We start from the raw sequence: 56015 nt of genomic DNA, 5'->3' as shown, positions 1-56015 counted from the left end.
GTGGTGCTGGAGGCGATGAAGATGGAGCACAGCATTCGCGCGCCCCATGCGGGAGTGATCAAAGCGCTGTATTGCCAGGAAGGCGAAATGGTCGGCGAAGGCAGCGCTTTGGTGGAACTGGAAGCCGAGTAAATGGGAGATCGATCCTACGCCGAGCGAGGATCGATCTGACTAGAAACGCGCCGTGGCCTGAACCACCACGCCGATGATTCGACACTCATCGGTGAACAGGGCTTTGGGCCAGGTCGGATTGAGCGGTACCAGATAACGCTGGCCGCCCTCTTCGTCGAGCTTGCGGAAGATCGCTTCGTCGCAGCCCTGCCACTGGGCGATCACCAGTTTGCCGGGCAGCGCCTCCACCTCCGGGTCCACCAGGATCAGCATGCCTTCGGCGATGCTCTGACCTGAAGGTGCGGTCATCGAATTTCCCGTCACGGTCAGCCAGAACGCTGCGCCACGGGCGTGATAGTCCGTCAGTTCGAAGCGCTGCTTGTCATGTGACGGGGCGTAAGCGGCGGTTGCACTCTCGCGCGATTCGCACGGCGTGTGCCAATCGCTGACCGGATAGCGGAAATACGGGTTGTACTTCTGCGCCAGCGGCATCTCGTCATCGTCGGTCTCCTGCGGCTCGCGAATCACCAGCACCACTTCAAGGAAGTCCATCCCCAGCGCCTGCAATACGCGGTTCATTTCCGTAATACCCGGCTCGCGACGTTTGTTCAGCCAATGGCCGATCCCGCCCTGGGACATGCCGACGCGCTCTCCGAGCTCTGTTTGAGTGATTTTGAGTTCACTCATCTTGGCCTTGACCAACTCAATCCATTTATCCATGTGCGGCACCTTACTTGCCCCGCCTTCGGCCGGCAAAACACATATTGTAGTATTTAAATCCTCGTCACAACTACGCATCGTACTATGCTGGAAGCACGGACTTTCAATCGAACAAGGAGTGCCCCTTCACCATGAATATCAGCAGCAAAGACTTGCCCGATCTGCAAATGGACACCACGTTCACCTCCCCTCAAGGCAACGCGGCAGCGCAGCGAGCACTGGACTATTACTTGAAACCAGCTGTTTCAGAACCCGAGGTCGACGAGCGATTTTTCAATGTAAAACGCCATCTCAGCGGCGAAGAGGCCCTCGTGCACGCGTCGGATCTGTTGCGCTGTGCAGCGGCCACGGCCTTCAAGGCAGCAGAAAACCTGCAGGGCGCGAGCCGCGACCTGGCATTTTCGGTGGTGCATATGGTGGATATGGCGCGAGCGATGGTCGACCATTCAATTGATGGCGAACAGCTCTGACGGACACGGGAAGCGGACGGACAGAAAAGAATTTTCCGATCGCGCAGATAAAAACATTTGACTTGCAAATGATAATGATTATTATTGCAAGCAGCTGGTCGCGAGATCAGTCGATGGACCAGAGACCTTAGGTCGGTCTTCTGGACTATCTCCTCATCAGGCTAATCACGGTTTTTGACCCGGCTTTTTGCCGGGTCTTTTTTTGCCCGTTTTTCGGGCTTGTGGCTTCAGGCTAATGAAGTCTTTGGGTGCTGCAAATTCGATGGCGCGGATAATATCAAAAGAATATCGCTTGGCAAGCAAAGCCCGGCCCGATTGGGGCAAACTAATGACAATTAGCACTTGAGAATCAATCGCACAGTCTCTAAGCTGCTTGCGCGTCACGGAAGACGCCCCCCACCGCAACCCGCAATTTCCCTCGGTTTCAGCCCTGTCTTGCGTGTAAAGTAGCCGCCATAAAAATCATATTCAGGAACCGATTATGACCGTGGCCAAATCTTCGTTCGACATCAGCGCCAACTTCGACAGCGGCAACATTCAAGTCATCGACATCTCCAATCCGCTCAACCCGGTTCTGGCCATTCGCCCGGATACCCGGAGCGCGCATTTTCAGTGGTTCCACTTCAAGGCCAGCGGCCTGCACGTTGGCCAAGAGCATTGGTTTCGTCTGAATAACGCCAGCCAATCCTCGTACAACAAAGCCTGGACCGGTTATCAAGCCGTGGCGTCCTACGACCATGTCAACTGGTTCCGCGTACCAACGATTTTCGAAGGCGACTGTCTGCGCTTCTCCCTCGAAGCCACGCAGACCCACGCCTGGTTCGCCTACTTCGAACCCTACAGCCGAGGTCGTCACGACTGGCTGATCGAGCAAGCGCTGACCAAGGCCGGCACCGAACTGCTGGCCACCGGCAAAAGCGTCGAGGGTCGTGACATTCAGCTGCTGCGCAAGGGCAGCGGCGCCGAAGGCCAGCGCAAAATCTGGATCATCGCGCAACAGCACCCGGGCGAACACATGGCCGAATGGTTCATGGAAGGCGTGATCGAACGCCTGGAGCGCCACGACGACCCGGTGCTGAACAAGCTGCTGGCCAGCGCCGATCTGTATCTGGTACCGAACATGAACCCGGACGGCGCCTTCCACGGGCATTTGCGTACCAACGCCATGGGCCAGGACCTGAACCGCGCCTGGCAGAGCGCCAGTCAGGACATCAGCCCAGAGGTACTTTTCGTACAACAGCAGATGGAAAAGTACGGCGTCGATCTATTCCTCGACGTACACGGTGATGAAGAAATTCCCCACGTGTTCACCGCCGGTTGCGAAGGCAACCCGGGTTACACGCCGCGCATCGAGAAGCTCGAAGAGCATTTCCGCACGCACCTCAAGCACACCACGAAAGACTTCCAGACCAAATATGGCTACACCCGCGACGAACCGGGTCAGGCCAACATGACCCTGGCCTGCAACGCGGTCGGCCAGAAATACGACTGCCTGTCGCTAACCCTGGAAATGCCGTTCAAGGATCACGACGACCATCCGAACAAAGAAACGGGCTGGTCGGGCAAGCGCTCGAAACAGTTGGGCAAGGACGTGCTGACCACCATCGCCGACATGGTCGATACCCTGCGCTGATCCCTCCCCCGCTCCCCCCAAAGATCGCAGCTGTGTCTGCGATCTTTTTTTTGCGCAATCAAACGCCATGACCAACAAGGTTGCAAATTAAAACCAGAATGCTTACCGTGATTCTGGTTTTAATTTGAAACCCAAAAAGGAAACAGGGCATGCAACCTCAACCTCTCAAAAGCAGCGTGGTGCTGCTGTTTGCCGTCGCCTGTGGACTGGCGGTGGGCAACGTGTATTACGCGCAGCCGCTGCTGGACGCCATGGCCGATGCCTTCGCCATGTCACCGGCAACCATCGGCATCGTCATTACCCTGACGCAAATCGGCTATGGCATCGGTCTGGTATTGCTGGTGCCACTCGGCGACCTGCTCAACCGACGGCGACTGATCGTCACCCAGACCCTGCTCTCGGCCGCCGCGCTGTTGATGATCGCGCTGGCACCCAGCAGTGTGTGGTTGCTGCTCGGCATGACCCTGACCGGTTTGCTCGCGGTGGTGACGCAAGTGCTGGTGGCCTACGCCGCGACCCTGGCGATCCCGGCGCAACGCGGCCGGGTGGTCGGCGTCGTCACCAGCGGCATCGTCGTCGGCATTCTGCTCGCGCGCACCATTGCCGGGGTCATGGCTGATCTGGCGGGTTGGCGGGCGATCTATCTGCTGTCGGCGGGGCTGACGCTGCTGATGGCACTGCTGCTGTTGCGCGTCTTGCCCAGGGATGAAGCCGCGCAGCCCGCAAGCCGTTACGGCGCGCTGATCGCTTCGGTATTCAGCCTGTTCAGGCAAGAGCCGGTGCTGCGCCAACGGGCGATTCTCGCGCTGCTGACCTTTGCCAGCGCCATGGTGCTGTGGACGCCGATGGTGCTGCCGCTGGCCGCCCCGCCGCTGTCGTTATCCCATAGCGAAATTGGCCTGTTCGGCTTGGCCGGCGCCGCCGGTGCACTCGCCGCCGCGCGCGCCGGACATCTGGCTGATCGCGGTCTGGGCCAATGGGTCAGCGGTCTGTCGCTGCTGCTGATGCTCGCCTCGTGGCTGCCGATCGCCCTCACCCAGTCCTCGCTGTGGGCGCTGTTGCTCGGCGTGATCACCCTCGATCTGGGCTTGCAGGCCGTGCACGTCACCAGCCAGAGCATGATCTACAGCGTACGCCCTGAAGCGCAAAGCCGCCTCACCGCCGGCTACATGCTGTTCTATTCGATCGGCAGTGCATTGGGTTCGATTACCTCGACGGCGATGTACGCCTGGGCCGGCTGGATCGGCGTGTGTCTGCTTGGCGCCGTTATCAACGCAGTGGCGCTGGGTTATTGGTGGCTGACCCTGAGAAGTGGCGCACCGCAGCGGTGCGCCACACAGACGGGTTAATCGCGATCGCGACCGCGCAACATGCTGTCGAGCACCTCGTCGCGACGCACCCAACCATGGAACAGTGCCGCTGCCAGGTGCAACAGCACGGTCAGGAACAACAGGTACGCCAGATAGCCATGCGCCTTGCGCAGCAGGGCAAACACTTGCGCATCGGCCGGCAGGATCGACGGCAACTGCAAGGTATTGCTGAGCATCACCGGCTCCCCGGACGCACTGATCATCGCCCAACCGAGCAGCGGCAGCACCAGCATCAAGGCGTACAACAACACATGCGAAGCCTTGGCCGCCATCACCTGCCAGCCCGGCAGATCCGCCGGCAGCGGCGGCTGTCGAGTGGAAAACCGCACCAACAGACGCACGACCACCAGCAGCAGAATCGCGATCCCCAGCGGTTTGTGCAGATGAATCAGCCATTCATGCCGCTGTGAAACCGAAGTGACCATGCCGGCGCCAATGAACAACATGGCGATGATCATCAGCGCCATCAGCCAGTGCAGCAGCCGCGCCAGCAGCGCGAAATGAGTCGGTTGCGTGCTCATGGGCGAGCCTCCTGTCTGGCGGCGGGCAATTGGCTGACTTCACTGGTGCGCCGTAGATAAGAATCGGCGTAACCGGCGGAACGCGCCGCGAGCAGCGGGTCGTCGGAGCCTTCGATCCCGGCTGGCAGCACCAGCGGATCGTAGTTGATGTCGCGGCATTCGCCGCTGAGCTGCGGCTGAGTCTTCTCCAGCACCAGCGTGCCGGCGTTGATCACCTTGCGACCCTCGGGCCAGGTTTTGCTGGCATCGTTCACCGGATCACCGGGGTTGGCCAGGGTGATATTCAACTGCCAGCGCAACGGTCCCTCGGCCAGGCGCTGCACCAGATCCTTTTCGAGAAAATCCGCGCCCTCCGGCGCCGAGGCTCCGGCGGCATCGCGCGCCAGTGGCGTGACACTCCAGCGCACCGCCTGCTTCTGCCCACTGGCGTTGACCAGATAGAACGCATTCACGCTGTTGTAGGTTTCAGTGGCATAGCTGGCCGACGGTTTGGCGGTCTTCACCCACGTCAGAAACGGCACGGCTTCCGGGTGCGCGGCAAAGAATGCCGGCACTTTCGACGGATCCGGTTTACCCGTGGCCGGATCCGGCGACTGCGCCTGCTGCAACTGATAGAACGCCTCGGGGGTGCCAACCGGGAACACCGGCATGCTGTTCATCCCGGTGCGCCATTGCTGACCGTTGGCCTGGGTGAAACGCAGCGCCAGGCTGCGGATCGGCACGCTGCTGTCCGGGGCGTAGGGATTTCCCGCCGGCAATGCGAAGCGCCCAACCACCGGGGTCTGCGCCTCGTTGAACACCTGCGCGGAAGAAAACGCTCGCGCCTCGCCACTGCTCTCGAAATGCCCGATCACGCACACGCCCTTGGCGTGGTTGCGCCGGAACCCGGGATGCACGCCGTTGTTTTTCTCCAGCACATCGACCAGCGCCTTGGGCGTCAGACGTTGTGGGTCAAGATTACCGTGCACGTAGGCAAACGCCCCGGCCACTGCGGCAACCACCACGGCAATCGCCGTCAGGCGCAACACTGTGCTCGCGGCACTCAAGGGCGGGCGCGACGGCCTGCCCGGCGGTGAAGTGCGATCAACCATGAATAACTCCAGGGCCATCGGCCACAAGTAGGAAGAATCAGCAAGACGCACCCCATCAGGATTTATTCCATGGCCCGGTATTTATTTTTCCGAACGTGGAATAACCTCGAACGGCAGACGTCTCCCTAGTCCACAGCGTAGTGACTAGCAGAAATTCATGAGCGAATTCGACGAACAGTTGAGAGAAATCATTCCCAGATTGCGCCGCTTTGCCGTGTCATTGACCCGCAACAGCAGCAGCGCCGACGATCTGGTGCAGGCCAGCCTCGAGCGGGCTCTGTCCGGCTGGGGCGCGAAACGCGCCGAGGGTGATGTGCGCGCGTGGCTGTTCGCGATTCTCTATCGGCAATTTCTCGACGCCCATCGGCGCTCGCGTCGTTATGCGCGGATGCTCGAATTCTTCACCGGTCGCGACGACGCCGAACCCTCGGTCGAGCGCACCGTGATCGCCCAATCGACCCTGCAAGCCTTCGATCGCCTGCCCACCGAACAACGCGCGCTGTTGCTGATGGTCTCGGTCGAAGGCCTGAGCTACAAGGAAGTCGCTGACATCCTCGACGTCCCCACAGGCACGGTGATGTCGCGCCTGTCCCGCGCCCGCCAGGCCTTGCGCCAGCTCAGCGACGGCGAAATCAGCAGCCCTTCTTTGCGGATACTCAAATGATCAGCATGCCCCCCAGCGAGCGCGACCTGCACGCGTACGTCGATCACCAACTCAACGAAGCCGACCGGCGTCTGGTCGACACCTGGCTGACCACTCACCCGGAAGCCGCCGCGCAGGTGCGCGCCTGGCAGCACGACGCCCAGTTGTTGCGCGCAGCCCTGGGCGGTGCCTTGCAGCAACCGGCCAATCCGGAACTCGATCCCGCGCTGATTCGCCAGCGCCTCAAGCGTCAGTCGCGTCGTCACCTGGCCAGCGCGGCGGTGTTGCTGATCGCGGTCGGCATCGGCGGTTTCAGTGGCTGGCAGGCGCGGGAAATGACCCTCGTGCGCTCTTCCACGCTACCCATGACCGATGCCTTGCAAGCCTATCGACTGATTGCCCAGCAAGGAATTCTGCCGGCGGACTACAAGGTTGCCAGTGACGGCGACATGCAACATTGGCTCGACCGCTATTTCAACCGGGCCAGTCGCTTGCCGGATCTGAAATCCGCCGGTTTCGAACCGGTCAGTGGCCGCCTGCTCAGCACCGATGAAGGCCCGGCGGCGATGGTCATGTATGAAGACCGCAGCGGCCACAAGGTCAGTTTCTATGTGCGGCCACCGGGGCCGAAGAACACCTTCCTGCCACGCGGCAGTCGCAGCGACGGCGATCTGCAGGCCGATTACTGGTCCGGTGGCGGGTACAACTATGCGATGGTCAGCCCGACGGATTCGCCGGCGGTGCAGCAATTGAGGCAGTCACTGCCATTGTGAAAACTGCGCCAATCCCCCTGTGGGAGCGGGCTTGCTCACGAAAGCGGTAGATCAGCCACCATCATTGCTGAATGACACACCGTATTCGCGAGCAAGCCCGCTCCCACAGGGGTCATCGTATGAGTCAGAACCCTACGTCGAGCACCACATTGTCCAGGTAAGTGCCCGCCGGCGGTGTGGTCTGATCGGTGTAGATCTTCGCGTTGTAGTTGAAGATCTGACTTCCGGTGCCCAGCCCATTTCCCGGATTCACCTCGGCATCGGTGCTCGACCGGCGTGCGCTGCCGACACTGCCCCAACGAGTGGTGCCAGCGCTTTTGAAGATGTCGTAGGCCAGATAGTTGCTCCCGGAAATCATCCGCCGCCGGCCTCCGACACTAGCCGGGTTCTGTCCGTCGCTCAAACCGACGGTGTAAGCACTGCCCTTGGTGCAGGCCAGATTGATGGTCTGCCCGGTCACCGGGGTAAAGGCACTGATTACCGGCGCACTGCCAAAGGCAATGTTCGGCGCAGTAATCGTGCAGTCGTTGGACACGGTCAGGTTCACCGTCAACGTCGCGGTACCGCTATTGATGTCGCGCCCCAGACAAACACTGCCGATGCCGATCCCGGAGCAGTAATTCCAGTTCCAGAAAATGCTCAGGGTTTCCGTATAGACCCCGGCGGCGACGTTGCTGCCAATGGTCGTGCCCAGATACAGCGGCACGGTTTTCGGGGTGGTGCCGTTGAGCAATCCCAAGGCATCGATAATGCCGTTACGGGCGAAGTCGAAGGCGCTGCCACGGGTGACCGGGTAGCTGGTGCTGTTGTTGGCGTAGATCGTGTAGCCGATGACGTCGCCGGTCGGCCCGAGCAAACCACTCTGGGTCGAGGTGATGGTGGCGTAGAAATGGTCGTTGCTGGTCAGCAATGACAACAGCGAACCGGTACAACTCAACCCGGCATTGAGCGTGGAACTGGGCTGCGTCGTGGTGCGCACGGCAATCGAACTGATTGAGCCGAATGCCGCCGGCGTGGTGCTCACCACCGAACACAAGGCCTGCGCCACCCCCGGCAGCAGCAGCGCCAGACACAGGCAGATCCGCACCGCATTCACTGGCACACCAACGGGCCGATCAGCGGCACCTGGCTTTGCTGCATGTCCACGGCGAATTGCGCGTTGCAGGTCTTGCCGTCGGCCAGCGTCACCTGCAACGAGTTCTGCGCCTGGAGGTTTTCCAGATAGACCAAGCCGTCCCAACCGACCACCGTGCGCGCGCCACTCTGCTCGTGCAGCACACCCGCACCCAATGGCAGCTCGCGTTGCTGCGCATCCACCAGCACGATGCTCGCGGCGATTACCCGGGTCAGTGGAAATTCCAGCAAATAGCCGCTGCCACGGCGCACGGCGATGCGTTGTTCGACGTTGGGGCTGCGTACGTTGGCCGGCAGATTCAGCGGATCGATTTCGTATTTGCCGCGGTAGTACGCGCTGCTCCACGGCACCAGCAAGTGGCCGTTTTTATCGGTTTGACCGACCTGCTGGTTTTCGTAGCGCACCGGAATGTCGGCGAAACCATCGGTGCTGACCACCACAAACGCGTCGTCGATGCGATTGGCGGCGAACACCTGGCGGTCCATCCACACCAGCGAGCCACTGGCATCGGCCCAACGGGTCTCGGCCTCGGACGTGCCGTAGACCCCGGCCTGCAATTGCACCGATTGCAGACGCCAGGTCACATCAGCCTGACGATAATCCGGGCCATCACCCTTGGCATACCCCAGATTGAAACCGACCCCGCCCTCGGTCGGCACCGAACGACTGTAATTGACCCGCTGCTGACTCTGCCCGGTCTTGCTGCGCTCGCTGCTGATCGCCAGGCTGCCGCGCAGATCGAACGGGATCACCAGTTGCGCCTGCACTGCCCAGTTGCTGTCGCCGATCTCGCGGTTGGCCGACAGATAGAAGCTGCTGTTGCGCCACAGCGGTTTGCTCCAGCTCAGGTTGAGCAGACGCGTGCGCGAATCGTCCGCCGCGCGCACATCGAAATAACCGGCACCGAGGCTGCCCCAGCGCTCGAGGTTGACGCTCAGGGTCGCTTGCTCGCTGCGCCGGCTGAGGCTGATGTAAGGGCTGTCGATCACGCTGAGGTCGGCGTACCGATCACGGCGTTGCAGGCGCTGCCAGGAAAAGCTGTAGCGCTGGCTGCTGTATTGATAACCGAGGCTCAATTGCTCGCCAGCGTCACCCTCGAACCGGCTCTGACTGATGGCGCTGTTGAGTACGCCGAAATTGCCCAGACGCCAATTGCCGCCGATCCCGCCGAGGGTCAGCGAGTCAGCCGCTTCGGCGTGACTTTCCAGGGTGAAGCTGTCGCTGACACCGTAGCGCAGGCTGCCGGAGGTCACGCCAGGGCCATAGCTGAAGTCCTTCAAACCGTAATCGCGGCGCAACGTACCGGCCGCCACCGAGAAATCACTCAGGCCTTTTTGCAGCAGACTGCTGGTGACATAGAACGGCACCGTGGTCGACACCTGCCGCCCCAGCGCATCGGTGGTCACCACCACGGCCTCACCGGCGCCGTTGATGAAGGGAATGTTGGTCAGGGTATACGGACCCGGTTGCAGGTCGGTGCTGCTCGACTTGTAGCCGTTGATGAACAGATCCACCGACGACGGCACCGCGGCCTCACCGGCGAACTGCGGCAACGGATAGGTGACCAGATCCGGACGCACGGCAAAGTCCCGCGAGAACTGCACACCGCCCAGACGCACCGAGTTGCTCCACGGCAAGGCGCCGCTGATCACGTCCCCGCCCTCGTAGGTGAGCATTCGCTCGTCGTCGGAGTAACGCCAGGTGGTGTCGTAGCGCAGGTAGCCGTTGTCCAGTGTGCTGACCGAATCGCCGGACAAGGTGCGCCGGTACTGCCCGGTGTTGGACAACGTGCCCCAACTGTCGAACAGCCGCACCTCGTTCCACGCCGCCAGATAAGTGCCGGCATCGTCGGTGTCGTTGAGGTACAGGTCATAGTTGAACAACGCGCCGAAACTGCTCAGCGCCGGGGTGCGCGGATAGTTCTCGCGATTACCGATGAACTGATCCGGCAGCCACTGCGGTGGCACCACCAGCAGCAGGCGCTGGCCGACACTGTCGTATTCGCTGTGCAGTCCAGGCAGGCCGTCGAGATCAACTTCAGCACCAGGATTGCCCGGCAATTTCATCCCGTTTTCAGCCAATACGCTGGCCGGCAAAAACAGATGCCCGTCACGTTGCTGCACCGCCACCACCCGCCCGGTGTTCATCTGATTGACCACCAACTCCAGAAACAACTGTGCATCACTCACGGCCTCCATGCCGCTGGGCGGTGGCGGCAGTTCGCCGGCCTCGGATGGTTGCACGAACATCAGGCAACACGCGCCGGTCATGAGCCACAACGGACGCTGAATACGACGAGCCCATCCCGGGCTCATACACGCTTTACGTCCGTCAATGGACTCGATCCTCCTGATGCCACTCTTGCCAAAGCCAGTTATCTTTCTCTGGAATTTTGACGATACAATGCATTCATTGTGGCGAGGGAGCTTGCTCCCGCTCGGCGGCACAGCCGTCGTCAGAACTGTTTAAGCGAACTGCCTGACATGGCTTGGGGCTGCATCGCAACCCAGCGGGAGCAAGCTCCCTCGCCACAAAAGTCCACTCGGCATGGCTCCCTTTTCAGCGTCCCGGCGCAATGCTCTGCACCTGCGCCCCGCCATTGACTCGCACTTGCAACGCCGACTCACTCGCCAACGCCCCAGGTGCCGGCCAGCGCATCACCGCGCCCGGCAGCACATAACCCAGCAACCCCTCGGCTAATGGCTTGCTCTGTCCACCCTGTTTGATCACCACGTCGGTCAGCCGCGCATGCACCGCGCCCTGATTGCGCACTTCGATATACGGTCGACCGTCCACCGCCACCGTGCGCCAGCTCAGTTGCGGCACACCGATACCCTTGGGATCACGCGGGCGGGTGCTGTCTTCCTTGCTCCACAGCCCCGCGCCGTAGGCAAACAAGGGCACCGAATAGCGCATCTGAAAGCGGATCGCGGCTGCGGTTTTGCCGCCCTCGGAAGCCGGCGGCTGGGCAGAAGGGATTTCGTCGATGATGATCCGGTAGGCCAGTTCCTGCCCCGGCGGCACATCCTTGGTCCGGGTCAGGCGCACCAGTTGTTTTTGCCCCGGCTCGATCTTCGCCACTGGCGGGCTGCCGATCACGTCGCGCTGGTTCTGGTACTGCTCTGCAAAGCCGCTCTGGCTCCAGCCGAACACGCGGATCTGCAGGTTGGCGGTTTCCGTGCCACGGTTTTCCAGCCATAGCGCACTGGCCTGTTGATCGGCCTCCAGCACCGGATCGATCGGCCAGATCAGCACCGAACTGGCGGCCTGCGCATGGCCGGCCCCGAGCATGACCAGCGCCAGCAACGCGCCCTGCAACAACGAATGCCCAGACGTAACTGCCCCCATGAACCTGCTCCTTGTCGGCCATTCAAATGTCGCTTTACCACGACAGCTGCACCTGCAACACGTCGCTGTACGTCCCCCCGGGCTGATTGCCCGGCAATTGCACCTGACCGTAAATCGGCAGGCTGATGTTGTTCGCATCGCTATAGGCCACCGCCACGCTCTGGCCGATGCCCAGGCTCTGGCTGTAAGCCGCATCGCGAAACAGCGCATACGCCACCCGCGCACTGCCGCTGTTGATCTGCATGTGGCGACCGCTGCTGTTGTACTGGCCGCCATCGACCGTCATGTTCAGTGCCACCCCCGGCGTGCATTGCAACTGCACGCCGCCGGTCAATGCCACTTGCACCGTGCCGGTCGCGAGGGCCGAACTCGAACCGAAATTCAGTCCGCCGTAATTCGACACCCCGCCGACTACCAGACACCCCGGCGTGATGGTCGCGCTGACCTGAAAGCTCTGGCTGGTCGCCGCCCCCAGCGGCAGCGGCACACTGCCCGCACAGAGCAGGAGCAGCGCGGCACAGCCTTGGCGGCGCATGGCATCAGAACGTCAATTCAACAGCGACGGTGTCGGTGTACGTCCCCGCCGGCAACCCGGCCTTGCCCACCGCCTGACCGTAGATATTCACCGTCTGCGCCACGCCAGTGCTGGTCGCCAGGTTGATCGTGCCGTCGATCGGCAGCAGTTGCGAATGCCCGGCATCGGTGTAGAAGTCGTACGGCACGTAGTTGGCGACACCGTCGTACAGTGCGCGAGCGCCGCCCGGCGACTGCCCATCGTGAGCACCGGCACGCACCTTGACCACCGGGGTCGTGCCGCTGGAGCAGAGAATCGACAGCGCCCCGCCGCCACCGCCCAGAACCTGCCCGCTCGCGGTGGTGAACAGGCTGTTGGCGGTGCCGAAGTTCAGCGCACCAAAGTTCAGCCCGGTGGAACCGCCGGCACCGTTGACCTGACAGCTGCTGATCAGGGTCAGGCTGGCGGTGATCTGGCCGGTGACCGTGGTGGCGGCGTGGGCACTGGAAACCAGCGTCAGGCCGAGCAACGACAAACCTATCCTTGATGCAAACTTGCGCATGGTGTCCGTCCTCTACGGGGTTACCAGTCGAGCGTCACCGTCAGCGTGTCAGTGTAGACACCTGCCGGAACCGCGCGGGTATTCGCCACCACCGTGCCAAACACCGGAATCGGTATCTGCGCACCGCTGGTGACAGCGAAATTGTGTTGTTGACCAATGCTGTAGCGCTGGCTACCGGAGGCATCCAGAAAGAGTTGATAAGGCAGGGTCTGGCGCCCGTTGCTCAGGCGGCGGGTGGTGCCGTCACCGTGGCTGCCGCCGTCGATGGTGACGGTGAAACCGGTGACCGAAGGGTTGCAGGCGACATTCAGCTTGCCGCTGCTGTCGCCGTCGAGACTGGCCTTGATCGGCGCGTTCCAGGTTGGCCCCTGCTGACCGAAATCGAGGGTGCCCAGATTGCTCACCGGAATCGCCGGGGTGGCGCTGTTGGTGACTTCGCACCCGGCGATCAGGATCAGCCGCGCATTGATCTGCCCACTGATCGCCGCCTGTGCGTCGTCAGCGAGCAACAGCAACGTACCCGTGGCGATAACCATCCAGTGCTTGCCTGTCATTGCGCCCTTCCTACTCCTTCAGGATGCCTGCCTACCTTGCGTTCAGCATTGAACGCCCCTTCCCTGCGCAATCCGCCTCCAGCGAATTGCCTGAAATTCTGCACTCACCAGGTCACGGTGACCTTGACCAGATCCGAATAGCGGCTGACCTGCGGCACCTGCGCCAGACGCTCGATCCGTGCATACAGCGGCAGCTCCACTGTGCCGGTGTCCGGCACCCGGCCGCTGACCGGCACGTCCACCACCAGCGGCAACCGGAGCGCCGCGTCCTGATACAGCCGATATGGAATCGGCTGGCTCCCCGCCGCCCCTGCCATGTAGCGAACCTCGCCGACGCCACCATGCAGGCCACCGTCGACCCGCAGCTGATACGGCGTGTCAGGGTTGCACTCCAGACGTGGCAACCGCTGATTGGTCAGCGCCGCACCCAGTGGCCCGGCCGGATCATCGAGGCGCGCAGTACTGCCGAAATCCAGCACGCCCAATTGTTCGATACCTGCCTCGCGCTGCTGGCCGATCAACTGGCAGCCACGCTGCACGTCAACGCGAACTTCGACCTGAAGATCCGCCGCATGCACCGAGGCCCCCAGCACCCCGAGCAGGCCCATCACCACACGTACAATCACTGTCCCATTCCTTGTGAGGGAACATCCTGGATGACGTTACTGTGTTTCAGGTTAGCAACGGTCGACGATTCCGCCAGTCGATTGGATCCATGTATCTGCCGGGATATGTTTCGAAAGTTTGGCAACACGGCGAATTACATCGCTGAAAATAGCTGTACGTCCCGCACAAATCTGTTCAGTGATCGCCCACTGTCAACGAGCCGCGATGGAAGCCGGGCGCAGCCTCTGGTTACACTACGTCGCCGCGCTCCCGGGCGCCGGTCTGATGAACACGGAGTGACTGCACTGTGCCCTCTCGAGCGCCCAAACGATCGCCACTGACCCTACGCTGGTCGGCGCTGCGCCGCTGGTTCGCCAAGGGCCGGCCCGCGCATGCCGGGCATGACGCAAATGCTCAGTCGATCCGCGATTATTTCCGGCACAAGGCCCATGGTCAGGGTTACACCCTCAGCCACAGCCAGCAGCGGGTGATCGATTGCATGGCGCAGCAGGCCAGCCTGTTGTTCGGCGCCAGGCAGCAAACGCCGCCGAGCCTGTACCTGCATGGTGCGGTAGGACGTGGCAAGAGCTGGCTGCTCGACGGTTTTTTCCAGGCTCTGCCCACCGCGCAGAAGCAGCGCGTGCACTTCCATGCATTTTTCGCCCGCCTGCATCAGGGCATGTTCGAGCATCGCAAACAGGACGATGCCCTCGATGTCACCCTTGATGAGCTGTTACACGACTGCCGGGTACTGTGTTTCGACGAATTCCATGTGCATGACATCGGCGATGCGATGCTCATCACCCGCCTGTTCAAGGCCTTGTTCCAGCGCGGCATCCTGCTGCTGGTGACCTCCAACTATCCACCGGAAGGTTTGCTGCCCAACCCGCTCTATCACGCGCGCTTCAAACCGGTGATCGACTTGATCAACGCCCGCATGCAGATCATGGAAGTCGGCGGCCCGCATGATTACCGCAGTCAGGCGAGCAATCATGCGCATCAGTTGTTCACCCAGGGCCACTATGTATGGCCAGCCACCGCTACCCAGCGCCAGGCGCTGAACCTGCCGCCCGAAGGTGCCCCGGCCATTGAGCTGCCGGTGGGCAGCCGACACGTTCAGGCGCGCCTGTGCGATGGCAGCCGGGTCGCTTTCACCTTCAGCGACCTGTGCGAGCAACCGACAGCGGTGATGGATTACCTGGAGCTGAGCCGGCGTTTCGACCAGTGGATCATCGACGACCTGCCGGAACTCGGTGAGTGCTCGATCGCCGCGCAACAGCGCTTCATCAACCTGATCGACGTGCTCTACGACCAGGACAAACACCTGACCGTGCTCAGCCGTTTGCCACTGCGTGAAGCCCTCGGCGGCAATGCCATCGACCTGGCCCGCACCCGCAGTCGTCTGGGGCAGTTGCAGGAAATCCACTGACCCACTCAAGTCCCTTGTGGGAGCGAGCCTGCTCGCGAAAGCGTCCTGTCAGCCAATATTTCGCCAACTGACACTCCGCCTTCGCGAGCAGGCTCGCTCCCACAGGAATTAAAGGGGCCTCCAGTTCAGATCAATGCAAATCCCGGCGTTGCCGTTATCATGTCGCCCATTCCGAGCGCCCGGCGCTTCTTTCCTTTGATAGTGAACATCCCCATGCACACCCTTGCTCAATTGCGCGCCGGCGAGTTGTCGGGCATTACCCGGCTGGATCTGTCTTGCGGCCTGACCGAGTTCCCCCGGGAGATTTTCGAGCTGGCCGATACGCTGGAGGTGCTCAACCTCAGCGGCAACGCCTTGAGCAGCTTGCCCGACGACCTGCACCGCCTGACCAGGATGCGCATTCTGTTTTGCTCGGACAACCGCTTCACCGAGGTGCCGGAATGCGTCGGAAAATGCGCGGCGCTGACGATGATCGGCTTCAAGGCCAACCGCATCAGCCACGTGCCGGGCCCAGCATTGCCGCCGCTGCTACGCTGGTTGATCCTGACCGACAACTGCATCGAAAGCCTGCCCACCGAACTGGGTGAGCGCCCGTATCTGCAAAAACTGTTGCTGGCCGGCAATCGCCTGCAAGCGCTGCCCGCCTCAATGAGCCAGTGCCATCGCCTGGAGCTGATCCGCATCGCCGCCAACCAGATGCGTGAACTGCCGCAGTGGCTGCTGACCCTGCCGAGCCTGACCTGGCTGGCGTATGCCGGCAATCCGCTGGAGACCGAAGCCGATGCCGCCGCGCTGGAAGCCACGCCGCTGATCGACTGGTCAGCGCTGCGTCTGGAACAACGGCTGGGCGAAGGCGCCTCGGGGGTGATTTCCCGGGCGCAGTGGCAGCGCGCCGACGGCTCGCAGGTGCCGGTCGCGGTGAAGCTCTATAAAGGTGAAATGACCAGCGACGGTTCGCCGCTGCACGAGATGAACGCCTGCATCACCGCGGGCTTGCACCCGAACCTCATCCGCGTGGAAGGCCGTATTCACGGGCATCCCGATGGCCAAAAGGGGCTGGTGATGCAACTGATCGACCCAAGCTTTCGCAACCTGGCGGCATTGCCGAGCCTGGCGAGCTGCTCGCGGGATGTGTATGCCGAGGACTGCCGCTTCAGTGCCGAAGTGGCGCTGAACATTGCCAAGGGCATCGCTTCGGCGGCCGAGCACTTGCATCAACAGGGCATCACCCACGGCGACCTCTACGGCCACAACATTCTGTTGAACGATCAGGGCGATTGCTTGCTCGGGGATTTCGGCGCGGCGTCGTTCCATGCCACCACCGACAACCTGGAAACCCGGGCACTGCAACGCATCGAAGTGCGGGCGTTCGGGGTTCTGCTCGGGGAATTGCTGGCGCGCGTCGACTCGGGGTTGAGCGATGAACAACGCGAGGTGCTGGAGGCGCTGGAACAGCGTTGCTGTCAGCCGGACGTGCTGGCGCGGCCGGGGTTCAGCGAAGTGATCGAGGTCCTGGAAACGCTTTAACTGACGCAAATCCTGTGGCGAGGGAGCTTGCTCCCGCTGGACGGCAAAGCCGTCCCAAAAACAACGACTGCCGCGCAGCCGAGCGGGAGCAAGCTCCCTCGCCACAGTTTATCTTTGCAGCAAATCAGCCCGCCAGACCGACAAACATGTCCTGCACGTCGTCGTGGTTGTCGAGGCCTTCGAGGAACGCTTCAACTTCAGCCATCTGCTCGGCGCTCAGGCCGCTGACCGGGTTCTTCGGCTGGTAGCCGAGTTTGGCCGACAGCACCGTGAAGCCTTGCTCAGGCAGGGCTTTCTGCACGGCGTCGAGGTCGGTCGGATCGGTCAGGAACAGGGTCGCGCCCTCTTCGCCCGGCTCGAAGTCCTGGGCACCGGCCTCGATCGCGGCCATTTCCGGGTCGGCGTCCGGGGTGTCCGGCGAAGCTTCGATCATGCCGACGTGGTTGAAGTCCCAGGCCACCGAACCGGAAGCGCCCAGTTGACCCTTGCGGAACGCCACGCGAATTTCCGCGACGGTGCGGTTGATGTTGTCGGTGACGCACTCGACGATCAACGGAACCTGATGCGGTGCGAAACCTTCGTACGTCACGCGGTGGTACTGCACGGTTTCGCCCAGCAGGCCGGCGCCTTTCTTGATGGCGCGGTCCAGGGTTTCCTTGGGCATCGAGGCTTTCTTGGCCTGCTCGACCACCAGACGCAGGTGTGCGTTGGTGGCGGTATCGGCACCGTTGCGGGCAGCGATGGTGATTTCTTTCACCAGTTTGCCGAAGATCTTGCCCTTGGCGTTGGCTGCCGCTTCTTTGTGTTTAACCTTCCACTGTGCGCCCATTACTCACTCTCTTGATCTGTGGCGCCGAGACATCTATTGGCCGACGCGTGGCGCCAAGTTTATACGGCCTAAAGTCGGCAATCGACCAAAAAAATCATTGTTGAATCGACATCGTCACCACGACTTGTAGGGCGATTCTGAAAAGCCCACCAGCCATGACCATTCGTGCTCGCGTTTTCGTACCCTCTGCCGTCCGTATTGCCCACAGAGCCCGTACGAATGCTCAATGATAAGGAAAGCCCGTTCACCCTGACCCTGACCGACGGCCCGCTGTGCCTGCCGGTCTTGCGTTTCAGTGGCAAGGAAGCACTCAATCAGCCGTTTCGCTTCGAGATTGAAATGATCGGTCTGGCACCGGCGTTGCCCCCAGGCAGTCTGCTGCGCCAACCGGCGTTCCTGCGCCTGGGCGCCGATCACGGGATCCACGGTCTGATCCACAGCGTCAGTTGCGAGCATCGCGCCAGCCACCGCATCGGCTACCGGCTGATCCTCGTCCCGCTGCTGATGAGTCTGGACCAGCCGCCCCGGCGCCGGGTCTTCGTGCAAACGAGCGTGCCGACGATCCTCGCGCAATTGCTCGGCGAGCATGAGTTGCCGGCGGACAGTTACCGGATCGAAATGAGCGTCGGCCAATACCCGCCGCGGCCCTTTTGCATCCAGTACGAAGAAAGTGACCTGGCCTTCGTGCAACGGCTGTGTGAGGAGGAAGGCATCCACTATCACTTCGAACATCACCCGAACGGGCATGTGCTGGTGTTTGCCGATGACAACCTCAGCCTGCCGCAGGAACCGTTGCCGGTGCCGTTTGGCATCACCGACGACACACCATCACCGCGCGTCAGCACGCTGTTTCAGCGCCATGACGCGCCACCGGTGATGGCTGCGCACGGCATTCGCAACCGCGGGCAGGAGGCCATCGCCACCGACGCGGCCAACCATCCCGTGCCCGCACTCGCACCGCAGAACCTGTCCGGCGAACAGCGTCACGCCGAACAACGCAGCCGTCGCCATCTGCAGCGCCAGCGCTGTCAGACGCGCTCGATCCGGGGCACCTGCGATTGCAGCGCGTTGCGCAGCGGGCATCTGTTACAGATCAGCGAGCATCCGATCAATACCTTCAATGAACAATGGTTGATCACCGAACTGCACCACCAGGGCCAGCACCCCTCGATCCTCGACCCGACCACTGATGTGCATCGCTATCGAAACGACTTCACTGCCCTGCCCTGGTCAAGCGATTTTCGCCCGCCATTGGCACAGCCGCGCCCGAACATCGGCGGCTACCATCTGGCAAAAGTGCTGGGATCGCCCGGCCAGCCCGCGCAACTGGATGATCGCGGGCGCATCGGCGTCAACCTCTGGCCGGCGCAGACAACTGAGTCTGCATGCCTGTGGCTGCCAATCGCACTGACCGGCGCCGGCCGGCTCGCCACCCACCAGTTGCCCCGCGCCGGCAGTGAGGTGTGGGTCAGCTTCCTCGACAGCGACCCGGATCGACCGATTCTGTGCCTCGCCAACCCACGCCCTGCGCCACCGAGTGAAACACCACCACCGCGCGACAGTAGCCTGTTGCTCGATTGGCTGCTGCACGGTGCCGATCCCTAAGCGCCGCAGACATTGGCATTGAGTACACCTGGAAGAAACTGGGTGGTTGTGAGGTCGCTATCGCTGGCAAGCCAGCTCCCACAGTTGGATTGGGTGTGGGCTGTTGGAGGTGGGTCGGCTCGTAGGCCGCCTTCGCGAGCAAGCTCGCTCCCACAGTGGATTGGGTGCGGGCAGTTGGAGGCTGGTCGGCTCGTAGGCCGCCTTCGCTGGCAGGCCAGCTCCCACAGGGAGCTAAAGCCAAGCGCATGCTTTTCACCACTCAAATGGCCGAGTGTCAGCTCGCCGAAAGCTCTTGATCTTGCCGTGCCGGCCCCATCGGCAGGCTGAGTGAAGGGGTTTATCCGGGGGTGGGAGCGCAGCGACCGTTCGACGAAGTCGAACACATCGAGAGGAGGTGCAGCGAAGCAAACCGTAGGCGCTGCCCCCCGGATGAATCCCGTAACGAAGGAACCCGAGCCTAGGCGAGGGCCGTACGCCGGGGCCAAGCCTTTTGCTTACTTTTCGGCGTCTGGAAAAGTGAGTCGCTGTAAGAGCGAAACCATAAGAAGCCGTTACCGCAGAAACGGATATGTACTCGGTAACCCAAAAGAACGCAGCGCTCGCCAGCCCCCAATCACCCCTTGTCAGCCTTCCCCGCCGCCGCCGCAAACTTCGCCAACCGCACATCCAGATGCCGCGGCCGCCGCCCATGATCCTCAGCCCGCTCCTTGCGCCGAATCGCATTACGCACCATCAACGACCCCAGATACCGAATCGGCTCCGGCGGAAAATACCCCAGCGGCCCGTTCACCAACGGCGAACGGGTCCAGGGGTTATCGAGCCCCTGCACCAACGAGGCAAGAATCTGCCCGCCCATGTGACACGGCCCGACGCCACTGCCGGAATAACCAAAGCCATAAAACACATTGCCACTGGCACTCATCTGCCCGAAAAACGGCAACCCGGTGACCGAGCGATCCGACGGCCCGTTCCACGTCGCGTCGATCTTTACATCGGCAAACGCCGGGAAGAAGTTGCCGAGACTGCGTTTGAGCAACCCAGCATATGGCGAAGGCTGATCGAACACCGGCAGCATCCGCCCACCATACGCAAACGTGTTACCACCCTTGCCAAGCATGATCCGGCCGTCCGGCGTGTTGTGGTAGTAGTGCACGAAAATCCGCGAATCGAGCACCGTAACGCCGCTGGTCAAACCGATGTCCTGCAGCAGATCCGGGCGCGGTTCGGTGATCAGCATGTCGCTGGAGACAATCGCCACGCTGCGTTCGAACTGTGGAAACGCCCGGGCCATCCACGCATTCATCGCCAGTACCACACGGTCGGCTATCACGCAGCCGCCAGGGGTGTGAATGCGCGCCGGACGGCCCTCCTCCAGGCCGGTCATCGCCGTGTTCTCGTGGATCTTCACGCCCAGTTGCAACGCCACCCGACGCAGCCCGCGCACCAGTTTGCCCGGCTGCACACTGGCCGCCGCTGGCGAGAACCAGCCTTCCAGATGCTTGCTGGAACCGGCCATGCGCTGCACATCGGCCACCGGGCGCTGCGTGAACGAGTTGATGCCATTACGCTCCAGCGCCGCGATCACCGCGTCGGTCGAACCGACCTGCGCCTTGTTGGTGGCGGTGTACAGCGTGCCGTCGAGGCGATAATCGGCATCGACGCCGTACTCTTCGCAGAACTCGCCGATGGCGTGGATGCTGCGCTCGGATTCCTTGACCAAGCGCACCGCCTCCTCGACGCCGAACAGCCGCTCGAGGGTGAAATACTTGGCCGACCACGACAACGCGCAACCACCGTTGCGGCCACTGGCACCGGCGCCGCAGATGTCGGCTTCGATCAGCAGCACATCGAGTTCCGGGTTCTGCTGCTTGAGCATGATCGCCGTCCACAACCCGGTGTAGCCGCCGCCGACGATGCACACGTCGCTGCGCACTTCGCCTTGCAGTGACGAGCACATCGCGGATGGGTCGGCCTGCAAGGCTTGCTCTAGCCAAAACGGTCGCATGGGATTCTCCAGTCAGATGGCCACGACACAGCCTGCCGCGAACGCCGCAGCAGGCCGCGAGGCAAGGGTTTCAGTTACGCAGGGGTTTGATGGTCAGCGGGCAATTGGGAATGGCCGCGCGCGGTTCCATCACCCCGACCGGGCGGCTGTTCCAGTGCGGAATCAGCACCAGCGCCGAGAACAAGGCGCAGCCGGCGAAGACAATGAACACCGTCACCGAATCGAAGTAACCCGGCAGCAATCCGCCGAGCACCGCACCGACCGAACCGCAACCATTGACGAAACCGGCCGCCGTGGCGCCGGCCTTGGCCTTGCCGAAGTCGATGGCCGCGGCGCCGCTGATCATCGAATCCGGTCCGTACAGGGTCAGGCCCATGACAAACAGCAGCGCCACCACCAGCATCACGCTGCCGGTGTGCAAGGCTCCCATGAACAGCGCCAGGGTCACGGTCAGCGCCAGCAGGCTGAGGACGCAGGCCGGCATGCGCCGGGCGCCGAACAGTTTGTCCGAGGCCAGACCGATCATGATCGGCCCGAGCAGACCGGCCAGTTCGAACGAGGTGGGAATGATCGCCGCGCCGACTTTGCCGACACTCGGCATCTGCTCGAAGACGATCACCGGCCCCCACAACAGAATCGCGTAACGCGCCGGTTTCAACATGAAGTACGCCAGGCCCAGCACCAGCACCGTGCGGTTGCGCAAGATTTCCTTCAACGGCTCCCAGACACTGAGTTTGCTGTTGGCTTCGGTTTCCGCGGCACTGAGTTCCGGCTCCGGCTCCACCGCCGGCAGGCCGACGTCTTCCGGTTTGTTGCGCTGAAAAATAAAGAACAACACCGCCACCGCCGCAACCACCACCGAGCTGGAAATGAACGCCGCATGCCAGGTGCCCATCAGCGTATACGCCCACCAGCCGGCGAACGGCGAGGCCACCAGACCGCCAAACGCATAGCAGGAGCTCCACAATCCGAGCACCCGCCCACGCTGCTGCGCCGGGAAGAAACTCCCAAGGTTTTTACACAATCCCGACCAGCCGGTGGACTGCGCCAGCCCCTGGATCAGCATGCAAGTGGCGAAGATCGGCAAGGTCGCGAAACTGCCCATCACCAATGCCGCGCCAGCGGAAATCAGCAGCCCGCCAAGCACCACGACCCTCGGGCCAAAGCGATCGGCGAGCATGCCCCAGGTGAATTGGCCGATGGCGTAGGCCGCCAGATAGATCGCATCGAGGTTGGCCATGGCCATCTTGTCGAGCATGAAGGTCGGGTCTTCGGCGATGCCCAGTTTGGCCACCGAAAACGCTTTGCGGGTGAAGTAGAAAGCGGCGTACGCGAGCCAGGTGACAGCGAAAATCTGCATGCGCCAACGCGCAATGGTGCCGATGTGCTTGTTCATTGTGGTTCTGACCTCAGGGAGTGAGTGTGCCGGCAGAATCGTTAAGTAAACGCCTGTGTTTTTTATTGTTGAGCACTGCGCCAGCGCCCCATCCCTGATGGCGATAGCGGTCAGATGAGTCCTGTTGTTGCACGCACAGGCTCATCGCCGACGCTGCTGTCCGAGCGGACAGTCAGCGCTGGCGTGAGCGGATCAAAGCAATTACTGTTTAATAAATAAAATCGATTTATCGTATTTCACACATAAGCTCAGCTTGTTACTGGAGGCTGCATGTCGGTGTCCCACGCCCAGCTCAAAGCCTTCCACGCCGTGGCCGTCCATGGAAGCTTCACCAAAGCCGCCGAACGGCTTTTTCTCACGCAACCGGCGATTTCCGACCAGGTGCGCAAACTCGAAGAGCGTTTTGGTGTGTTGCTGTTCCATCGCAACAAGCGTTCGGTGCGCCTGACCGATCTCGGTGAGCGGCTGCTGGCGATCACTCAGCGGCTGTTTGTGATCGAGGCTGAAGCCCAGGAACTGCTGCAGGAATCCCAGGCGTTGCAGACTGGCAGCCTGATTCTCGCAGTGGACGCACCGATACACGTGCTGCCGCAGATCGCGCGGTTCTGCGAGCGGTATCCGGGGATCAGCGTGAAGATCGAGACCGGTAACACCGATGAATCGCTGTTTCGCCTGTTCAACTATCAGGCCGATCTGGCGCTGCTCGGGCGTGACGTCAGCGATGAACGTCTGCTGTGCGTGCCGCTGCGTAACGACCCGATGGTGGCGTTCGTTTCGCGCCATCATCCGTGGGCCGAGCGCGAGTCGATCTGCCTGGCCGATCTGGACGACACACCACTGGTGCTGCGCGAACACGGCTCGGTGACCCGGCAGACCCTGGAAGAAGAAATGGCCCGCGCCGGTTTTCGCATTCGTCCGGCAATCCAGGTCGAGGGCCGGGAAGCCGCGCGCGAGGCGGTGGTGGTGGGGATTGGTGTGGGGGTGGTGTCGGCGGCGGAGTTTGGCGCGGATTCGCGGGTGTGTGCGTTGCCGATCACCGATTGCACCCGGCGGTTGACCGAGACGCTGGTGTGCTTGCGCGAGCAGAGTTCGCGGCGGGTGGTGGCGACATTTCTCGAGATGGTGCGCGAGAGTCTTGGGTAAACCGGTCTGCTCGCGAAGGACGCACCACGGTGTATCAGCCTGGCGCCAGACCGAAGAACGCTTGAATCAGGCGCAACTCCCGCCGCCGCTCCATGCAGCCAATCATGTGCCGATTGACCAACCCGTCGCCGACGATCGGAATCGCCACCACCCGCGGGTCATGGCTGACCTCCACCGAAGACACCACACCCACCCCCAGCTCCGCCGCCACCGCTTCGGTCACCGCCTCACGGCTGTCCAGTTCCAGCAGCACCCGTGGAATGACCGTCGCCTGCGCACACGCCTGATCAAAGGTGCGCCGGGTGATCGAACTCGGCTCGCGCAACACCATGATCACCTGATCCAGCTCCTTGAGCTTCACTTCGCCGGCACGCTGCGCCCACGCATGCGCCGCCGGCACCAGCGCGCAGATCCGCGATTCGCTCAACGCTTGCAGATGCAGGCCCTTGCGCGGTTCGACCTCGGTCAGCACCGCCACGTCCGCATGCTCGGACAACAGCGCGGCGAGGGTTTCCTGCGCATTGCCCAGACGCAAATTCACCGTGATCCCCGGATAGCGCGCACGCAGGCTGGCGAGCATCGGCATGACCATGTGCGGGCCGTCCGCCGCCACTTCGAGGCGCCCGGTGAGCAACTGACGATTGGCTTCGAGCAGGGTTTGCGCTTCTTCGGCCAAACCGAACATGGCGCGGGTGATCGCCGCCAGTTTGGTGCCCTCCTCGGTCAATTCCACCCGGCGTGCGGTGCGACGCAACAAGGTGATCTGGTAGTGCTCCTCCAGCGCCTTGATGTGTCCGGTGACCGCCGGCTGACTGATGAACAGGCGCGCGGCGGCGCGGGTAAAGCTGCCTTCCCGGGCCACGGCGTCGAAGGCGCGCAGCTGGAACAGATTCATGGATAACCCTCACTGATGGCTGGCATAACAACAAACAATTTGATTGATAGACCGCCGAATTGCAACGTATGCCCCGTAGCTTCATCCCACAGCGCTATCGCGAGGACACACGAATGAGTACTGCCGCACCCATCCTGCTCACTCCCGGCCCGTTGACCACGTCGGCCCGCACCCGCCAGGCAATGATGATCGACTGGGGGTCATGGGATGACCGCTTCAATCAACTGACCGCCAGCCTCTGCGAGCAATTGCTGGCGATCCTCAACGGCGCCGCCACTCACCACTGCGTGCCATTGCAGGGCAGCGGCACCTTCGCTGTCGAAGCCGCCATCGGCACCTTGGTACCGCGTGACGGCAAAATCCTCGTGCTGATCAACGGTGCCTACGGCAAGCGTCTGGCGAAGATCTGCGAAGTGCTCGGCCGCTCGTTCAGCACCTTCGAAACCGCCGAAGACGAACCGACCACCGCTGCCGACGTCGACCGCCTGCTGCGCGCCGATGGCGACATCAGCCACGTCGCGCTGATTCATTGCGAAACCAGCACCGGCATTCTCAACCCGTTGCCGGAAATCGCCGAGGTCGTCGCGCAGCACGGCAAGCGCCTGATCATCGACGCCATGAGCTCGTTTGGCGCGTTGCCGGTGGATGCGCAAAAAGTCCCGTTCGATGCGCTGATCGCCGCCTCGGGCAAGTGTCTGGAAGGCGTGCCGGGAATGGGTTTTGTCTTCGCGCGCAAGGAATCACTGGCAGCAGCGGCCGGCAACTCGCATTCGCTGGCGATGGACCTGTATGACCAGCACACGTATATGCAGAAGACCGGCCAGTGGCGCTTCACTCCGCCGACTCATGTGGTCGCGGCGCTGCATGAAGCGCTGCTGCAATACAACGAAGAAGGTGGCCTGCCCGCTCGCCATGCGCGCTACGCCGCCAACTGTCAGGCGCTGATGGAAGAGATGGGCAAGCTCGGGCTGCGCAGCTTCCTGCCGGCGGCGATCCAGGCCCCGATCATCGCCACCTTCCATGCCCCGCAAGACCCGCGCTACCAGTTCAAGGACTTCTACGAACGGGTCAAGGCCAAGGGTTACATCCTCTACCCCGGCAAACTGACCCAGGTCGAAACCTTCCGCGTCGGCTGCATCGGCCACGTCAATCCGGACCAGATGCGCCAGGCCGTGGCAGCAGTGGGTGAAGTGCTGCGCGAGATGGAAGTCCTCGATATCTGAAACACCACTAATCCCCTGTGGGAGCGGGCTTGCTCGCGAAGGCGGAGTGTCAGCCGCCATCAATGTTGAATGTGCCGCCGCATTCGCGAGCAAGCCCGCTCCCACAGTTTTGAACCGTATTGCCAACTCAGGAATTGATTGCCATGAACTACACCAACCCAAGCAAGCTGCAAGCCGCGATCCTCGACTGGGCCGGCACCGTGGTCGATTTCGGCTCGTTCGCGCCAACGCAGATCTTCGTCGAAGCCTTCGCCGAGTTCGACGTTCAGGTGTCCATCGAAGAAGCCCGTGGCCCGATGGGCATGGGCAAGTGGGACCACATCCGCACGCTGTGCGATCAGCCGCAGGTCGCCGAGCGTTATCGCAAAGCTTTCGGCCGCACCCCGACCGACGATGACGTGACCGCGATCTACAACCGCTTCATGCCGCTGCAGATCGAGAAGATCGCCGAGCACTCGGCGCTGATTCCCGGCGCGCTGGAAACCATTGCCAACCTGCGTCAGCAAGGGATCAGGATCGGTTCCTGCTCCGGCTACCCGAAACAGGTGATGGACAAGGTCGTGGCCCTCGCTGCCACTAACGGCTACGTCGCCGACCACGTGGTCGCCACCGACGAAGTGCCGAACGGTCGCCCATGGCCGGCCCAGGCTCTGGCCAACGTGATTGCGTTGGGCATCGATGATGTCGCGGCCTGCGTGAAGATCGATGACACCGTGCCGGGCATCCTCGAAGGTCGTCGCGCCGGAATGTGGACCGTGGCGCTGATCTGCTCGGGTAACGCGCTGGGCCTGGACTACGCCGGCTACCGGGCGCTGGGCAGCGACGAACTGGCCAGCGAACGCAAACGCATCCACGCGCTGTTCGCCGATTCGCGCCCGCACTACATGATCGACACCATCAGCGACCTGCCGGAAGTGATTGCCGACATCAACAAGCGTCTGGCCAACGGTGAGATGCCGCAATCGAGCTGATCGCGCCTTTTCGTCAAAACAATAGAAAACGCCAGGGTCTTCGCGACACTGGCGTTTTTTTTTGGCTAAAGCCCTGACTCAGCGCAGTGAAACTCCGATCAGCCTCAGGCAAATCTGCCAAAGGGGATTACAGTTAAAGCATGCCGTCGCACAAGAACGGCACGTGGCGACCCTGATCTGTGAGGAAACACCGTATGCCGTGGACAAGTTCCGAATCCCGCTACAGCACCGTGTCCGTGCTGCTGCACTGGCTGATGCTGGTCCTGTTGATCCTGGTGTATGCCAGCATGGAGTTGCGCGGGATTTTTCCCAAAGGCAGTGGCGGCCGCTCGCTGATCCGCGAAGTGCACTACATGCTCGGCCTGACCGTGTTCGTGCTGGTGTGGTTTCGCCTGGTAGCGCGCAGCATCGGCCCGGCACCGAAAATCTTCCCGGCATCGCCACAATGGCAGACTCTGCTGGCGCGGGTGATGCACTGGTTGTTGTACCTGTTCATGATCAGCATGCCGATTCTCGGCTGGCTGATCACCAGCGCCGAGGGGCATCAGGTGATGTTCTACGGCTTCGATCTGCCGTTGCTGGTTCATGAAGACAAGGCGTTCGCCAAACAGGTGGAGCACTGGCACGTGTTGATCGGCAATATCGGCTACTGGCTGATCGGCCTGCATGCGCTGGCGGGGCTGTATCACCATTATGTGGTGGGCGATAACACCTTGCTGCGGATGATGCCCAAGCGCGCGGAACGCTGAGGCCCAGTTTTGTCCATGCCTTGTGGTGAGGGGATTCATCCCAGATGGGGCTGCGAAGCGGCCCCAAAACCTGTGCACACGGTGGATCAGACTCACTGCGTGTTCAATGAGGGGCCGCTGCGCTGCCCTCGGGGATAAATCCCCTCACCACAGGGTTACTCATTCATCTTGTGGTGAAACCTCGCCGCCCCTGCAAACCGCCCGTGTGCACAAAGATCAGCCGGGTGCCTGACTCAAATCCGCCCGCTTCAACCTGCTCCTTGAGCGCCAACAACGCCTTGCCGGTATACAGCGGCTCCAGCGGTAGGCCGCCGGCCTGCTCGGACAGTTGAATAAACTCCCGCAACAACGGATCAACCTTGGCAAAACCACCACGGCTGGCATCGAATAATTCATAACCTGCATTGGCCATTCCGGCTTCGCGCAAAATCGCCTCCACCTGCGCCGCCACGCCATGATCTTCCGGCACCGCCAGAGCGCCGTACACCGGATGTGCACCCGCCTCGGCGAGCACCAGCCCCGCCAGGGTCGTCCCGGTGCCGCACGCCAGCCACCAGCCGTGGAAATCGCTCCAGCCCAGATTCTTCAGTTGCGTGATCACCTGCTCCTTGAGCGCTTTGCAGCCTAAGGCACCGGCCAATCCGCCGCCACCCTCTGGCACTGCGTGCAGATTCGGGAACTGCGCCTGCCAAGGCTCCCAGAATCCGGGCTCATGCCGCGCCCGATAGCCACCGTAACCGAGCCAGTGCAGTTGCATGCCGAACGCCTGCAGGTCCTCAACCGTGGGCGTCTGCTGTGGATGGCCACGCAACAGCCCAACGGTTTCGAAACCCAGACGCTTGCCAGCCGCCGCCAGCGCATGCAGATGATTGGAATGTGCGCCACCAAGGCTGATGATGCCCTGCGCGCCGGCGCGGTCGGCAGCTTTGAGGTGTTCGGTGAGTTTGAACCATTTGTTGCCGCTGATCAGCGGGTCGATCTGGTCGAGGCGCAGGATGGCGACCTCGATTCCGGCGTTGGTGAGCCAGTCGAGTTGAAGCAATTCGAGGGGGGCTTGGGGTAGCCAGTTGGCGGGAGGAAGAAGCATGGGCGACTGATCATTCGAGGCAGAGCCGGCATTCTAGTCGCTCACAGGACGCCATCGCGAGCAGGCTCACTCCTACAGGATCCGCGCCATCCATAAATGTTGCGCACACCGCCAATCCACTGTGGGAGCGAGCCTGCTCGCGAAGGCGTCGTGTCAGTCGACATGTGTATTGGCTGACACTCCGCTTTCGCGAGCAGGCTCGCTCCCACAGGGGGGATTCGTGGTGGTTAAAGTTCAGCGGCGAGGCGCGAACCCTGGTTGATCGCGCGCTTGGCATCCAGCTCCGCCGCCACATCGGCGCCGCCGATCAGGTGCACGTTCTGCCCCGCCGCGACCAGACCTTCCTGCAGATCGCGCAGTGGATCCTGGCCGGCGCAGATCACGATATTGTCCACCGCCAGCACTTGCGGCTCGCCGGTTTCGCCGATGCGGATGTGCAGGCCTTCGTCGTCGATTTTCAGGTATTCGACGCTGTTGAGCATCTGCACTTGCTTGTTCTTCAAGCCCGTGCGGTGAATCCAGCCGGTGGTCTTGCCCAGGCCATCACCGACCTTGGTTTTCTTGCGCTGCAACAGGAACACTTCGCGAGCCGGCGCGTGCGGCGCTGCTTTGATCCCGGCCACGCCACCACGGGCTTCCAGATGGGTGTCGATGCCCCACTCTTTCCAGAACGCGGTGCGATCGAGACTGGTGGCCACGCCTTCGTGCACAAGGAATTCCGAGACATCGAAACCGATGCCGCCCGCGCCAATCACCGCGACACGCTTGCCCACCGGTTTGCGCTCGAGGATCACGTCCAGGTAGCTCAGCACCTTGGCATTCTCCACGCCCGGAATCGCCGGCACGCGCGGCGCGATGCCGGTGGCGAGGATGATTTCGTCGTAACCGCCCTCGACCAGCTTCGCCACGTCGACGCGAGTATTCAGGCACACCTCGACATTCGTGGTCTGCAGCTTGCGCTTGAAGTAGCGCAGGGTTTCGAAGAATTCTTCCTTGCCCGGCACACGCTTGGCGATGTTGAACTGGCCGCCGATTTCGCTGGCCGAATCGAACAGGGTTACCTGATGACCGCGCTCGGCGGCCACGGTCGCGGCGGACAGACCGGCAGGGCCGGCACCGACCACGGCGATCTTCTTGATCTGTTGCACCGGCAAATAGTTGAGCTCGGTTTCGTGACAGGCTCGCGGGTTGACCAGGCAACTGGTGAGCTTGCCGCCAAAGGTGTGATCCAGGCACGCCTGGTTGCAACCGATACAGGTGTTGATTTCGTCGGCGCGGCCTTCGGCGGCCTTGTTGACGAAGTCCGGGTCGGCGAGGAACGGCCGCGCCATCGAGACCATGTCGGCATCGCCTTCAGCGAGGATCTGCTCGGCGATTTCCGGGGTGTTGATGCGGTTGGTGGTGATCAGCGGAATGTTCACCGAACCACGCAATTTGGCGGTGACCTTGCTGAACGCCGCGCGCGGCACCTTGGTGGCGATGGTCGGTATCCGCGCTTCGTGCCAGCCGATACCGGTATTGATGATGGTCGCGCCGGCCTGCTCGATGGCTTTGGCCAGGGTCACGATCTCTTCCCAACTGCTGCCGCCCTCGACCAGATCGAGCATCGACAAACGGAAAATGATGATGAAGTTCGGGCCGACGGCTTCGCGTACGCGGCGGACGATTTCCACCGGCAGGCGCATGCGGTTTTCGTAACTGCCGCCCCAGCGGTCGGTGCGGTGGTTGGTGTGCGCGGCGAGGAACTGGTTAATGAAATAACCTTCCGAGCCCATGATTTCCACACCGTCATACTCGGCGCTCTGCGCCAGTACCGAACAGGTGACGAAATCGCTGATCTGTTTCTCGATGCCCTCCTCGTCCAGCTCTTTGGGCTTGAACGGGTTGATCGGCGCCTGAATCGCACTCGGCGCCACCTGTTTCGGGCTGTAGGCATAACGCCCGGCGTGGAGGATCTGCATGCAGATCTTGCCGCCCGCCTCGTGCACTGCGCGAGTGACGATGCGATGCTTGAGCGCTTCTTCCTCGGTGGTCAGCTTGGCTGCACCGGAGTACACGCCGCCCTCGTCGTTCGGGCCGATACCGCCGGTGACCATCAGGCCGACGCCGCCACGGGCACGCTCGGCGAAGTACGCGGCCATGCGTTCGAAGCCACCCGGTTTCTCTTCAAGGCCGGTGTGCATCGAGCCCATCAGGGTGCGGTTGCGCAGCGTGGTGAATCCCAGGTCCAGCGGGGCCAACAGGTGCGGGTAATGAGCGGCGGTCATCGGTAACTCCACAACGTGCGATCACGGAAATTGCGGGAGCTCTGCGTCCCCCGTCAGTCATGTTCGACAGACTAAGAGTCGCACTGCTGTCACTCAATGACCGAAACTGACAACTTATTGATCCAAATGCGCAGCGCCCCTTGGCAAGCGCAGGCATGCGCCCTACCCTAGTCGCCACACCCTGTACCCGGCTGTTGTTGGTTTTCATGCGCAAACTTCTGTATCTGTTTTTCTCCATGGCCATCGTTGCCGCCCTGACCACCTACGCCATGTGGGCGGCGGACCGGCCGGCGGGGCATTACCTGTCGGACCTGCGCATCAAACTGGCGGTCGATCAGGGTACGCCCGCCGACCGTGGCAATCTGCTGGGCATCCAGCCGGAACTGTTTCCCACCGACTACCAAAGCCCCGAGCGCCTGCACCGCAAACTCGCGGCCTATCTGCAGCAGGCCCAGGATCAGGGGCTGCTCAACGAAAAAACCGTGGTGGTACTGCCCGAGCATGTCGGCACCTGGCTGATGATCAGCGGCGAGAAAGACGAGCTGTATCAGGCCCCGACCCTCGTCGAAGCGATGAACTGGCTGGCGGCGAGCAATCCGTTGCTGTTCGCCCGCGCCTGGCTCACTGCCAAGGGCGAAAATCGCCTCGACGACGCGCACCTGCGCATGAAGTCCAAAGCCATGGCCAAGGATTACCAGACGTTATTCGGTGGTCTGGCCAAGGAATTCCACGTCACACTGGTGGCCGGCTCCATTGTCCTGCCCGAACCGAGTATTCGTGATGGCCGGCTCAAGCCCGGTAGCGGCGCGCTGTTCAACAGCAGCGTGGTATTCGGCCGTGATGGCGTGCCGCTGGGCCAGCCCCAGCGGCAGATGCACCCGATCTTCGAACAACGTGACGTGATCGGAAGCGAAGACGAGCACGCGATCAACGTGATCGAGACCCCGGCCGGGCGTCTGGGTGTGCTGATTGGCAGCGACAGCTGGTACCCCGACAACTATCGCCGACTCGACGAGCAAGGTGCGCAACTGGTGGCGGTGCCGGCCTTCGTCGTCGGCCACGGTGCCTGGGATCAGCCGTGGGCCGGCTATAAGGGTTCGAGTACACCGGGGTCGGTCAGCCTCAAGCCCGGAGAAATCAGTGAAGGTCAGGCCTGGCATCGCCTGACACTGACCGCACAGCCACCGAGCAGCCGTGCGATCGCCGGCATGAGCGTGTTCCTGCGCGGCCAGTTCTGGGACAAGCCCGGTTCGGGGCAAAGCTTCCTCAGCAGCAACGGCCAGCAATTCGCCGATGGCGAAGCCCGTGGCGCGCGTCTGCTGAACATCTGGTTGTAAGCCATGAAGCCGCTGCCGATGCGTCTGGGGGATCTGTCGGTAGGTTTCGTGCACAGCCTCGCTGATGCCGTGCGCAGCCATGGCACCGATCCGCAACCGCTGCTTGAACAATACGGACTGGATGCCGCACGACTGGCCGAGGCCGGCGCGCGGTTGTCGATTCCGCGCTACATGCGTCTGGGGCACAGCGCGATTCAGTTGACCGGCGATCCGGCACTGGGCTTGCGCATGGGCCAGCTCAGCCGCTTGAGTCAGGCCGGGCTCGCCGGGGTCACTGCCGCGCAGGCGCCGACCGTGCGCGAGGCCGCCCGTTGTCTGATCCGCTTCGAGCCGCTGTACGGCTCCAACTATCGCGGGCAGTCGAGTTTTCACGAAGACGCTCATGGCGCGTGGCTGCGCTTCTATTCGATCAGCCCGTACAACGCCTATAACCGTTTTGTAGTGGATTCGATCATCGCCGGCTGGTTGCATCAACTGTCCAGCGTCGGTCGCGAGCCACTGCGCGCCGAGCGCATCGAGATCGAATTTGACGCGCCGGACTACCGCGACGCCTACAACGCGCTGGGCGACTGCCCGATCCAGTTCGGCGCTGAGCGCAATCAATTGCGCCTGAACCTGAACAGCCTCGCACAGCGTAATCCCGAGCACTGTCCGAGTACCTGGCGGCATCTGCTGCAATTGTGTGAACGAGAACTGGAGCAATTGACCCGCACCCGCAGCCTGCGTGAACGCATCACTCAGCTGTTGGGGCCGTTGCTCAATGGTGGCCGGGAACCCGACCTGGAAGAAGTGGCGGCGCGCCTGAAGCTGCCGACCTGGACGTTGCGGCGCAAACTGGCCGAGGAAGGCACGCAGTTTCGCGCGATCCTCAATGACACCCGCCGTGATCTGGCGATGACCTACATACGCGACACCGAACTGGCGTTCGGCGAGATCGCCTACCTGCTGGGCTTTGCTTCAGCCGAGGCGTTTCAACGCGCCTTCAAGCGCTGGAGCGGCCAGACCCCCGGCGAGTTTCGCCGCAGTCATCGCAAAACCGCCTGACGCCTTAAAGCTCGGTGGCGTCTTCGGCCGGCTCTGGCTGATCCAGTTCATATGCCTGGTATTCGAGCAGTTCTTCTTGATAGTCATCCATCGTGTGATCCCCCTGCTGCCCGTTTGAAAATAGCCCGGTCAACTGACCAGTGCCTCGAGCCTATCGTGCCCGTATGAAGGAAAAGTGACATCCCGCCTTCATGAATAAAACGTAGCAGGTGGTCAGGAATTTATCGCAGGATTTTTGTCGGGGGAATGTAACGAGATTTGAGTACACCACAAAACAAATGTGGGAGCGGGCTTGCTCGCGAAAGCGCAGTGTCAATCAACATATACATTGACTGATACTCCGCTTTCGCGAGCAAGCCCGCTCCCACAGGAGGGCTGCGCGCAGCTTATTGCATCGCCGGAATCGGCTCCGATGGCGGCGGGATATTGGTCGGGTTGGCCGGCGGCGTGATCGTTTCGGTAGCCGGTGCAGGCTCTGCACTCGGTGCCGGGGTGATCGGCGCTGACTCGGCCGGCGGCACCACTGGCTCAGAACCCGTTGGCGTCGGCGCAACCGGGGCCGGGGTCGCTGCCGGGGCTGCCGGCGTCATGTTTTGGGCAGGCTCGACAATCCCGGCTGGCGGCGGTGCAGGCGTTGACTCTACCGCCGGTGCAGGTGTAACCGGCGCTACAGCGGCAGGCTTGGGTTCAGGCACACCGAGATCGGTTTTGGGTTTTTCTTCGATGTGCGCGGCTTTCTTCGCATCGGCTGGCAGGAACAACTCAACCAGCGTGAAGAACCGCTCGTAGAACTTCTGCGAGGTCACGGTTTCGCTGGCGACCTTGACCATCGAATCGTCCGAAGAACCGATCGGCATCGACACCGACCCCAATACGCCAACCCCGAGACTGGCGGAGTTGTTGGTCTTCTTCAGCGCGTAGCGATCCTGCAGGGCATTGGCGAACACCGTGGCATGGTGCTTGGCACTGCCATCTTCGGCACACACCACGTTGAAGCTGATTTCCAGGTGGGTTTCCCCGGTCTGCTGGAAACTCTTGTGGCCACTGACCAGTTTCGGGTCACTGCTGGTGATGATGTAGCCCTGGCTGAGCAACGCACGACGGGCCGCCTCGCAACTCGCGGTGTCGGCCACCGGATAATTGCGCGAGAACGTGCCGGAATCATCGAAGTTCTCATGCTCATAGATCGGCTTGTCCTTCGAACAGCCAGCAACAGCGGTCAACAACAGCGCCAACCCAACGACACGCATGGGAGTTGAAATCAACATTGAACATCCTGAGGAAAAACAGTCCGGGGCGTATTGTGCAACAGAACGTGGCCCTGCGGCGCATGGATTGTGTCTTAAAGCCGTTACAACCCTATTGACCCTCGTTTGCCGGAAAAAGTCGCAGCGACAAGTGATCGATGAAGACGCGCAATTTGGCGGTGGCATGGCGACTGGAGGGCCACAACACCCAGAACTGACCGGTGTGCTTCATATGCGCATCCAGCACTCGCTGCAAGCGCCCCTGCGCCACATCCTCATGGGTCATGAAATCCGGCAGGCAGGCGATACCCATCCCTGCCAGGGCCGCATGATTGACGGCTTCGATGGAGGTGGTGACCAGCCGCGTCGGCAAGCTCGGCTCCGGCGCGCCCTCCTCGCCAATCAATGGCCACGGCTCCAGCTTGCCGGTGGCATGAAAGGTGTGCCGCAAGCAGGCGTGCTCCGCCAGATCGGCGGGAGTTTGCGGCACGCCGTGCTCCCGCAGATACAACGGGCTCGCCACCAGCACCATATGAAACTCACCCAAGGGCCGCGCCATCAGCCGTGAATCTCGTGGCTGACCGGTACGAATCACCGCATCGAAGCCCTCCTCGACCACGTCGACCATGCGATCGGTCAGGTCCAGATCCAGCTCGATCTGCGGGTACAGCGCCATGAACTCATTCATCACCGGCATCACCAGGCCGTGCACCTGCGGCAGGCTGATGCGCAGTTTGCCATGGGGCTGGGATGCGGAATCGCAAAGTTCGAACTCGGCGGCTTCCACCTCGGCAAGAATTTTGCGACAGCGTGCGAGGAACAGCGCGCCCTCGCTGGTCAGGGTGATGCTGCGGGTAGTGCGATGAAACAGCCGCACGCCCAATCGCGCCTCCAGCCGGGCGATACTTTTGCCCACCGCTGAAGACGACACGCCCTGCAGCCGCCCAGCCTCGGTAAAACTGCGGGTCTCGGCGACCTGCACAAACACCGAAATACTGCCCAGACTGTCCATTCCGCCCCTCCGATTCACGACATCCATGTCCGATATGTTCGGAACCGTAACCCATTTTTCTCCAATGCGCAGCGCCCTAGCCTATGGCCTTCACCCACTTCGGCACATGGACGCTGACTCATGAACGACGCACAACTGACCTCGGCCCTCACCCAGCCAGTCGACACCCGCGAACGATTGCCCCTCGGCGCCCTGCTGGCCCTGGCCACCGCCGGTTTCATCACGGTGCTGACCGAAGCCATGCCCGCCGGCCTGCTGCCACAAATGAGCGCGGGGCTGAATGTCTCCCAGGCACTGATCGGGCAACTGGTCACCCTGTACGCGATTGGCTCGATGCTCGCCGCCATCCCGCTGACCATCGTCACCCGCAGCTGGCGTCGTCGGCCATTGCTGCTGTCAGCCATCGGCGGCTTCGCCATCGCCAACAGCATCACCGCCCTGTCGGAATGGTACTGGCTGACTTTGACCGCACGCTTGCTCGCCGGGATATTTGCCGGGCTGCTGTGGGCGTTGCTGGCAGGCTACGCCAGCCGCATGGTTGCCCCACACCTGCAAGGCCGCGCGATCACCGTAGCCATGCTCGGCGCGCCGCTGGCACTCTCGCTGGGCATCCCGGCCGGCACACTACTCGGCACGCTGGTCGGCTGGCGCCTGAGCTTCGCCATCATGACTGCGCTGACGCTGTTGCTGGTGATCTGGGTGCGCTGGCAAGTGCCGGACTTTGCCGGAGAACACGCAGGAAAACGCCTGCCCCTACGTCAGGTCTTCACCCTGCCCGGCGTACGCTCGGTGTTGTTCGTGACCTTGACCTACGTGATCGCCCACAACCTGCTGTACACCTACATCGCACCGTTCCTGCAACCGTCAGGACTGGCCAGCGATATCGACCGGGTGCTGCTGGTGTTCGGCCTGGCCTCAGTGCTGAGCCTATGGATCGTCGGCAGCCTGATCGATCGCTGGCTACGCGAACTGATGCTGATCAGCACGCTGCTGTTCATGCTCTCCGCCATCGCCTTGGGCCTGTGGCGAGAATCGGCGACCGTGGTCTACCTCGCCGTCGCCGTGTGGGGCCTGGCGTTTGGTGCGATGCCTTCGCTGCTGCAGACTGCCTCGGCGAAAACCGCTGGAGAGGCTGCCGATACGGCGCAATCGATGCTGGTGACCCTGTGGAATGTCGGGATTGCCGGGGGTGGTTTGGCGGGTGGTTTGCTGCTGGGGAGTCTGGGGGTTGGGGGTTTTCCGTGGATTGTTGTGGGGTTGCTGGTTTTGACCTTGAGTGCGGTGCTGAGGGCGAGGGGCTATGGGTTTGTGTGATTGGGATGTTTGTCTGTGAGGGGCCGGGCGGCTAGTCGGCCGTCTTCGCTGGCAAGCCAGCTCCCACAATTGATCTGCGGATAGTCAGTTAGAGACAGGCCGGCTCGTAGGCCGCCATCGCCGGCAGGCCAGCTCCCACAGTAGCGCAAAAGCCGAACGCATGCTCTTCACCACTCAAATGGCCGAGTGTCAGCTCGCCGAAAGCTCTTGATCTTGCCGTGCCGGCCCCATCGGCAGGCTGAGTGGAGGGGTTTATCCGGGGGAAGGAGCGCAGCGACGTTTGGCGAAGCCAAACACATCGAGAGGAGGTGCAGCGAAGCAAACCGGAGGCGATGCCCCCGGATGAATCCCGTAACGAAGGAACCCGAGCCACGGCGAGGGCCGAACGCCGGGGCCAAGCCTTTTGGTTACTTTTCGGCGTCTGGAAAAGTGACTCGCTGTAAGAGCGAAACCGCCAGCGGCAGCACCCGAAGCAACGGATATACACCCAAATCTCAACCATAAAAAAGCCCCGACCATAAGATCGGGGCTTTGCAGTTACCACTCAGTCAACCATCAATACCTCTTGATGTCCGCCTGACTCTCCAACTGCTTACGGAACGCCGCAAAATCCTGCTGACCTTCACGCGAAGCCAGGAAACGACGGTACTGCGCCTTCTCTTCATCAGTCGGCGCTACCGCTTCATTCACACCGTCCAGACGCACAATCATCAGACTACCGTCCTGCAAGGTCACGCTGCTGAACGTCGGCTTGCCCTTGGCTGCCGGTTTAGGCATGCGGAACAACGCCTGCAGCACAGTCGGGTCAACCCCTTCCTGAGCGCGGGTCGCCGCCGTCACAACTTTCCAGTTCTGGCCGTCAACCGCCTTGTCCTGCGCAGTCTTGCCATCGCGCAGACCAGCAATCAACTGGTCAGCCTTGGTCTTGGCCGCAGCGCTGGCGTGCTCTTTGGTCAGTTGGGCACGGATCGCCGTGTTCACCGCTTCGAGTGGCAACTGCTCAGGCTTCAGATGCTCCTTGGCGCGCAGCACGACCACGGTTTCCGGGTCCAGCTCGATACCGGTGCTGTTGGCGTTTTCTTCCAGCACTTCCTGACTGAACGCAGCCGTCACCACCGCGCGGTTGGCGGCGATGCCTTCGCCACCTTCACGGCCGAACGGCTTGGAGGTGTGCACAGTCAGTTTGAGATCTGCCGCAGGCTGGGCCAGGTCAGACGCTTCGAACGCCGAGTCTTCCAGTTGCTTGGTCGCCTCGACAAAACGCTGCTCGACCTGTTGAGTCTTCAGCTCGCGGGTCAACTTGTCTTTCAGGCTGGCCAGGGTCGGAACTTCCGGCGCTTCAACACCCAGCAGCTTGATCAGGTGGTAACCGAAGTCGGTACGCACCGGCTCGGACACCTGGTCCTTGTTCAGCGAGTACAGGGCTTTTTCGAAAGCTGGGTCATAGACGCCAGGACCGGCGAAACCGAGGTCACCGCCATTGTTGGCCGAACCCGGATCCTGCGAGAACTCCTTGGCCAGCGCTTCGAATTTCTCGCCCTTGGCCAGACGCGCCTGGACTTCTTCGATCTTCGCCTTGGCCTGAGCGTCGGTGGTCTTGTCGTTGACTTCGATCAGGATGTGCGCCGCACGACGCTGTTCCGACAGGTTGGCGATCTCTTTCTGATACGCCGCCTGCAGGTCTTCATCCTTGACCGCAACCTGGTCGAAGAAAGAAGACTTCTTCAGCTCGACATAATCGACGACCACTTGCTCAGGGGTCATGAACTCCTTGGCGTGCTCGTCGTAGTAAGCCTTGACCTCATCGTCGGTCAGCTTGACCGCGGCCGGGTCGGCCTTGACGTTCAGCGAAGCGAAATCGCGGGTCTGTTTTTCCAGACGGGCAAATGCCAGCACTTCGGCGTCGGTGACGAAGCCGCTACCGGCAACACCGGCGCGCAACTGACCGATCAGCATTTCCTGAGCCAGCATCTGGCGGAATTGCATGCGGGTGTAGCCCAGTTGACGAATCACCTGGTCGAAGCGCTCGGAGCTGAACTTGCCGTCCACCTGGAATTCAGGGGTCTGCAGGATCACCTGATCCAGTGCACCTTCGGAGAAAGCGAATTTCGATTGTTCTGCGCCTTGCAGCAGCAGCTTGCGATCGATCAGGCCCTTGAGGGCCGATTCGCGGAGCATTTTTTCGTCAAGCAAGGAAGCATCGAAGTCCTTGCCCAGTTGTTGCATCAGCTGACGGCGTTGCATGTCAACGGCCTGGCTCAGCTCGTTCTGGCTGATTTCTTCACCATTGACCTTGGCCGCATCGTTGGTGTGCGTCGTGGCCTTGAAAATGGCATCGAAACCGGTCAGAGCCATCAGTGCAACGATGACCCCGATAATGGTCTTGGCAATCCAGCCTTGTGAATTGTCCCTGATATTCTGCAGCATGCGTCCCCCAGAAACGGTTGAACTTCAAAAATTAGGCAACCGTGGAGCGTGGGTAGAATCCGGATAGAAGAAAGGCGCATCCGAGGATGCGCCTTCTCGTAACTGGCGGAGCGGACAGGGCTCGAACCCTCGATCCCGGCGTTACAGGCGGCTGTTCCAGCGACCTGCTCTACCGCTCCGCTGCCAAGTCAGGCATGACCCCGACCCGGATGGGTAAAAACCTGAAACAAACTAACTTAGTTGACAGCTTCTTTCAGTGCTTTACCGGCTTTGAAACCTGGCTTTTTAGCAGCAGCGATTTGCAGCGTCTTGCCGGTCTGTGGGTTACGACCAACGCGAGCTGGACGATCAGTCACGGAGAAAGTGCCGAAACCAACCAGAACAACGGAGTCGCCAGCCTTGAGAGCGCCAGTGACGGATTCGATTACAGCGTCCAGCGCACGGCCAGCAGCAGCTTTCGGGATATCAGCGGATGCAGCGATAGCATCAATCAGTTCCGACTTGTTCACTCTAAGTCCCCTTATATCTATTTTGAGATGATTCTAAGTTTTTTGGTGAAAGCAAAAACGAGTGCTGAATGGCCTACAGACACTTAAGAGCCGCTTTATAACAAGGGCTCTAAAAAGCTGTCAAGGAAGCCCCCCAGGCAAAAACGTATTAATGCGTGCTAATTCTTTCCTTTGAATCAGACTCACGTTTTTCGTCCTTGGAAACTATCTCCGGAGCCACATCCGGCAAGGGCTCCGGCGCGTATTGCAGCGCAATTTGCAGGACCTCGTCAATCCATTTAACCGGTTTAATCTGCAGATCCTGCTTGATATTGTCAGGAATCTCCTTCAGATCGCGCACGTTCTCTTCCGGAATAATCACAATCTTGATTCCGCCACGGTGAGCCGCGAGCAGTTTTTCCTTCAGACCACCAATCGCCAACACTTGGCCACGCAGGGTAATTTCGCCGGTCATGGCGACATCGGCGCGCACCGGAATCCCGGTCAAGGCCGACACCAGTGCCGTGCACATACCCACACCCGCGCTAGGACCGTCCTTCGGGGTCGCCCCTTCCGGCATGTGAATGTGCGTGTCGCGCTTCTCATGGAAGTCCAGCGGAATGCCCAGGCTTTTGGCACGGCTGCGCACAACGGTCAGCGCCGCAGTGATCGATTCGACCATTACATCGCCAAGCGAACCGGTCTTGATCAGTTGACCTTTACCCGGCACCACAGCCGCTTCGATGGTCAGCAATTCGCCGCCCACCTGCGTCCACGCCAGGCCAGTCACCTGACCGATCTGATCCTGTTGCTCTGCCAGACCGTAGCGGAATTTACGCACACCGAGGAAATGCTCCAGCAGGTCAGCTGTCACTTTTACCGAGAAGCGTTTTTCCAGCGCATGTTCTTTCACAGCCTTGCGGCAGACTTTGGCGATCTGACGTTCGAGGCCACGCACACCGGCTTCACGGGTGTAGTAACGGATGATGTCGCGGATCGCTTCCTCGTCGAATTCCAGCTCACCCTTCTTCAGACCATTAGCGGCAATCTGCTTGGGCGACAGGTACTTTACGGCAATGTTGATCTTTTCGTCTTCGGTGTAGCCCGGCAGACGAATGACTTCCATCCGGTCCAGCAGTGCCGGCGGGATGTTCATCGAGTTCGAGGTGCACAGGAACATCACATCGGACAGGTCGTAATCGACTTCCAGATAGTGATCGTTGAAGTTGTGGTTCTGCTCCGGATCGAGCACTTCCAGCAACGCCGACGCCGGGTCGCCACGCATATCGCTGCCCATTTTGTCGATTTCATCGAGCAGGAACAGCGGGTTGCGTACACCCACTTTTGTCATCTTTTGAATCAATCTTCCCGGCATCGAACCGATGTAAGTCCGGCGGTGGCCACGAATTTCCGCCTCGTCACGCACGCCACCCAGGGCCATGCGCACGAATTTACGGTTGGTGGCGTGGGCAATCGACTCTGCCAGCGAGGTTTTACCCACGCCAGGAGGACCCACCAGGCACAACACCGGGCCACGGATCTTCTTCACACGCTTCTGCACGGCGAGGTATTCAAGGATGCGCTCCTTGACCTCTTCGAGACCGTAGTGATCGGCATCGAGAATGTCTTCAGCACGCGCCAGGTCGAGGCGTACCTTGCTTTGCGCCTTCCACGGCACCTGCACCAGCCAGTCGATGTAGGAGCGCACCACGGTGGCTTCAGCGGACATCGGCGACATCTGCTTGAGCTTGTTCAGTTCGGCGGTGGCCTTGGCCAGGGCATCTTTCGGCAGGCCGGCGGCATCGATGCGCTTTTTCAGCTCTTCGATTTCATTGTGACCTTCGTCACCGTCGCCCAGCTCTTTCTGAATGGCCTTCATCTGCTCATTCAGGTAGTACTCGCGCTGGCTGCGCTCCATTTGCTTTTTGACGCGGCCGCGAATGCGTTTTTCAACTTGCAGCAGATCGATCTCGGCATCCAGCAAGGCGAGCACGTGCTCGACCCGGGCCGACAGATCGATGATTTCGAGGATTTCCTGCTTCTGCTCGATCTTCAGCGCCATGTGCGCGGCCATGGTGTCGACCAGACGACCCGGCTCATCAATGCTGTTGAGCGACGACAGGACTTCAGCCGGGACCTTCTTGCCCAACTGCACGTATTGTTCGAACTGCGACAGCAGGCTGCGCACGAACACTTCGGATTCGCGCTCGGCGGCGTCGACTTCGTCGATCAGCGAGACTTCGGCGCGGCAATGCCCGTCGACTTCGCTGAAGCGCTCTACAGCACCGCGCTGCTCACCTTCGACCAGAACCTTGACGGTGCCGTCCGGCAGCTTCAGCAGCTGCAACACAGTGGCGATAGTACCTACGCGATAGAGAGCTTCTTCACCGGGATCATCGTCAGCCGGGTTTCTCTGGGCCAGCAGCAGGATCTGCTTGTCGCCCGTCATCGCGGCCTCGAGGGCTTCGATGGATTTCTCGCGCCCCACGAACAGCGGGATAACCATGTGCGGATACACCACGACATCACGCAATGGCAGGAGAGGCAATTCGATGGTTGTCTTCATGATTTCGCCTCTACGGCGGCCATATGGCCGTAATCAGATGGAATTAAACTTGAAACCAAGATGGGGGCTGCCTTGAAAAAAAACAAGCGCAAAGCAGATGTAAAAAACGACATAAAAAAAAAGAGGCCCGAAGGCCCCTTCTTTGTTCCGGCAGTGTGGACGCTTACGCGTCCGGCGCTGCCTTGGCCGTCGGCTCACTGTTTTCGTAGATATACAGTGGCTTGGACTTGCCTTCAATCACGCTTTCATCGATGACGACTTTGCTCACTTCAGACTGCGAAGGGATTTCGTACATCGTGTCGAGCAGCACACCTTCGAGAATCGAACGCAGGCCACGGGCACCGGTTTTACGTTCCAGGGCACGCTTGGCGACCGACTTCAGTGCGTCGGTCCGGAACTCCAGATCCACGCCTTCCATCTCGAACAGCTTGGCATACTGTTTGGTCAGAGCATTTTTCGGCTCGGTGAGGATCTGCATCAACGCAGCCTCGTCGAGCTCGTCCAGCGTCGCAAGAACCGGCAGACGACCGACGAATTCCGGGATCAGACCGAACTTGACCAGATCGTCAGGCTCGACTTCACGCAGGGATTCACCGACTTTCTTGCCTTCTTCCTTGCTGCGCACTTCTGCGTTGAAACCGATGCCGCCTTTGGTGGAACGGTTTTGGATAACCTTTTCCAGACCAGAGAACGCACCACCGCAGATGAACAGGATGTTACGGGTGTCGACCTGCAGGAATTCCTGCTGCGGATGCTTGCGACCACCTTGCGGCGGAACGGAAGCGACCGTACCTTCGATCAACTTGAGCAAGGCCTGCTGCACGCCTTCACCGGAAACATCGCGGGTGATCGACGGGTTGTCGGACTTGCGGGAAATCTTGTCGATTTCGTCGATATAGACAATGCCCATCTGGGCCTTTTCCACGTCGTAATCGCACTTTTGCAGCAATTTCTGAATGATGTTCTCGACATCTTCACCTACGTAACCGGCCTCGGTGAGGGTGGTTGCGTCAGCGATGGTGAACGGAACGTTCAGCAGGCGGGCCAGTGTTTCGGCCAGCAGGGTTTTACCGGAGCCTGTCGGGCCGATCAGCAGGATGTTGCTCTTGCCGAGTTCGACGTCGTCAGCCTTCTTGTCACGCTGATTCAGGCGCTTGTAGTGGTTGTACACCGCTACGGCCAGAACCTTTTTCGCACGCTCCTGACCGATTACATACTGGTCAAGGATGCCGCTGATTTCTTTAGGCGAAGGCAATTTATGCGCGCTGCTTTCGGCCTGTGCTTCCTGCACCTCCTCGCGGATGATGTCATTGCACAGGTCGACGCACTCGTCGCAGATAAAGACCGAGGGGCCGGCAATCAATTTGCGCACTTCATGCTGGCTTTTGCCACAGAAGGAGCAATAGAGCAGCTTGCCGTTGTCCTCGCCGTTGCGGGTGTCAGTCATTCGTTCGATCCAAATCCGATAGGCTTGCAACACAAGATGAAGGCTATTGCGGGCTTTTTCAAGCCCGCTGGTGGTCGGATCTGCCGACCCACCTTATTTTGAGCTGCTTATTTTACGCAGGACGCTGGTTGATGACTTCGTCGATCAGGCCGTATTCCTTCGCAGCTTCTGCACTCATGAAGTTGTCGCGGTTGGTGTCACGCTCGATTTCTTCAAGCGTACGACCGCTGTGCTTGGCCATCAGCGTGTTCAGACGCTCGCGAATGAAGAGGATTTCCTTGGCATGGATTTCGATATCCGAGGCCTGGCCCTGGAAACCGCCCAGTGGCTGGTGAATCATCACACGCGAGTTCGGCAGGCAGAAACGCTTGCCTGGAGCACCAGCCGTCAGCAGGAATGCACCCATGCTGCACGCCTGACCAATGCAGGTCGTCGAGACGTTTGGCTTGATGAACTGCATGGTGTCGTAGATCGACATGCCCGCTGTCACCGAACCGCCCGGGGAGTTGATATAGAGATGGATGTCCTTGTCCGGGTTTTCCGCTTCAAGGAACAGCAATTGCGCACAGATCAGGTTGGCCATGTAGTCCTCTACAGGACCCACCAGGAAAATTACGCGCTCCTTCAGAAGGCGCGAGTAGATGTCATAGGCGCGCTCGCCACGAGCAGATTGCTCGACAACCATCGGGACCAGGCCGCCGGCGGCCTGGATATCAGAGTTCTGCTGAATATACGAATTACGGAACATGCTCTGCAGTCACTCCCAAATAGTTATGTCTTGAATACGCATAAGCCAGCTCGAAGGCTGGCTTATGTGTGTACTTCTTAACGCAAAAACAATCAGTCGGCTTTTGGAGCTTCTACCGGCTTGACCGCTTCTTCGTAAGAGACCGATTTGTCGGTCACGCTAGCTTTCTGCAGAACAGTATCCACAACTTGTTCTTCCAGCACAACCGAACGAACTTCGTTCAGTTGCTGCTCGTTCTTGTAGTACCAGGACACGACCTGCTCAGGTTCCTGGTAAGCCGAAGCCATTTCCTGAATCATTTCGCGAACGCGGGCTTCGTCAGGCTTCAGGTCGAATTGCTTGACCACTTCGGCCACGATCAGACCCAGCACTACACGGCGCTTGGCTTGCTCTTCGAACAGCTCGGCCGGCAGTTGGTCAGGCTTGATGTTGCCACCGAACTGCTGAACAGCCTGCACACGCAGACGGTCAACTTCGTTGGACAGCAGAGCCTTCGGCACTTCGATCGGGTTGGTGGCCAGCAGACCGTCCATTACCTGATTTTTCACCTTGGACTTGATGGCCTGACGCAGCTCACGCTCCATGTTCTTGCGAACTTCGGTGCGGAAACCGTCGATGCCGCTTTCCTTGATGCCGAATTGAGCGAAGAACTCTTCGTTCAGCTCTGGCAGCTTCGGCTCGGACACGGTGTTTACAGTCACGGTGAACTCGGCGGTTTTGCCGGCCAGGTCCAGGTTCTGATAGTCCTCAGGGAAGGTCAGGTTCAGAACGCGCTCTTCGCCCGCTTTAGCGCCCACCAGGCCTTCTTCGAAGCCCGGGATCATGCGACCGGAACCCAGCACCAGTTGAGTGCCTTTGGCCGAGCCGCCAGCGAAGGCTTCGCCGTCAACCTTGCCAACGAAATCAATGTTCAGCTGGTCTTCGTTCTGAGCAGCACGATCGGCCACTTCAAAACGGGTGTTCTGCTTGCGCAGGATGTCCAGCATCTTGTCCAGATCGGCGTCAGCCACTTCAGCGCTCAGACGCTCGACAGTGATGCCGTCGAAACCGGCAACGGTGAACTCAGGGAACACTTCGAATACGGCAACGTATTCCAGGTCTTTGCCAGCTTCCAGCGACTTCGGCTCGATCGAAGGCGAACCGGCAGGGTTCAGCTTCTGCTCAACCACGGCTTCGTAGAAGGAGGACTGGATGACATCACCAACAGCTTCCTGACGAGCGTCAGCACCGAAACGGCGCTTGATTTCGCTCATTGGCACTTTGCCTGGACGGAAGCCAGCAATCTTGGCCTTTTGGGCAGTCTGCTGCAGACGCTTGTTGACCTGGCTCTCAATGCGCTCAGCCGGCACGGTGACGCTCATGCGGCGCTCAAGAGCAGTAGTATTTTCAACAGAAACTTGCATGGATATTCCTCGTTGCACAGACGTTAGCCGGCCGTTTCCGACCCCAGAATCAAGGGCATGCATTCTAGTGGGTCAAACTCAAGAAGTCACCCTACTGAAAACGGGTAAAAAAACAGCAGGCCATTTATAGGTGTGAATGCAGCAATGCACTCCACCTCGAAGACGAATAAAGACCATCACGCCAAGGCTCTGCTTCAACCGCTTCTATATATAGAAGAGACTGCGAGCCATCTCCCTGACGGCTGATCCCGCGAACATGGCCGGCGGTCGGCACGCTGACAGCAAGCCCCTGAACACGACGAAACGCCCTGCCCTTCGACCCGAAACGCTGCGCGACAAACCACCAGCCGTAAAACAAAAAAGGCGCCAGACTGTTAAATCTGGCGCCTTTCGAAATATGGGGTGGACGATGGGGATCGAACCCACGACAACGGGAGTCACAATCCCGTGCTCTACCAACTGAGCTACGCCCACCATATTGCGTCACAAAAAAGCCATTCAACTTCTTTGCTGAACTTCATCAGGCCTGCGGCATGAATGAAGCTTTAATTGGTGCGGATGAAGAGACTCGAACTCTTACGCCTCGCGGCGCTGGAACCTAAATCCAGTGTGTCTACCAATTCCACCACATCCGCAGATGAAGCTTTTTAAAGCAAAGGCGCCAGATTGTTACACCTGGCGCCTTTCGAAATATGGGGTGGACGATGGGGATCGAACCCACGACAACGGGAGTCACAATCCCGTGCTCTACCAACTGAGCTACGCCCACCATATCGCGCTACTTGTGCCAAAGCTGCCTAATGGCGCACCCGGCAGGACTCGAACCTGCGACCATCCGCTTAGAAGGCGGATGCTCTATCCAGCTGAGCTACGGGCGCCTTATTAATCTGTACTCTTGGAGGACTACAAACTAAATGCTTTCCAGCTTCGCAGAACGCTAATTCCGCTCAACCTTCTTAACCAGTGCTAGGCTGTGCCCGACAAGTGCGACGAATAGTATAGAGCGCTCCCAAGGTCGTCAAATCCTTTTTGAAAAAAATTCATTTAATTAAAGGAGTTAGGGGAATTTGCTGACCAAGCGCCTTTGCCCTCACCGTCTGACATGCGAGAATGCGTTCTCTTTTTTTCCCCTCTCGATGGTTAATCACGCGCAATGACTGCACAACTAATCGACGGCAAATCGATCGCCGCCAGCCTGCGCCAGCAGATCGCCCAACGAGTTGCCGAGCGTCGCCAGCAAGGCCTGCGCACTCCCGGCCTCGCGGTGATCCTGGTCGGCAGCGATCCTGCCTCTCAGGTTTATGTCTCGCACAAGCGTAAAGACTGTGAAGAGGTCGGCTTCCTCTCTCAAGCCTACGACCTGCCTTCCGAAACCACTCAAGAAGCGCTGACCGATCTGATTGATCGCCTCAACGACGACCCGGCCATCGACGGCGTGCTGCTGCAACTGCCGCTGCCCGAGCACCTGGACGCCTCCAAACTGCTGGAGCGCATTCGCCCGGACAAAGACGTCGATGGCTTCCATCCTTATAACGTCGGCCGCCTGGCCCAGCGCATTCCGCTGCTGCGTCCGTGCACACCAAAGGGCATCATGACCTTGCTGGAAAGCACCGGCGTTGACCTTTATGGTCTGGATGCGGTGGTGGTGGGTGCGTCGAACATCGTCGGCCGCCCGATGGCGATGGAACTGCTGCTGGCCGGTTGCACCGTGACCGTCACCCACCGCTTCACCAAGGACCTGGCCGGCCACGTCGGTCGCGCTGATCTGGTGGTGGTCGCCGCCGGCAAGCCGGGACTGGTCAAGGGTGAGTGGATCAAGGAAGGCGCGATCGTGATCGACGTCGGCATCAACCGTCAGGACGACGGCAAGCTGGTCGGTGACGTGGTGTATGAAACCGCCCTGCCCCGCGCTGGCTGGATCACTCCGGTCCCCGGCGGCGTTGGCCCGATGACCCGTGCTTGCCTGCTGGAAAACACCCTCTACGCGGCAGAAACCCTGCACGCCTGAGGCGTTTTTGCGCGGTAAAAGAACCCCGCCTTGTGCGGGGTTTTTCGTATCTGAGAAAAAACACTAACCGTTCGCCGGAAACCCCTCTTTTCACAGGCCTTTTCACGAGATTTTCAGGTCATTCAAACAACCATCGACAGATCTTCAGCCATACTCCTAGAATGCGACGCTTTGAAGAAATAACCCGTTACAAACTAACGGAATATCCAACCTTTATGAGTTCGCCCGCGTGAAAATTCGTCTTTCGATCCTGAGCCTGGTTTTTGCTTTTTCAGGCACATTCGTCACGCCAACGGTCAACGCCGCAGAAACTACCGCCGCGCCACGCGACGCTTCACAACTGAAGATCGCCTCCGGCAGCGCCCTGCTTATGGATTTGCAGACCAATAAAGTCATCTATTCGAGCAACCCGGATGTGATCGTACCGATCGCCTCGGTGAGCAAGCTGATGACCGGACTGGTGGTGGTTGAAGCGCACCAGAACATGGACGAATGGATCGACGTCGACATCAGCCACACGCCGGAAATGAAAGGCGTGTTCTCCCGAGTCAAACTGAAGAGCGAACTGCCGCGTCGCGAGATGCTGCTGATTGCCCTGATGTCTTCGGAGAACCGTGCGGCCGCCAGCCTCGCGCATCACTATCCAGGCGGTTACGCCGCGTTCATCGCCGCAATGAACGCCAAGGCCAAAGCGCTGGGCATGACCAATACGCACTATGTCGAGCCGACCGGGCTGTCGGAACGCAACGTGTCCACCGCCCGCGACTTGAGCAAACTGCTGGTCGCCGCGAGCAAGCATCCGATCCTCAGCGAGCTGACCACTACCAAGGAAAAAACCGTATCGTTCCGCAAACCCAATTACACCCTGGGTTTCCGCAACACCGATCACCTGGTGAACAAGGCTGACTGGGACATCAAGATCACCAAAACCGGCTTTACCAACCCGGCGGGTCATTGCCTGGTGCTGGTGACGCGGATGAGCAATCGTCCGGTCGCCCTGGTGATTCTCGATGCGTTCGGCAAGTACACGCATTTTGCCGATGCCAGTCGTATCCGCAGCTGGATGGAAACCGGTCGTAGCGCCAGCGTTCCGGCAGTTGCGCAGCAATACAAGGCCGAAAAGAACCTCAAGGCGCGCCAGAGCGGCGTGGTCGAAGCCTCCAAGTAACCAGAAATATCCAACTGTGGCGAGGGAGCTTGCTCCCGCTGGGGCGCGTAGCGAACCTTTTTTAACCAGAAAGGCCTGCTGCGCAGTCCAGCGGGAGCAAGCTCCCTCACCACAGAGGTATTCAGCCAGTGGTTAAATACCCGTTATTCAATCATTGGGTAACGGCATTTTGTCGTCGTCCGGAATGCCGTCACCAGCGCTCGGATCTGGCGTCAGCACATTAGGTCGCGCCAGCGGATCGCGCAGCGGGCTGTCCGGATCCAGCACAGGGTCCACGTCGTCCTCAGGCGTGGTCGGCACGCTGTCCGGTTTTTTATCGTCGAAGGTGGAATCGGTACTCATACGCACCTCACTTCAAGGTTTGAGATCGGCCAACGGATCATAAGGTTTGGCTGGCCGCTGACTGTCGTCGTCCGGTTGCACGTCTCGCGGCGCCTTGGCGGGGCCGACCGGATCAACTTGCGGATCGTCGAGATCCGGTGAATCCGGATCGAAACCCAGATCATGACCGGACGAATGCTCGCTTGAGTGTGGGCCTTTCGGGGATGGGGAATCTGCCATGCTCGCCTCCTGATTCACCCGCACATTCGGGCTCTATCAGTGAGAGGCCTGCCGGGCGTGAGGGTGCCCGGCAGATGACGAACGGAGCCTTAATGTGCGGCCAAGGCCTGTCTGGCTTGCGCCGCTTCACGTTCCTGCCCGGCCTGCGCCAGCTCGTCCGCGGCCTTGAGCCAGCGCTGGCGGTCGACTTCGGCAGGAATCTGCGACGGTTTCTGGATCAGTACCGCCCAAGCGCCGGATTTTTCGAAGGCGGATTCAAAGGAGCTGAAACTCATCAGTTCGCGGCGATTCATCCCGGCGCGCAACAACACCTTCTGTTTCAGCCGGTCGTAACCGGAAAGGATCGCGTAACGCGGTTCGGCCCAGAACGCCGAGCCTTCACTGAAGCGCACCATTACCGGATAACCTGCCGCGACCTGGGTCAACAGGGCAGGCAAATTCTTGTCCAGCGGATAGACCACCATGCCGTAATCGCGAGCCAGGCTCTGCAGATTCTGCTGTAACTGCTCTTGTGCATCCGGCAGATGCAACGGTTTTTCCAGCAGGCCCGGGGTGATCATGATGCCTTGCTGCGACAACAGGCTGGCCAGCACTTGCGGACCACTTTGATTGGCTTCGCCGCGATAGAACGTGCCGCTGAGTTCGACCCGTTCCGGCAGACGCTTGACCTGCGGCGCGACACTGCCCGCACACCCGGCCAACACCGCCGCGCAACCGGCCACCAGCAACGCCCCTCGCAATCGAGAAAATACCTGCACCATCATCACTCTCGTCAGACGCCGGTCATCGTGTTCCGGCAACGCCTGCGATCATAGGGCGGCGCAGGCCTGCGGTATAGCCTTAAACCGCAGACCGATCGTTTGCATAGAGCGAACTGATTGGTCATCACCGACCTTTGGTCAATAGTCTGAAACACCCCATTGTCTAGACTGTCACTGAAACAGAGCGAATTGAAAAAGTGAGTGCCCGACGCAGGGCAAAGAGGAGGCACTGATGAGCCTGACCATGACTATCGTAATGCTGATCGCCGGCTGGCTGGCCGTGGCCACTGCCATGTTGTGGGGCGTGCTGCGGATTTCGCGGCGCCACCATCACCCGCAGCCACCTGTGGCGGTCGAAAAACCGCAAAAGCACAACGCACGGCACGCGACCGCACATTGATACTGCAAACGTTGATACTGCAAACGTTCCGCCCATAAAAAAGCCCCCTGAACGCTTGGCGCTCAGGGGGCTTTTGGCTGGTCAGCGCTTACGCCTGCTGCGCCAGTTTCTTCTGCTTCGCCCGGCGCGACATCATGTTCAGCACCTCAATCGCTGCCGAGAACGCCATGGCCGCGTACACATAACCTTTCGGTACGTGGGCGCCGAAGCCTTCGGCGATCAGCGTCATGCCGATCATGATCAGGAAGCCCAGCGCCAGCATCACCACCGTCGGGTTGTCATTGATGAACTTGGCCAGCGGTTCAGCCGCAAACAGCATCACCATTACCGAGACCACCACTGCGATCACCATGATCGGCAAGTGCTCAGTCATGCCCACCGCGGTAATGATGCTGTCGATCGAGAACACCATGTCCAGCATCAGGATCTGACCGATCGCGGCAGCGAAGCCCAGGGTCACGGTCGATGTCGCGCTTTTCGGGTCTTCCGGCGCCGGGTCCATGCTGTGATGGATCTCGGTTGTGGCTTTCCACACCAGGAACAGACCACCGGCAATCAGGATCATGTCCTTCCAGGAGAACGCCTGGCCCATGATTTCGATCACGGGGGCAGTCAACTGCACAATGAAGGCGATGGTGCTCAACAGAGCCAGACGCAGAATCAGCGCCATGCCGATACCGATGCGCCGCGCCTTCTGCCGATGCTGCACGGGCAGTTTGTTGGTCAGGATCGAAATAAAGATCAGGTTATCGATGCCGAGCACGATTTCCATCACCACCAGTGTGGCCAAAGCAACCCAGGCGGCGGGGCTGGCGGCGAGTTCTAACAGATATTCCATGGGTCAGTCCTGACTCTGTGTAAGACGGTTTAGATGGTCTTGGAGGAAGATTCGGATTTTTCCGCGTCTTTTTCCGGTGTTTCTTTTTTCTCGATCAGGCCGCCGGTGGCGTCGCTGAGCGCTTGTTCAGCAGCCTTGTGCGTATCGTCGATCGCCTGTTTGGCGCTTTCGGCGGCCTTGCCCATCAACTGCTGGGCGCTTTTCTCGGCCTGATCGCAACCGGCCATAAGCAGTAAAGACGTAAACATCAACGCTGGAATTGTGTATTTCATGGGACTTCCTTCGAATGAACAGACAGGGTCACAGACCGCCCGTCGATGGCTGGGCATTCTAGGGAGACAAACACTTCAGTAAAATTCGTATTTTTAGCGGCTATACTTCGGTTTTTACGAATCCAGCACCTTCAAAACAGAGGTCGTGGCTCGATGCTCAACTACCGACAACTGCATTACTTCTGGGTGGTCGCCAAAACCGGCAGCATCGTGCGTGCCTGCGAGCAGCTTAACCTCACGCCACAAACCATCAGCGGGCAGATTTCGCTGCTCGAACAAACCTACGGCATCGAACTGTTTCAACGGGTCGGCCGCCAACTGGAGCTGACCGAAGCCGGACGCCAAGCCCTGCCCTACGCCGAGCAGATGTTTCAGTTAGGCGGCGAACTGGAGTTGATGCTACGTGCCCAGCCCAACGAACAGCAGATCCTGTTTCGCGTCGGCGTGGCGGATGTGGTGCCCAAATCCATCGTCTACCGCCTGATCGCGCCGACCATGGAACTGCACGAGCCACTGCGCATCACCTGCCGCGAAGACAAACTCGAACGCCTGCTGGCGGATCTGGCCATCCAGCGCCTGGATCTGGTGATTTCCGACAGCCCGATGCCGTCGCACCTCGACATCAAGGGCTACAGCCAGAAGCTCGGCGAATGCGGGATCAGTTTCTTCGCCACCACGAAGTTGGCAGCGCAATACGGGCAGGATTTCCCGCGCAGCCTCAACGGCGCACCGCTGTTGATCCCAGGCGCGGAAACCGTGGTGCGCAGCCGTTTGCAGCGCTGGTTTGCCGAGCAACAGATCCAGCCGCGAATCGTCGGGGAGTTCGATGACAGCGCCCTGATGCAGGCCTTCGGCCAATCGGGCAGCGGGATTTTCATCGGCCCGAGCGTGATTGCCGATGAAGTCAAACGCCAGTACGGCGTCGAGGAGATTGGCCAGACCGACGCGGTGACCGAGTCGTTCTATGCCATTTCGGTGGAGCGCAAGGTCAAGCACCCCGGCATCGTTGCGATTACCGAAGGTGCCCGACGCGAGCTGTTTACCGCGTTATGACGCCTGGACGCACGCTTCGCGCGGCTTGAGCGTCATCAACACCATGGCGAGGAACACCGACAACAGAATGAACCCGGCAGCGGCGAACCCCAGAAAGCCGAGGCCGGCACTGTCGATTACCCGACCGCCGATCATCGCGCCCAGACCAATCCCGAGGTTGGCCCCGGCGATATTCAGCGAGGCGGCAAAGGCTGGCGCTTCCGGTGCGGCCTTCATCAGGCGTACATGGCTGACCAGGAACAACGCAGCCTGGGTGATGCCCCAGATGCCCATGGCCACCGCCAGCCCCACCGTCGAGTGAATGTTCGGCACCAGCGAGACCATGCCGGCGATCATGAACGCGCAGAACAGCACAGAGGCGCCCAACGGATGACGATCCACCGCGCGACCGCCCAGTGAGTTGCCGATCAGCCCGACAGCACCGAAGCCCATCAGGCACCAGCCAACCACCGTACCGTTGAACCCGGCCAGACGCTCAAGAATGTCGGCCAGATAGGTATAAGCGGTGAACATGCCGCTGAACACCAGGATCGACAATACGACATGGCCGATCATCAGCGGGTTGCGCAGGATCTTGAACTGCGAAGCGAAACTGACCTGATGCTGGTGCAGACTGGTTTTCGGCAGGTACACAAACAGCAGCAAGGCCTTGGCGAAAGCGATCACTGCCAGAATCGCGAATGCACTGCGCCAGCCGAACGCATCGGAAATCAAGGTGCCCACCGGAATGCCGAACACCGTCGCGCAAACAATGCCGAAGCCGATCTTGGCAATCGCGCGGCCGGCGTGATCCGGGCCGACGATGTCCACTGCGGTCTCACTGGCCAAGGCCCAGAACACCGGCAGGCCGAGCGCCGGGATCAACCGAGCGATGGCCATGACCCAGATGTTCGGCGCCAGCGCCGCAACGGTGTTGGCCAGGCCGAACATGATCAAAATCGTGATGAACAACTTGCGCCGCTCGAACCGGGCGAAATACGCGGTCAAAAATGGACCGAACATCGCCACCGTGAAAGCGAATAGAGTCACCAGCAAACCGGCCTGCGGAATGGTTACCGCCAGGTCGCGGGCAATGGCCGGCAACAGGCCGACGATGACGAATTCCGTGGTCAGCACCGTGAATCCGGCGGCGGACAACAGAAGAATGGGCAACAGCATGAGCAACTCCAGCAAAACGACGACACCAGCGATGACCAAGAGGCCCGCTGGCAGACTATGAAAATGAGGATGGCGAATCTTAACAGAGTGTTTCCGGGCTGACTTGCACAAACCTGCCGACTTGCCGATCAATCCGGTGGCAGATCGTCACAGGCCTGAAGGATAACGCCTACGCTGTGATAAAGTCCGCGCCCTGAAAAACGTACACCCTATTCAGCGGCCTGTTTAACAGCGTTGATGGCGCGTCAGCCCTTTCGGTTCGTGCCGGTGACCTGCCCCCCGATGTATCACCGGTTTCACGCAACCTTGCACCCTATAAAAAATCAGAGATGCCGTTATGACCGCTTCATCCCCTTCTCTATTGCAACGCCTGAAAAACCTCAGCCTGGTCACGCAGATCCTGATCGGCCTGATTGCCGGTATCGCTCTGGCGCTGTTCGCCCCGGAAGCGGCGAAAGGCTCGGCGTTCATCGGCAAAGTGTTCGTCTCGGCGCTGAAAGCCGTGGCGCCGATTCTGGTGTTCGTGCTGGTAATGGCGTCGATCGCCAACCACAAGCACGGTCAGGAAACCCATATCCGGCCGATCCTGTTTCTGTATCTGCTCGGCACATTCGCTGCGGCGGTGGTGGCGGTGGTTGCCAGCATGGCGTTTCCCTCGCATCTGGTGCTGTCCACCGACAACGTCGCGGTGACGGCGCCGGGCGGGATCACTGAAGTCCTGCAGAGCCTGCTGTTGAGCGTGGTCGACAACCCGGTCAGCGCCCTGATGAACGCCAACTTCATCGGCATTCTGGCCTGGGCGATCGGCATGGGCGTTGCCATTCGCCACGCCGGTGACACCACCCGCGAAGTGGTTGGCGATCTGTCCAACGGCGTGACGCTGATCGTGCGCGTGGTGATTCGTTTCGCACCTCTGGGCATTTTCGGTCTGGTGGCCTCGACCCTCGCGACCTCGGGCTTCGGCGCACTGATCGGTTACGCGCACCTGCTGGGCGTACTGCTGGGCTGCATGCTGTTCGTCGCGCTGGTGATGAATCCGCTGATCGTGTTCTGGAAACTGCGCCGCAACCCGTATCCGCTGACCCTCAAGTGCCTGCGCGAAAGCGGGATCACCGCGTTCTTCACTCGCAGCTCGGCCGCGAACATTCCGGTTAACCTGGAACTGAGTAAACGCCTGGGCCTGCACGAAGACACCTACTCGGTATCGATCCCGCTGGGCGCGACCATCAACATGGCCGGCGCGGCGATCACCATCACCGTACTGACCCTGGCCGCCGTGCACACGCTGGGGATTGCCGTGGACATTCCAACCGCGATTCTGCTCAGCGTCGTCGCGGCGATCTGCGCCTGTGGCGCCTCGGGCGTGGCCGGCGGCTCGCTGCTGCTGATTCCGCTGGCGTGCAGCCTGTTCGGTATCCCGAGCGAGATTGCCATGCAGGTGGTGGCGGTCGGTTTCATCATTGGGGTGTTGCAGGACTCGGCGGAGACGGCGTTGAATTCGTCCACCGATGTGCTGTTTACCGCCGCGGCGTGCCTGGGTGAAGAGGCGAAAGCCCAGCGCACCGCATAACCCCTGTAGGAGTGAG

At 60.6% G+C, this 56015-nt stretch carries 52 protein-coding genes and 4 tRNA genes (1 of these 56 running past the window's edge); 21 read left to right on the top strand and 35 right to left on the bottom strand.

Going from position 1 to position 56015, the window contains the following annotated elements:
* Positions 1-132: the end of an acetyl/propionyl/methylcrotonyl-CoA carboxylase subunit alpha gene (locus tag ACM6I7_RS03540; RefSeq protein ID WP_414887958.1), read on the top strand. 1818 nt of this gene lie to the left of the window's left edge; only the last 132 of its 1950 coding nucleotides appear in the window; the start codon falls outside the window, past its left edge; it ends in the stop codon at positions 130-132.
* Between the two features lie 39 nt (positions 133-171).
* Here ACM6I7_RS03540 and ACM6I7_RS03535 read toward each other — a convergent pair whose 3' ends face one another.
* Positions 172-831: a LexA family protein gene (locus tag ACM6I7_RS03535; RefSeq protein ID WP_027614618.1), complete on the bottom strand. Its 660-nt coding sequence runs from the start codon at positions 829-831 to the stop codon at positions 172-174.
* Between the two features lie 131 nt (positions 832-962).
* Here ACM6I7_RS03535 and ACM6I7_RS03530 point away from each other — a divergent pair, with 131 nt between their 5' ends.
* The gene (locus ACM6I7_RS03530) at positions 963-1301 is read left to right on the top strand and encodes a DUF6124 family protein (RefSeq protein ID WP_097088169.1); all 339 of its coding nucleotides are present in this window, start codon (positions 963-965) and stop codon (positions 1299-1301) included.
* 165 nt (positions 1302-1466) lie between these two features.
* Here ACM6I7_RS03530 and ACM6I7_RS03525 read toward each other — a convergent pair whose 3' ends face one another.
* Positions 1467-1685: a hypothetical protein gene (locus ACM6I7_RS03525; RefSeq protein WP_097088216.1), complete on the bottom strand. Its 219-nt coding sequence runs from the start codon at positions 1683-1685 to the stop codon at positions 1467-1469.
* A gap of 97 nt (positions 1686-1782) precedes the next feature.
* On the opposite strand from ACM6I7_RS03525, the gene ACM6I7_RS03520 reads away from it, so the two are divergent.
* Both ACM6I7_RS03520 and ACM6I7_RS03515 read left to right on the top strand, forming a co-directional pair.
* Positions 1783-2934: a M14-type cytosolic carboxypeptidase gene (locus ACM6I7_RS03520; RefSeq protein ID WP_097088171.1), complete on the top strand. Its 1152-nt coding sequence runs from the start codon at positions 1783-1785 to the stop codon at positions 2932-2934.
* A 149-nt stretch (positions 2935-3083) separates the two neighbouring features.
* On the top strand, positions 3084-4283 hold the full coding sequence (locus tag ACM6I7_RS03515) for an MFS transporter (protein ID WP_097088173.1): 1200 nt from the start codon (positions 3084-3086) through the stop codon (positions 4281-4283).
* Here ACM6I7_RS03515 and ACM6I7_RS03510 read toward each other — a convergent pair.
* On the bottom strand, positions 4280-4825 hold the full coding sequence (locus tag ACM6I7_RS03510) for a cytochrome b (RefSeq protein WP_027614614.1): 546 nt from the start codon (positions 4823-4825) through the stop codon (positions 4280-4282). The two genes, ACM6I7_RS03515 and ACM6I7_RS03510, sit on opposite strands and share 4 nt — an antisense overlap.
* Entirely contained in the window at positions 4822-5916 is a 1095-nt protein-coding gene (locus ACM6I7_RS03505) for a catalase family peroxidase (RefSeq protein WP_096795675.1), read from the bottom strand. The genes ACM6I7_RS03510 and ACM6I7_RS03505 overlap by 4 nt, the downstream gene beginning before the upstream one ends.
* Positions 5917-6073: 157 nt before the next feature.
* On the opposite strand from ACM6I7_RS03505, the gene ACM6I7_RS03500 reads away from it, so the two are divergent.
* Positions 6074-6580 (top strand): RNA polymerase sigma factor, encoded by a 507-nt coding sequence (locus ACM6I7_RS03500; RefSeq protein ID WP_047597521.1) that lies wholly within the window; start codon positions 6074-6076, stop codon positions 6578-6580.
* Positions 6577-7332: an anti-sigma factor family protein gene (locus tag ACM6I7_RS03495; RefSeq protein WP_414887957.1), complete on the top strand. Its 756-nt coding sequence runs from the start codon at positions 6577-6579 to the stop codon at positions 7330-7332. The genes ACM6I7_RS03500 and ACM6I7_RS03495 overlap by 4 nt, the downstream gene beginning before the upstream one ends.
* Positions 7333-7456: 124 nt before the next feature.
* Here ACM6I7_RS03495 and ACM6I7_RS03490 read toward each other — a convergent pair whose 3' ends face one another.
* From ACM6I7_RS03490 to ACM6I7_RS03460, 7 genes are all read right to left on the bottom strand, one after another.
* Positions 7457-8428 (bottom strand): spore coat U domain-containing protein, encoded by a 972-nt coding sequence (locus ACM6I7_RS03490; protein ID WP_414888008.1) that lies wholly within the window; start codon positions 8426-8428, stop codon positions 7457-7459.
* Positions 8425-10782: a fimbria/pilus outer membrane usher protein gene (locus tag ACM6I7_RS03485; protein ID WP_414887956.1), complete on the bottom strand. Its 2358-nt coding sequence runs from the start codon at positions 10780-10782 to the stop codon at positions 8425-8427. Before ACM6I7_RS03485 ends, ACM6I7_RS03490 begins: the two co-directional genes overlap by 4 nt.
* 244 nt (positions 10783-11026) lie before the next feature.
* On the bottom strand, positions 11027-11815 hold the full coding sequence (locus tag ACM6I7_RS03480) for a molecular chaperone (RefSeq protein WP_097088182.1): 789 nt from the start codon (positions 11813-11815) through the stop codon (positions 11027-11029).
* Positions 11816-11849: 34 nt separating this feature from the next.
* On the bottom strand, positions 11850-12350 hold the full coding sequence (locus ACM6I7_RS03475; RefSeq protein ID WP_095138831.1) for a spore coat U domain-containing protein: 501 nt from the start codon (positions 12348-12350) through the stop codon (positions 11850-11852).
* 4 nt (positions 12351-12354) lie between these two features.
* The gene (locus ACM6I7_RS03470; RefSeq protein ID WP_027614606.1) at positions 12355-12891 is read right to left on the bottom strand and encodes a spore coat U domain-containing protein; all 537 of its coding nucleotides are present in this window, start codon (positions 12889-12891) and stop codon (positions 12355-12357) included.
* Positions 12892-12911: 20 nt separating this feature from the next.
* Complete coding sequence (locus ACM6I7_RS03465) at positions 12912-13445, bottom strand: spore coat U domain-containing protein (protein WP_096795681.1); 534 nt, start codon at positions 13443-13445, stop codon at positions 12912-12914.
* Positions 13446-13549: 104 nt separating this feature from the next.
* Positions 13550-14053 carry a spore coat U domain-containing protein gene (locus ACM6I7_RS03460; RefSeq protein ID WP_414888007.1) on the bottom strand — a complete coding sequence of 168 codons (504 nt, stop codon included), beginning with the start codon at positions 14051-14053 and terminating at the stop codon, positions 13550-13552.
* Between the two features lie 305 nt (positions 14054-14358).
* Between ACM6I7_RS03460 and zapE the strand changes: the two genes are divergently transcribed.
* A complete protein-coding gene (gene zapE / locus ACM6I7_RS03455) occupies positions 14359-15480 on the top strand; it encodes a cell division protein ZapE (RefSeq protein WP_414887955.1) in 1122 nt (373 codons plus the stop codon).
* Between the two features lie 213 nt (positions 15481-15693).
* Positions 15694-17007, top strand: coding sequence for a protein kinase (locus ACM6I7_RS03450; protein WP_414887954.1), 1314 nt, complete (start codon positions 15694-15696; stop codon positions 17005-17007).
* Positions 17008-17131: 124 nt separating this feature from the next.
* Here the strand turns inward: ACM6I7_RS03450 and ACM6I7_RS03445 are convergent, their stop codons facing one another.
* Positions 17132-17836, bottom strand: a complete 705-nt coding sequence (locus ACM6I7_RS03445; RefSeq protein ID WP_027614601.1) for a YebC/PmpR family DNA-binding transcriptional regulator — start codon at positions 17834-17836, stop codon at positions 17132-17134.
* Between the two features lie 219 nt (positions 17837-18055).
* Between ACM6I7_RS03445 and ACM6I7_RS03440 the strand changes: the two genes are divergently transcribed.
* Complete coding sequence (locus ACM6I7_RS03440) at positions 18056-19441, top strand: type VI secretion system Vgr family protein (RefSeq protein WP_414887953.1); 1386 nt, start codon at positions 18056-18058, stop codon at positions 19439-19441.
* Between the two features lie 613 nt (positions 19442-20054).
* On the opposite strand, the gene ACM6I7_RS03435 is transcribed toward ACM6I7_RS03440, so the two are convergent.
* Both ACM6I7_RS03435 and ACM6I7_RS03430 read right to left on the bottom strand, forming a co-directional pair.
* Positions 20055-21446, bottom strand: a complete 1392-nt coding sequence (locus ACM6I7_RS03435; protein WP_414887952.1) for an FAD-dependent oxidoreductase — start codon at positions 21444-21446, stop codon at positions 20055-20057.
* 70 nt (positions 21447-21516) lie between these two features.
* Positions 21517-22842 (bottom strand): MFS transporter, encoded by a 1326-nt coding sequence (locus ACM6I7_RS03430; protein ID WP_414887951.1) that lies wholly within the window; start codon positions 22840-22842, stop codon positions 21517-21519.
* A 270-nt stretch (positions 22843-23112) separates the two neighbouring features.
* Between ACM6I7_RS03430 and ACM6I7_RS03425 the strand changes: the two genes are divergently transcribed.
* Positions 23113-23985 carry a LysR family transcriptional regulator gene (locus ACM6I7_RS03425; RefSeq protein ID WP_027614597.1) on the top strand — a complete coding sequence of 291 codons (873 nt, stop codon included), beginning with the start codon at positions 23113-23115 and terminating at the stop codon, positions 23983-23985.
* 34 nt (positions 23986-24019) lie between these two features.
* Here the strand turns inward: ACM6I7_RS03425 and ACM6I7_RS03420 are convergent, their stop codons facing one another.
* Entirely contained in the window at positions 24020-24880 is an 861-nt protein-coding gene (locus ACM6I7_RS03420; RefSeq protein ID WP_097088196.1) for a LysR substrate-binding domain-containing protein, read from the bottom strand.
* Positions 24881-24993: 113 nt separating this feature from the next.
* Here ACM6I7_RS03420 and ACM6I7_RS03415 point away from each other — a divergent pair, with 113 nt between their 5' ends.
* The 3 genes from ACM6I7_RS03415 to ACM6I7_RS03405 all read left to right on the top strand — a co-directional run bounded on the left by ACM6I7_RS03415 (position 24994) and on the right by ACM6I7_RS03405 (position 27823).
* Entirely contained in the window at positions 24994-26103 is a 1110-nt protein-coding gene (locus ACM6I7_RS03415) for a 2-aminoethylphosphonate--pyruvate transaminase (RefSeq protein ID WP_414887950.1), read from the top strand.
* 143 nt (positions 26104-26246) lie between these two features.
* The gene (gene phnX / locus ACM6I7_RS03410) at positions 26247-27074 is read left to right on the top strand and encodes a phosphonoacetaldehyde hydrolase (RefSeq protein ID WP_202369794.1); all 828 of its coding nucleotides are present in this window, start codon (positions 26247-26249) and stop codon (positions 27072-27074) included.
* A gap of 194 nt (positions 27075-27268) precedes the next feature.
* Positions 27269-27823: a cytochrome b gene (locus ACM6I7_RS03405; RefSeq protein ID WP_134785965.1), complete on the top strand. Its 555-nt coding sequence runs from the start codon at positions 27269-27271 to the stop codon at positions 27821-27823.
* 163 nt (positions 27824-27986) lie between these two features.
* Here the strand turns inward: ACM6I7_RS03405 and ACM6I7_RS03400 are convergent, their stop codons facing one another.
* Positions 27987-28910 (bottom strand): 1-aminocyclopropane-1-carboxylate deaminase/D-cysteine desulfhydrase, encoded by a 924-nt coding sequence (locus ACM6I7_RS03400; protein ID WP_414887949.1) that lies wholly within the window; start codon positions 28908-28910, stop codon positions 27987-27989.
* Between the two features lie 227 nt (positions 28911-29137).
* The gene (locus ACM6I7_RS03395) at positions 29138-31177 is read right to left on the bottom strand and encodes an FAD-dependent oxidoreductase (RefSeq protein WP_098968100.1); all 2040 of its coding nucleotides are present in this window, start codon (positions 31175-31177) and stop codon (positions 29138-29140) included.
* A 206-nt stretch (positions 31178-31383) separates the two neighbouring features.
* Between ACM6I7_RS03395 and ACM6I7_RS03390 the strand changes: the two genes are divergently transcribed.
* Positions 31384-32514 (top strand): nitrilase-related carbon-nitrogen hydrolase, encoded by a 1131-nt coding sequence (locus ACM6I7_RS03390; RefSeq protein WP_414887948.1) that lies wholly within the window; start codon positions 31384-31386, stop codon positions 32512-32514.
* 3 nt (positions 32515-32517) lie between these two features.
* Entirely contained in the window at positions 32518-33558 is a 1041-nt protein-coding gene (locus tag ACM6I7_RS03385; RefSeq protein WP_414887947.1) for an AraC family transcriptional regulator, read from the top strand.
* A gap of 386 nt (positions 33559-33944) precedes the next feature.
* On the opposite strand, the gene ACM6I7_RS03380 is transcribed toward ACM6I7_RS03385, so the two are convergent.
* Positions 33945-34826, bottom strand: coding sequence for a DUF2242 domain-containing protein (locus ACM6I7_RS03380; RefSeq protein ID WP_097087804.1), 882 nt, complete (start codon positions 34824-34826; stop codon positions 33945-33947).
* A 91-nt stretch (positions 34827-34917) separates the two neighbouring features.
* Positions 34918-35817: a LysR family transcriptional regulator gene (locus ACM6I7_RS03375; RefSeq protein WP_414887946.1), complete on the bottom strand. Its 900-nt coding sequence runs from the start codon at positions 35815-35817 to the stop codon at positions 34918-34920.
* Between the two features lie 120 nt (positions 35818-35937).
* Between ACM6I7_RS03375 and ACM6I7_RS03370 the strand changes: the two genes are divergently transcribed.
* Complete coding sequence (locus tag ACM6I7_RS03370) at positions 35938-37131, top strand: MFS transporter (protein ID WP_097087801.1); 1194 nt, start codon at positions 35938-35940, stop codon at positions 37129-37131.
* A 555-nt stretch (positions 37132-37686) separates the two neighbouring features.
* Here the strand turns inward: ACM6I7_RS03370 and ACM6I7_RS03365 are convergent.
* From ACM6I7_RS03365 to ACM6I7_RS03320, 10 genes are all read right to left on the bottom strand, one after another.
* Positions 37687-39558 carry a SurA N-terminal domain-containing protein gene (locus ACM6I7_RS03365; protein ID WP_027614585.1) on the bottom strand — a complete coding sequence of 624 codons (1872 nt, stop codon included), beginning with the start codon at positions 39556-39558 and terminating at the stop codon, positions 37687-37689.
* 236 nt (positions 39559-39794) lie between these two features.
* Positions 39795-40067, bottom strand: a complete 273-nt coding sequence (locus ACM6I7_RS03360) for an HU family DNA-binding protein (protein ID WP_008077714.1) — start codon at positions 40065-40067, stop codon at positions 39795-39797.
* 148 nt (positions 40068-40215) lie between these two features.
* Positions 40216-42612 carry an endopeptidase La gene (gene lon, locus ACM6I7_RS03355; RefSeq protein ID WP_027614583.1) on the bottom strand — a complete coding sequence of 799 codons (2397 nt, stop codon included), beginning with the start codon at positions 42610-42612 and terminating at the stop codon, positions 40216-40218.
* Between the two features lie 163 nt (positions 42613-42775).
* On the bottom strand, positions 42776-44059 hold the full coding sequence (gene clpX / locus ACM6I7_RS03350) for an ATP-dependent Clp protease ATP-binding subunit ClpX (protein ID WP_003223632.1): 1284 nt from the start codon (positions 44057-44059) through the stop codon (positions 42776-42778).
* A 112-nt stretch (positions 44060-44171) separates the two neighbouring features.
* Positions 44172-44807: an ATP-dependent Clp endopeptidase proteolytic subunit ClpP gene (clpP, locus tag ACM6I7_RS03345; protein WP_007951559.1), complete on the bottom strand. Its 636-nt coding sequence runs from the start codon at positions 44805-44807 to the stop codon at positions 44172-44174.
* Positions 44808-44899: 92 nt separating this feature from the next.
* Positions 44900-46210 carry a trigger factor gene (gene tig, locus ACM6I7_RS03340; RefSeq protein ID WP_027614582.1) on the bottom strand — a complete coding sequence of 437 codons (1311 nt, stop codon included), beginning with the start codon at positions 46208-46210 and terminating at the stop codon, positions 44900-44902.
* A 398-nt stretch (positions 46211-46608) separates the two neighbouring features.
* Positions 46609-46684: transfer RNA gene (locus ACM6I7_RS03335), tRNA-His, on the bottom strand.
* Positions 46685-46760: 76 nt separating this feature from the next.
* Positions 46761-46845 (bottom strand) — tRNA-Leu (locus ACM6I7_RS03330).
* Between the two features lie 58 nt (positions 46846-46903).
* Positions 46904-46979 (bottom strand) — tRNA-His (locus tag ACM6I7_RS03325).
* A gap of 32 nt (positions 46980-47011) precedes the next feature.
* A tRNA-Arg gene (locus ACM6I7_RS03320) sits at positions 47012-47088 on the bottom strand.
* 275 nt (positions 47089-47363) lie between these two features.
* On the opposite strand from ACM6I7_RS03320, the gene folD reads away from it, so the two are divergent.
* On the top strand, positions 47364-48218 hold the full coding sequence (folD, locus tag ACM6I7_RS03315; RefSeq protein ID WP_003223627.1) for a bifunctional methylenetetrahydrofolate dehydrogenase/methenyltetrahydrofolate cyclohydrolase FolD: 855 nt from the start codon (positions 47364-47366) through the stop codon (positions 48216-48218).
* A 229-nt stretch (positions 48219-48447) separates the two neighbouring features.
* Entirely contained in the window at positions 48448-49386 is a 939-nt protein-coding gene (gene pbpG / locus ACM6I7_RS03310) for a D-alanyl-D-alanine endopeptidase (protein WP_414887945.1), read from the top strand.
* Positions 49387-49533: 147 nt separating this feature from the next.
* Here the strand turns inward: pbpG and ACM6I7_RS03305 are convergent, their stop codons facing one another.
* The 3 genes from ACM6I7_RS03305 to ACM6I7_RS03295 all read right to left on the bottom strand — a co-directional run bounded on the left by ACM6I7_RS03305 (position 49534) and on the right by ACM6I7_RS03295 (position 50708).
* Positions 49534-49728, bottom strand: a complete 195-nt coding sequence (locus ACM6I7_RS03305) for a hypothetical protein (RefSeq protein WP_414887944.1) — start codon at positions 49726-49728, stop codon at positions 49534-49536.
* A gap of 12 nt (positions 49729-49740) precedes the next feature.
* Positions 49741-49947 (bottom strand): DUF6021 family protein, encoded by a 207-nt coding sequence (locus ACM6I7_RS03300; protein WP_047597456.1) that lies wholly within the window; start codon positions 49945-49947, stop codon positions 49741-49743.
* An 89-nt stretch (positions 49948-50036) separates the two neighbouring features.
* Positions 50037-50708 carry a peptidase C39 family protein gene (locus tag ACM6I7_RS03295; RefSeq protein ID WP_336840900.1) on the bottom strand — a complete coding sequence of 224 codons (672 nt, stop codon included), beginning with the start codon at positions 50706-50708 and terminating at the stop codon, positions 50037-50039.
* A 244-nt stretch (positions 50709-50952) separates the two neighbouring features.
* Here ACM6I7_RS03295 and ACM6I7_RS03290 point away from each other — a divergent pair, with 244 nt between their 5' ends.
* Positions 50953-51108 (top strand): hypothetical protein, encoded by a 156-nt coding sequence (locus ACM6I7_RS03290; RefSeq protein ID WP_179353273.1) that lies wholly within the window; start codon positions 50953-50955, stop codon positions 51106-51108.
* 88 nt (positions 51109-51196) lie between these two features.
* On the opposite strand, the gene ACM6I7_RS03285 is transcribed toward ACM6I7_RS03290, so the two are convergent.
* Both ACM6I7_RS03285 and ACM6I7_RS03280 read right to left on the bottom strand, forming a co-directional pair.
* Complete coding sequence (locus ACM6I7_RS03285; protein WP_027613902.1) at positions 51197-51946, bottom strand: TerC family protein; 750 nt, start codon at positions 51944-51946, stop codon at positions 51197-51199.
* 29 nt (positions 51947-51975) lie between these two features.
* Positions 51976-52218 carry a hypothetical protein gene (locus ACM6I7_RS03280; protein ID WP_007965379.1) on the bottom strand — a complete coding sequence of 81 codons (243 nt, stop codon included), beginning with the start codon at positions 52216-52218 and terminating at the stop codon, positions 51976-51978.
* Between the two features lie 153 nt (positions 52219-52371).
* Between ACM6I7_RS03280 and nhaR the strand changes: the two genes are divergently transcribed.
* A complete protein-coding gene (gene nhaR / locus ACM6I7_RS03275; protein WP_097087795.1) occupies positions 52372-53271 on the top strand; it encodes a transcriptional activator NhaR in 900 nt (299 codons plus the stop codon).
* Here the strand turns inward: nhaR and ACM6I7_RS03270 are convergent.
* A complete protein-coding gene (locus ACM6I7_RS03270) occupies positions 53266-54429 on the bottom strand; it encodes an MFS transporter (RefSeq protein WP_115990233.1) in 1164 nt (387 codons plus the stop codon). The two genes, nhaR and ACM6I7_RS03270, sit on opposite strands and share 6 nt — an antisense overlap.
* Positions 54430-54766: 337 nt before the next feature.
* Between ACM6I7_RS03270 and sstT the strand changes: the two genes are divergently transcribed.
* Positions 54767-55999: a serine/threonine transporter SstT gene (gene sstT, locus ACM6I7_RS03265; protein ID WP_096795703.1), complete on the top strand. Its 1233-nt coding sequence runs from the start codon at positions 54767-54769 to the stop codon at positions 55997-55999.
* The last annotated feature ends 16 nt before the right edge of the window (positions 56000-56015 follow it).

It is taken from the genome of Pseudomonas sp. IT-93MI4 (assembly GCF_949767635.1).
Lineage (GTDB): Bacteria > Pseudomonadota > Gammaproteobacteria > Pseudomonadales > Pseudomonadaceae > Aquipseudomonas > Aquipseudomonas putida_A.
This window is presented reverse-complemented; position numbering and strand designations above follow the sequence as displayed.

Bases quoted from the DNA above. Each gene is read 5' to 3' on its own strand.
- lon (WP_027614583.1), bottom strand. From the start codon at position 42,612: ATGAAGACAACCATCGAATTGCCTCTCCTGCCATTGCGTGATGTCGTG.
- folD (WP_003223627.1), top strand. From the start codon at position 47,364: ATGACTGCACAACTAATCGACGGCAAATCGATCGCCGCCAGCCTGCGC.
- ACM6I7_RS03400 (WP_414887949.1), bottom strand. From the start codon at position 28,910: ATGCTTCTTCCTCCCGCCAACTGGCTACCCCAAGCCCCCCTCGAATTG.
- ACM6I7_RS03365 (WP_027614585.1), bottom strand. From the start codon at position 39,558: ATGCTGCAGAATATCAGGGACAATTCACAAGGCTGGATTGCCAAGACC.
- ACM6I7_RS03290 (WP_179353273.1), top strand. From the start codon at position 50,953: ATGACTATCGTAATGCTGATCGCCGGCTGGCTGGCCGTGGCCACTGCC.
- ACM6I7_RS03395 (WP_098968100.1), bottom strand. From the start codon at position 31,177: ATGACCGCCGCTCATTACCCGCACCTGTTGGCCCCGCTGGACCTGGGA.
- ACM6I7_RS03390 (WP_414887948.1), top strand. From the start codon at position 31,384: ATGCGCAAACTTCTGTATCTGTTTTTCTCCATGGCCATCGTTGCCGCC.
- ACM6I7_RS03440 (WP_414887953.1), top strand. From the start codon at position 18,056: ATGCTCAATGATAAGGAAAGCCCGTTCACCCTGACCCTGACCGACGGC.
- ACM6I7_RS03515 (WP_097088173.1), top strand. From the start codon at position 3,084: ATGCAACCTCAACCTCTCAAAAGCAGCGTGGTGCTGCTGTTTGCCGTC.
- ACM6I7_RS03495 (WP_414887957.1), top strand. From the start codon at position 6,577: ATGATCAGCATGCCCCCCAGCGAGCGCGACCTGCACGCGTACGTCGAT.
- ACM6I7_RS03505 (WP_096795675.1), bottom strand. From the start codon at position 5,916: ATGGTTGATCGCACTTCACCGCCGGGCAGGCCGTCGCGCCCGCCCTTG.
- phnX (WP_202369794.1), top strand. From the start codon at position 26,247: ATGAACTACACCAACCCAAGCAAGCTGCAAGCCGCGATCCTCGACTGG.
- ACM6I7_RS03500 (WP_047597521.1), top strand. From the start codon at position 6,074: ATGAGCGAATTCGACGAACAGTTGAGAGAAATCATTCCCAGATTGCGC.
- ACM6I7_RS03415 (WP_414887950.1), top strand. From the start codon at position 24,994: ATGAGTACTGCCGCACCCATCCTGCTCACTCCCGGCCCGTTGACCACG.
- sstT (WP_096795703.1), top strand. From the start codon at position 54,767: ATGACCGCTTCATCCCCTTCTCTATTGCAACGCCTGAAAAACCTCAGC.
- ACM6I7_RS03295 (WP_336840900.1), bottom strand. From the start codon at position 50,708: ATGGTGCAGGTATTTTCTCGATTGCGAGGGGCGTTGCTGGTGGCCGGT.
- ACM6I7_RS03485 (WP_414887956.1), bottom strand. From the start codon at position 10,782: ATGAGCCCGGGATGGGCTCGTCGTATTCAGCGTCCGTTGTGGCTCATG.
- ACM6I7_RS03530 (WP_097088169.1), top strand. From the start codon at position 963: ATGAATATCAGCAGCAAAGACTTGCCCGATCTGCAAATGGACACCACG.
- ACM6I7_RS03305 (WP_414887944.1), bottom strand. From the start codon at position 49,728: ATGAGTACCGATTCCACCTTCGACGATAAAAAACCGGACAGCGTGCCG.
- ACM6I7_RS03420 (WP_097088196.1), bottom strand. From the start codon at position 24,880: ATGAATCTGTTCCAGCTGCGCGCCTTCGACGCCGTGGCCCGGGAAGGC.
- ACM6I7_RS03375 (WP_414887946.1), bottom strand. From the start codon at position 35,817: ATGGACAGTCTGGGCAGTATTTCGGTGTTTGTGCAGGTCGCCGAGACC.
- clpX (WP_003223632.1), bottom strand. From the start codon at position 44,059: ATGACTGACACCCGCAACGGCGAGGACAACGGCAAGCTGCTCTATTGC.
- tig (WP_027614582.1), bottom strand. From the start codon at position 46,210: ATGCAAGTTTCTGTTGAAAATACTACTGCTCTTGAGCGCCGCATGAGC.
- ACM6I7_RS03300 (WP_047597456.1), bottom strand. From the start codon at position 49,947: ATGGCAGATTCCCCATCCCCGAAAGGCCCACACTCAAGCGAGCATTCG.
- ACM6I7_RS03535 (WP_027614618.1), bottom strand. From the start codon at position 831: ATGGATAAATGGATTGAGTTGGTCAAGGCCAAGATGAGTGAACTCAAA.
- ACM6I7_RS03460 (WP_414888007.1), bottom strand. From the start codon at position 14,053: ATGGGCCTGCTCGGGGTGCTGGGGGCCTCGGTGCATGCGGCGGATCTT.
- ACM6I7_RS03510 (WP_027614614.1), bottom strand. From the start codon at position 4,825: ATGAGCACGCAACCGACTCATTTCGCGCTGCTGGCGCGGCTGCTGCAC.
- nhaR (WP_097087795.1), top strand. From the start codon at position 52,372: ATGCTCAACTACCGACAACTGCATTACTTCTGGGTGGTCGCCAAAACC.
- ACM6I7_RS03480 (WP_097088182.1), bottom strand. From the start codon at position 11,815: ATGGGGGCAGTTACGTCTGGGCATTCGTTGTTGCAGGGCGCGTTGCTG.
- ACM6I7_RS03445 (WP_027614601.1), bottom strand. From the start codon at position 17,836: ATGGGCGCACAGTGGAAGGTTAAACACAAAGAAGCGGCAGCCAACGCC.
- ACM6I7_RS03465 (WP_096795681.1), bottom strand. From the start codon at position 13,445: ATGACAGGCAAGCACTGGATGGTTATCGCCACGGGTACGTTGCTGTTG.
- ACM6I7_RS03430 (WP_414887951.1), bottom strand. From the start codon at position 22,842: ATGAACAAGCACATCGGCACCATTGCGCGTTGGCGCATGCAGATTTTC.
- ACM6I7_RS03270 (WP_115990233.1), bottom strand. From the start codon at position 54,429: ATGCTGTTGCCCATTCTTCTGTTGTCCGCCGCCGGATTCACGGTGCTG.
- ACM6I7_RS03450 (WP_414887954.1), top strand. From the start codon at position 15,694: ATGCACACCCTTGCTCAATTGCGCGCCGGCGAGTTGTCGGGCATTACC.
- clpP (WP_007951559.1), bottom strand. From the start codon at position 44,807: ATGTTCCGTAATTCGTATATTCAGCAGAACTCTGATATCCAGGCCGCC.
- ACM6I7_RS03405 (WP_134785965.1), top strand. From the start codon at position 27,269: ATGCCGTGGACAAGTTCCGAATCCCGCTACAGCACCGTGTCCGTGCTG.
- ACM6I7_RS03285 (WP_027613902.1), bottom strand. From the start codon at position 51,946: ATGGAATATCTGTTAGAACTCGCCGCCAGCCCCGCCGCCTGGGTTGCT.
- ACM6I7_RS03385 (WP_414887947.1), top strand. From the start codon at position 32,518: ATGAAGCCGCTGCCGATGCGTCTGGGGGATCTGTCGGTAGGTTTCGTG.
- ACM6I7_RS03475 (WP_095138831.1), bottom strand. From the start codon at position 12,350: ATGCGCCGCCAAGGCTGTGCCGCGCTGCTCCTGCTCTGTGCGGGCAGT.
- ACM6I7_RS03520 (WP_097088171.1), top strand. From the start codon at position 1,783: ATGACCGTGGCCAAATCTTCGTTCGACATCAGCGCCAACTTCGACAGC.
- ACM6I7_RS03280 (WP_007965379.1), bottom strand. From the start codon at position 52,218: ATGAAATACACAATTCCAGCGTTGATGTTTACGTCTTTACTGCTTATG.
- ACM6I7_RS03370 (WP_097087801.1), top strand. From the start codon at position 35,938: ATGAACGACGCACAACTGACCTCGGCCCTCACCCAGCCAGTCGACACC.
- ACM6I7_RS03470 (WP_027614606.1), bottom strand. From the start codon at position 12,891: ATGCGCAAGTTTGCATCAAGGATAGGTTTGTCGTTGCTCGGCCTGACG.
- ACM6I7_RS03380 (WP_097087804.1), bottom strand. From the start codon at position 34,826: ATGTTGATTTCAACTCCCATGCGTGTCGTTGGGTTGGCGCTGTTGTTG.
- ACM6I7_RS03425 (WP_027614597.1), top strand. From the start codon at position 23,113: ATGTCGGTGTCCCACGCCCAGCTCAAAGCCTTCCACGCCGTGGCCGTC.
- ACM6I7_RS03435 (WP_414887952.1), bottom strand. From the start codon at position 21,446: ATGCGACCGTTTTGGCTAGAGCAAGCCTTGCAGGCCGACCCATCCGCG.